The organism is Kribbella sp. NPDC048915 (genome assembly GCF_040649595.1).
Classification (GTDB): domain Bacteria; phylum Actinomycetota; class Actinomycetes; order Propionibacteriales; family Kribbellaceae; genus Kribbella.
Window position 1 is genome coordinate 13,548 of sequence record NZ_JBEZFT010000009.1, and the last position, 56,811, is coordinate 70,358.

Below are 56,811 nucleotides of genomic sequence, written 5' to 3' on the forward strand. Positions count from 1 at the left end.
GAGGTCGTCGAGCGCGGTGATCTGGGCGGCGAGACGACGCAGCCTGGCGGCGTTGTCGCGGGCCCACTGCGCGACGGCCCGCTCGCCCGCGCGACGGTCGCGCGCCGCCTGGACGCGCTGCTCACCGGTCATACCGTCGGGATCGGTCGCGTGCGGGTTGAGCCGGAGGAACCGGCGCTCCGCGGCCTGCCGGCTGGCGACGCCCAGCGCCGGAGCGATCGCGGCCCAGCTCGCCCCACGCTCCCGGGCTGCGCCGATCAGCAACGGCTCCCACGCCTGCAACTGGTCCTGGACGCGCCGGAGCTCGGTCAGGGCGGCCAGCACGGCCGCCGACCCGTCCACTCGCTCCTCCGACGACGTCGACTCGAGCCGCCGGACGGTCTGCTCCACCAACGCAAAACTGACCCCCGCCGAGGTCCCGGTCGGGTCGGCTGTGTTCTCGCTGGCCATGGCCACCTCCCTCGCAACGAACTGTCCGTCAACGCCTTGACGACGCGTGACTCTTGTCATCCTTTCGATGACATGTTATACGGAAAGGTGTGCTGACACCACAACGGGAGCGATCCGCCATGACCGTTGACGACATCGAAACCTACTGTGAGAACGGGATCTGGAAGACGCGCTGGCGCACCACCGGCAAACCCATCGCCGCCGGCGGCGACAAACTCGACCAGGTCAGCCAAGGCGCCACCGTCGCCCAGTGGTACGGCGTCGACCACATCGTCATGAACCCCGACGGATCCGTCGCCGAACGCAACTCCTACCGCTACCGCCGCGAACCCGACCTGATCGACCTCATCTGACCACGCCAGGCGACGCTGGGTGACGCGCCGGTGGTCTCAAGCCGACGGGGTGAGAGCTGGCTGGGGTGATGAGGGCGCGAGCGATCGGGGCGTGGGGTCGGTGAAGCCGCATCTATGGAGGGTTTTCCCCCGTATGGCGGGCAAAAGCCTCCAGTGTCGTGCGGAAAACTCTCCTAGATACTTGATGCGCGGCCTGGTCTGGATTCGGTGGGTCGTAGGCGGTGATGGAGCCGAGGACGCTCGGACGTGTGCCGGGTTGGTCGGGTTGGCCGGGAGACTGGCGTGGCTGGGGGAGCTCGGGGCGGGGCGAGGATGACCGCGTGCTGCCCGGGGTCTCCTGGGCGACCGCTGCCGTCGTGGGCGCTCGTGCGGGCCAACACGGTGGGTCAACCCCTCGAGTTGGGGATTCTGGGCTGGTGCACGAACAGATAACCCCAACACGCGCGGTATCCCCCGCGCGGGAGCCACCCGACCGACCCGCTATGGGGTCGGGGTGCTGGATGGGGGTGGGGTATTCGAGGGTTCGGGCGTAGGTGTGGGGGTTGGGGTAGGTGAGGGGGTGTTGGACGGTGGGGTCGACGTCGACGTGCGGGTGGGGGTCGGCGTCGGGCTGGGGGTGTCCGACGGGGTTTCCGACGGGGTGGCGCTCGGGGTGTCCGAAGGCGTCGCCGACGGCGTTGCGCTGGGGGTGTCGGACGGGGTGGCGCTCGGGGTGTTGCGCGTGGTCTGCGTCTCCCGCGACGTCTCCGATGTCGTCGGCGCGGTGGTCGTGGGGCCGCCCGTGGGACTTGGCGTCGTACTGGTCGGCTGCGGACCGACATCGACCGTCGGCGGCAGGTCGTCGCCGGTGTTCCGCAGGCCGATGGCCGCCGCGATCGCGCCGGCGATCACGAGCAGCGAAGCAACCGCGATCAGCAACGGCTTCCGGCTGCGAGCCTGGGCAGCCTCCTGGGCAGCCTCCTGGGCACCCGCCGCCGGGACCACCTGAGTCGGCGTCACCGGCACGGTCGGATCCGCGACCGGAACGACCGGAACGACCGCATCGATCGGCGGGAACAACTCGGCAGCCCGCGCCATGTCCGTGAGCTGTTCGGCCGTGGGCCGCTCCTCCGGATCCTTGGCCAGCATCCGCAGCAGGACGCCTTCGTACGGCCCGGCGAGCTCCGGCCGCAGATCCGCCGGCGGCACCGGCGGGGTGTCGACGTGCTGGTACAGCACGGCCGTCGGGTGGTCGCCGACAAACGGAGGCCGGCCGGTCACCAGTTGGTACAGCACGCAACCCAGCGAGTAGACGTCCGACTCCGGACCGCCCTGCTCACCCCGCGCGCGCTCCGGCGACAGGTAGTGCGGACTGCCGAGGAGCTCGCCGGTGACCGTCAGCTCCTTGTCCGCACCGGACACGTGCGCGATACCGAAGTCCGCGACCTTCACGACACCGTCGGACGTCACCAGCAGGTTGCTCGGCTTGATGTCGCGGTGGACGACGTTCTGCGCGTGCGCGGCCGCCAGTCCCGTGGCGGCCTGCTCGACGATCGCGACCGCGCGGTCCCACGACAGCGAACCGCTCTCCTCGAGCTCGGCCGCGACCGACTTCCCCTCGACCAGCTCCATCACCAGATAGAACGTGTCGTCGTACTCGCCGAAGTCGTACACCGCCACGATGTGCGGGTCGGTGAGCCGCGCGGCGGCGCGCGCTTCCCGCTGGAAGCGCTCCACTGCCGACGCGTGCCCACTCGACCGGAGCATCAGCTTGACCGCGACCTCACGCCCGAGCGTTTCGTCCGTGGCCCGGTAGACCTCCCCCATCCCGCCCCGACCGAGGGACGTGCCCAACCGGTACCGCTCTGCGATCAGCATCCGACTCCCGTACCCATGCCGTTGACACGGCAACCGCTTGATTCACCCGATCTGCCAGGCTATCGCCTCGGCGAACTCCTGACACATCGTGGACGATCACGCCGGCCGCCGGGTTGACCTCACGGGTAACTGACCACGTACCGTTGCTGCGTCGTCGCATCCGCCCGGCCGCCGGTGTTGTTGATGACGTTGTCGATCGTGCCGACGCCGCCGAGCGAGACCGAGACCAGGTCGTGGAACCGCACGCCGGGCGTGTCCGGCACCTCGAACGACGGCGAGGCGACGATCGAGTTGTTCGGGCTGAAGAAGCAGTAACTGCCGACACCCCACGCCTCGTGCGACGTCACGCCGTTCGCGACCTTGTACGCCGCCCAGCCCTGCGTCCCGCCACCGCTCGACCACGACGCCTGATCGGGTACGTCGTACGGGAACTCGTTCTGGAAGAAGTACGTGCGGCCGCCGTTGCCGTTCCACAGCACCTCGTACTCCTGGTAGTGCTCGACGAACAGTCGGTACATGGTCACATGGGCGCCGCCGATTCGCGCGTACACGTCGTGCAGCGAGGTCGGGTTGGCGGCATGACTCGCGTTCGACCCGGCGGGGCCGACCTCGATCAGCACCGGCGAGTTCACCGGTCCCGCGTCGACGAGCAGACCGGCGAGCTTGACCCCGTCCACGTCCGCGACGCTGATCGCCGCCTGGCCGGTATCCGGGACGAGCGTGGCCAGGCAATCGGTAGGGGCGGAACCGAACGGGATCGGCGCGCGATCAGGCAGATTCGCGGACGACGAGTTCGGGGTCGAAGACGACCGACGTGAGCGGTGCGTCCTCGGCATCGAGGCGGTCGAGCAGGATCGCGGCCATCCGTTCGGCCATCTTCTCGACCGGTTGGGAGATCGTGGTCAGCCGCGGCCGGGACATCCGGGCGGGTTCGCTGTCGTCGAAGCCGATCAGCGCGACATCGTCCGGGACCGACCGCCCGTGTTCGTGCAGGACGCGGAGCGCGCCGATCGCCATCAGGTCGTTGGCGGCGAACACCCCGTCCACGTCCGGTACGGCGGCGAGCAGCTCGGTCATCGCCTGCTCACCGCTCTCGGTGGTGAAGTTGCCGCGGGCAACCTCGACGTACGGAACCCCACGCCGTTCCATCGCCCGCTGGAAGCCGGCCAGCCGGTCGTTCGCGGCCGGCAGGTCGGCGGGACCGGCGATCGTGACGACCCGCCGGCAGCCCCGGTCGGCCAGCCGGTCCGCGGCCAGCGCGGCACCGGCCGCGTGGGCGAGGTCGACGAAGCTGATCGGCACCGGGACCGCCGGCCGCGCGAACAGCACGGCCGGGATCCCGGCGGCCACGAACAACCGGGGCAGCGGATCCCCGGCATGGGTGGAGACCAGGAGCGCACCGTCGGCGTTGCCGCGGCGGACGAAGTCCACCGCCTCCTGCCGGTCCTGGTCGGAGTCGGCGAGCATCAGCGTCGGGTGCATCGAGCGCGACCGCAGGTGCCGGACCACTCCCCCGGTGATCCGCCCGAAGAACGGATCCCGGAAGAGCTGGTCGGCCGAGCCGTCGGACCCCGAGATCACCAGCGCCACCGCTCCGGTCCGCCCGTTGACCAGCGTGCGGGCGGCCGCGTTCGGGATGTAGCCGGTGGTCTCGATCGCCTTCGCGACCTGGCTGCGCATCCGCGGATCGACCGTGGTGCTCCCGTTCACCACCCGGGAAACGGTGGCCCGGGACACCCCGGCCGCCCTGGCGACGTCCTCCAGGGTCGGCGTCCGCCGGGACGCATCGGCTCGTGTCTGTCGCACTCCGCACGACCTCAGTTCTGGTAGATGCCGAATTCGTACATCGAGTATCCGAAGCCGGTACCGCGCTGCGTACCGGTGAGCCGAACGTAACGCCCGGAGCCGCCGACTGCGAGGTCGTCGACGTCACCGTTGCCGTCGGCCGTGCTGTACAACTGCCGCCAGGTGCTGCCGTCGTCCGACACCTCGATCCGGTACGCCCGCGCGTACGCCGACTCCCAGATCAGCTGGATCTTGTCGAACGACGTGACCTGCCCGAGGTCCACCTGCACCCACTGTGGGTCGGACCAATCACTCGCCCACCGGGTGACGTTGTTCCCGTCGGTGACATTGGACGGCGGGAACGGTGCGCCGTCACCGACCTGCTGGTACGACGACGCAGTCACTTCCTTGCCCCGGGCAATGTTCGTACCGGTGACCGGTGGCGCGACGACCCGGATCGATCTGGTCTCGATGCCGACGTTCCCGCGCCCGTCACGGACGTAGTCGTACAGCTTCCACACCCCGAGCCGCTGCGGGACAGTCACGGTGAACGGGCCGTTGCCGCTCGACGGTGTGGTCACCAGCGCGCCGCTCCCGTCGACGTACTTCCCGCCGACCTTGAACTCGTGCGTCAGCGCGTCGCCGTCCGGATCGCTGACCGCGACATCCACAGTGATCGTGCCGCCGGCCGGTACGTCAGTGGTCCGGCTGAGGTTCATCGCGGTGATGACCGGCGGCTGGTTGCCGCCCGACGGTCCGCCGTACGCCTGCCGGATCGCGTAGTACGACAACCGCTTCTCGCCGCCGGGCGTGATGTTGAACCACACCGCGCCGAAGTCGTTCTCGGTGCCGTAGTGGAACAGCGTCGCCCCCAGCGCGACGCCGGTGTGGCTCATCAAGCAGTTCCAGGCGTCCAGATAGCCGTCGCGCTTCTCGACGTCGGTCGGCTCGTCCGGTACGCCGTTCGCGTCGTTCGGAACCTCCCACTCACCGGCCGGGCCGCCCTCGGTGAGGATGTACGGCTTCGTGTACTGCCCGTCGATCCAGTCCTGCTTCACCTGACAGACGTGGCCGTAGGAGTTCACCGCGAGCAGGTCGAGATCCGGGGCGTACTGCGCGAAGTACGGCCAGGCGCCGGTCCACGCGTCGGTCGAGGTCACCGGGTGGTTGGGGTCGATCGCGTGGATCGCCTTGGCCGCCTCGTTGACGAACGTCGCGTAGGCGATCCGCTGCTGCTCGAGTTCGCTGCCCGAGTAGCAGTTCTGCAAGCCGAGAACGGATTCGTTGCCGACGTCCCACAGCAGGACGCCTTGGTTGTCCTTGTACTCCGTGGTCCAACGCCGGATCTCGGAGAGCATCGTGAACTTGTAGTCGGTGTCGGTGACGTAGTTGACGCAGCCGCCGCTACCGGGTCCTCCACCAGGCTGGAGCCAATAGCCTGCCACGACACGCATGCCGTTCGCCGCCGCGGCGTCGAAGAGTGGTTTGGAACTGGCATCCGTGCCCCAGGTGCGCACGGTGTTCACGCCGATCGACTTGAGTTCGGGCAGTCGCTGGGCGGCCTCGGTTGCCGGCGGCCCCCAGGTCAGACCCTTGACCGTCCACGGTGTGTCGTTCACGAGCAGTTGCCAGTTACCCTGGCTGCCGGCGATCCGGACCGTACCGTCACCCTGAGGCGGTCCGCCGGTACCCGGTGTGCCGAAGACCTGGAATTCCCACAGCGAGTAGCCGTACCCGCCTACGCGCTGCGTTCCGTAGATCCGGACGTACCGGCCCGAGCCGTTGACGGCGAGGGTCTCGGTGCCGCCCTGTCCGGTGGTGGTGCTGTAGAGCTGGCTCCACTGCTGGCCGTCGTTCGAGACTTCGATGCGGTACCCGGTCGCGTACGCCGCCTCCCAGTGCAGCACGACCTGCTCGAGGGTTGCCGTCGTACCGAGATCCACCTGAAGCCACTGTGGATCCTCGAACGTGCTCGACCACCGGGTGCCGAGATTGCCGTCGACCGCGGCCGCGGCCGGCGTACCTGCGCCTTCGCTCGACGACGCGGTCACCGGTTTGCCCTGGGAGACCAGGGCCGCGGCGACGGCTGCGTCTCCGGCTGCGTCGGCGGCTGCATCGGGCCGGGCGGACGCCGAGGGTTGGACCAGGCCCAGCAGCAGCGCGCCGACCGCGCCGGCTGCCGTGAGTGTCAAGAGTTTCATCGGGGCGGAACTCCTTCGGAGAGAGGTGAGAGAGCGCTCTCTCGCCCGACCGATGGTGCTGACCGCGTGACCGCTTGTCAATGGCTCGGACACGCTCCGCGGTTCCGGAACCGGCGAAGGGTTGACACTGCGCGGGGCGGCCCCGACGCTGAATGAGAGAGCGCTCTCCCGCGGATCCGTTCATCCCGCGGGCTGCCCGATCCACCGCCCCCGCGGAATCTTCCACCGGAGGAGTTCCGTGTCCACTTTCCGCACCCCGAAGCGAAAACTGCTGTCCGCCGGCGGCACCGTCGTCGGCGTCGTCGCCGCCCTGCTGACCGCGATCAGCACCCCGGCGGCGGCCGACGACCTGGTGACCCACCACGAGTTCCAGGTCAACTGCACCGTCCACCACCGCGCACCCGACGACCCGATCGTGTTCCCGAACATGCCGGGCGCATCCCACGAGCACAGCTTCGTCGGCAACACCACGACGAACGCCGCCACGACGCTGGACAGCCTGAACGACGCCGGCGCCTACTCGACCACCTGCCTCAACCCTGACGATCTGTCCGCGTACTGGTGGCCGACGATGTTCCGCGGCAACGAGCCCGTCATCCAGACCTGGGCGCAGGTCATCTACTACAAGTCCGGCATCCTCGACTACCAGGCGGTGCGCCCGTTCCCGCCCGGACTGCGCTTCGTCGTCGGCAGTCCGGCAGCCAGCGAGGAGGACTTCCGGACCGCGCCGGGTGCTGTCGAAGGCTGGGAATGCGGCGACAGCTTCTTCAACTGGGACTTCCCGCAGAGCTGCCCGTCCGGCACCCAGCTCAACAACCGCTACCAGGCACCGAGTTGCTGGAACGGCCGCGACCTCGACTCCGCAGACCACAAGAGCCACATGGCGTATCCGGTCAACGGCGCCTGCCCCGCCTCGCACCCGAACCCGGTGCCGATGCTCGAGTTCAAGATCGCGTTCCCGGCCGACGGTGACCTGACCGGCATCCGCCTGGCCAGCGGCCGCGGGTACTCCTGGCACTACGACTTCTTCAACGCCTGGGACCCGCCGACACTCGCAGCCCTGGTGAGCCACTGCATCAACGGTGGCCTGCAGTGCAACTCCAAGGGGTTCGACCTCTACAAACCCGACCGCGGCCAGGTCCTGGGCGACAACTACCGCCTCCCGGGCCGGCCCTGACACTTCCTGCGGTGCCGGGCAAGGGCAGACCCCGGCACCGCAGGTCGCCACCCCCAAGGACCCCCATGCCTTTTGCGCTCAGCGATCTCCCCCGCCGCGTAACTCGCGGTGTACCGCGGGACGTACTGCGCCGCGTAACTCGCGGTGTACCGCGGGACGTACTGCGCCGCGTAACTCGCGGTGTACCGCGTGATGTGTTCGCCGCATTGACGGCGGCCACGCTGCTCTGCGCTGCCGTGACAGCCTGCGGCACTCAGTCCGCCGCGGCGCCCACCCCGGGTGACGACGCAACCTCGCATACCCACCCGACCCCACACGCCCATCCCACCGCGGACCCCCACACCCACCCGACGCCCGAGACCCACTCGACGACGCACACTCATCCGTCCACCGCCAAGACCCTCCCCGCCGATTTCAACACCACCGACGCGGCCTGGCTGCAACTGATGATCCCGATGAACGAACAGTTCCTCCAGCTCCTCGACCTCACCCCCACTCACTCCCACGACCCCGCCGTACGCCGCCTCGCCGCCACCCTCGCCGCCGCCCATCGCACCGAAATCGCAGCCCTGAAAGCCCTCCGCGCAAAGGCCTCCCTCCCCGCCACCAACATCCACGCCGGCCACGACATGCCCGGCATGCTCCGCCCCGACGAACTGGATGCCCTCAGCAACCTCCACGGCCCCGCCTTCGACAAGATCCTGACGGCCGAGATCCACGACCACCTGCAGCAATCCGCCAAGGTCATCCACAGCGTCAAGACAGCCGGCAAATCCCCCACCGTGAAGTCCCTCGCCATCCAGATCGAGAAGACCCGAACCATCCAACTGACAACCGCCCGAACCACCCTCCCGCACTGACCCACCACCTACCCAACTGCCGTCATACACCGCCCCACCCGGCCTACTTCCGCACGCCCGCGCCGGCGTGCTCCCGCAGGTTGCCCATCCAAATGGAGGGTTGCCCACCCAAATTTTCGATGGGCAACCCTCCATTTCAGGGGATAACCACCGAACTGGAGGGTTGTCCGGGAACGCGAGCACGGATGCAACTCCGACACACCGCCCCGAGATCTGGCGCCCAGTGCAACTCCCGCCGAGACACCGCCCTAATGCCGACCGGGCAGCCATCCCGGCAGCCACTTCGACAGCCGCCTCGGCAGCCGGTTGGGCCAGCCGACCACCACCCTTCGCCGCGCTCGACAACCCGGCACTGCTGAGTCGCGGAAGACTCTCCTAGATGATTGATGCACGGCCTGGTCTGGATTCGGTGGTCGTAGTGATGGGCCGAGGACGCTCGGGCGGGTGGCGTGTGGCTTGTGTGGCGTTGTGTCAGGTCGACAGGACGTCTCCCGTGACAGGGGTCACAGCTGAGCGTGATTCAGGCGCCGAACACACCCGCCCCGCACCACACTAACTGTCGAGCGTGCACACCTTCGGGCCGCGCATCAATCATCTAGGAGGAATTTCCGCACGACGATGGAGGATTCTCCCCGCTGTACATCAGAAAACCCTCCAGGTTTGCCCGGCGGCGCCGAGCGGGGGCGCCGCCGGGGCGGGGTCCGAGCGAGGACCGGCGATTCCGAACTGCGGCGTCGGGCGAGGCGCATCGGCCAGACGGCTTCTAGTGGGGACCGGACAGAGTGCCGTACTGCGGCGTCGAGCGGGGTGGCGGCCGGGGCGGGGACCGCATGGATGCGGTCTACCGAGGTTCCACACCCGGATGGTGGTTGCCAGGCCGCAGATCTGTGCATGTTTCTGCTTGTTACGCCACCCTGGAGCAGCCTCGAATGAACATATGACAGAAACAACAGCAACCTATTGCGTAACGATACTAGAAATGCGTACCGTTCCCGGGCAAACGCTTACCGTTTGGCGGAAGGAAGCCGATGGCTGGGAAGAGGATCGTGGTCAGGGCGGTGTGCCTGGTCGCCTTGCTGGCGACCGTCGTACCGCTGGTGATCACCCGACAACAGGCCGCCCATGCGGCCGGTCGCAGTGTTCTGGAGCATTTCGTCACCAGGACCGGGGACAAGCTGATGGACGGGCCGGACGAGTTCCGGTTCGTCTCGACGAACATGCCGGACATCCTGCAGACGATCACCGACAAGAAGTTCGAGTCGGACACGCAGCTGCGGCTGCCGAACGAGTACGAACTGCGCGACGCGGTGGAGACCGTCAAGCAGATGCACGGCCAGGTGCTGCGCACCTTCGTCGTGACAGTTGCCGACGGCACCGACCCGTCGACCGTGCCGTACTCGATGGTGAACGCACCGGCCGGCAGCGACGAGATCAGTTTCAACGAGAACGCGATGCGGGTGCTCGACAAGCTCCTGCAGATCTGCAACGAAGAAGGCATCCGCCTGTACATCCCGCTGGTCAACTACAAGGCGACCCTGCGCGGCGGCACCTCGACGTACGGCGAGAACTTCTTCACCGTCGGGAGCCGCGCGAACTTGCGGTTCAAGGACATGGTCGGTCAGCTGCTGAACCGGACCAACGTCTACACCGGCGTCCCGTACAAGAACGACAAGGCGATCATGGGCTGGGAGTCCGGCAACGAGATCGTCATCGACAATCTGCCGGAGCGGGCCGCCTGGCTGCACGACCTGGCGAAGTTCGTCAAGACGTCGGCCCCGAACCAGCTGTTCATCGACGGGCGGAACAAGCCCGACGACGTGGTCAAGTTCGTCAACGGCAGCATCACCCACGACTACGACGAGTACTCCGACGACCCGAACATCGACGTACTCTCGTACCACACGTACGTCGGGCTCACCGGCCCGGCGACCGACAGCAGACTGCCGGAGAACATCCGTACGTCGGCCACCGGCGACATCGGCGCCACGCCGACAGTGAAGATCATCCGCGAGCTGACCAAGGGCAAGACGTCGCTCGTGGTCGGCGAGATCGCCATGTACACGTCGCCGTCGACGCTCACCAGCCTGCTGGACGAGGCGATCGCCGACGGAACCGGCGGTGCCAACTGGTGGGGTACCCGCTTCCACAGCCGTGACGGCGGGTTCTACAAGCACTCCGACGCGGACTCGCAGTACGAGGATCTCAACTGGCCGGGCTTCCCCGGCTCGGCGAGCTACCTGCCCGAGATCCAGACCGAGATCACATTGCAGCAGATCCTGGTCGAGAAGGCCTGGAAGATCACCGGTCACACCGGTCCGCCGCCCCTGAGCATCCCCGCGGCGCCGCACCTGCTGCCGATCGCGGACGTCGGTCACATCTCATGGCAGGGGTCGACCGGCGCGCAGAGCTACACCGTGCAGCGCAGCGAGTCCAAGAGCGGTCCGTGGACGACGGCCGGGGTCGTGTACGACAACCTGCCGACGTACAGCAGCCTGTTCCACGACGCCGGAGCGAAGCCGGGCCACTCGTACTACTACCGCGTGATCGCCCAGAACAGCAGCGGAAGCTCCCGACCGTCGAACGTCTCGGCGAAGGTCGTCGTCAACCGGCAGTGGATCGTCGACGATCTCTTCGACTTCTCGAAGACGTACGACCGCGAGCCGAACGCGATCATCAGCAAGTCGTACGGCAACTCGGCGCAGCAGGAGGATCTCGGCGTCCTGAAGAGCCGCAACGGCACCTCGACCAGCGTCCAGTACGCCGTCGGCGGGACGCTCACCGGCGCGGCCGTGTTCGCGTACAACGCGCCCGCGGAGGTGAGCCTGTACGGCTCGGAGGACGGCAAGGCGTACTACGAACTGCCGACCAAGCGCACCACGTACGTCGACGGCAGCAGGACGAAGTACAGCTACGCAGGCCCGTCGAAGTTCAGGTTCTTCAAGATCGAGGCCAGTGGGAGCGCCGTCGTCAGCCGGCTGCAGGTCGAGTACAAGCCGGGTGGGCCTGCGGCCCCGGCGCCGCGCGAGGTTCCGCCGTACCGGGAACCGAATCCGACGTTCGAGGCCGAGCTGTTCACCTACGACGAGGCGAACCCGGCCAGGTCCGACGTGGTGACGAACGAGCCCGGTGTGGTGAAGGTCAACCAGACCGGCGGATCGAGCAGCAGCGCAAGCAACAAGCGCTACAGCATCGTTGACTTCCTCAAGGCCGGCGACTACGCGGTCTTCTACACAACGGTCGAGGCCGGTACGTACGACCTCAACCTGGGGTACGACGCGCGCGCGGCCCGCGGTAGGTTCCAGCCGTCACTGCTCGCGCCGGGTGAAGCGGCCGACTCCCCCGGCACCCCGCTCGGCGGCGTGATCGACGCCTACGACCCCGGCAGCGGCGTCATCAAGACGGCCGATGCCGGCGCGGTGACGTTCCCGGTGACCGGGCGCTACGGGTTCAAGTTCACCAGCGCGGGCACCAACCCGGCCTCGTCGAACCCGAAGATCGGCCTCGACGTCATCAAGCTGATCAGCGAGAACGTGGCCCCGGTCGCGAGCGATGCGACGTACCCGACCAACAGGTTCACGCCGGTCAAGGGAACTCTCCCGGCGAGTGACGGCAACGGCGACCCGCTCGCGGTCACCGTCGTGAGCCAGCCGGCCCGCGGAAGACTGGAGGTACGGCCGGATCGGACCTTCACCTACACGCCGGACAAGGGCAGCACGGGACAGTTCACCGTGCAATGGAAGGTCAACGACGGCTGGGTGAACTCCCGGACCGCCGTCCTGACCTTCGACGTGAAGCGCTAGAGCCGATGAGCCCTGCGTCCTACCGCTTGGTGTGGTGGGACGCAGGGAGCGGGCGAACGGAGTCGCGAATGACGATGTGCGTGCCGAGCAACTGGCGCTCGCGGCCGGAGCCCGGCTCGGGGCGCTCCAACGCCAGCCGAACCGCAGCCTTCCCCATCTCCTCGTGCGGCATGTACACGGTGGTGAGCGGCGGCGACAGCTCCTGGGCGACCGGGATGTTGTCGTACCCGACGAGCGAAATGTCGTCGGGCACGCTCAGGCCGCTCTCCCGCAACGCGGCCAGCGCACCGGAGGCCATCACGTCGTTGTGCGCGAAGATCGCGGTGAACTCGAGGCCGTCCTCGAGCGCCTGCCGGCAGCCCTGGTATGCGCCGCTGCGGTCCGCCCGGCACGGGATCACCAAAGCGGGATCGAACGCGAGTCCGAAGTCCTCGTGCGCCGAGCGGTACCCGGCCATCCGGCCGATCGTGGTGGTCGACTTCTCCGGACCGGTCAGCGTCAGGATGCGCCGGTGGCCCATCGACAGCAGATGGCTCGTCGCGGCGTACGCTCCGCCGCGGTTGTCGTACTCGACGACGAGCGCCGGTACCCCGGCCCGCAGCGGCGGGCGCCCGCACAGCACCAGCTGAGCGCCACGCGCATGCAACGCCCGGGCATGGCGGGACATCCGCTCCTCGTAGGCCTCGGTGAGCTCGACACCGCCGACCAGGACGACCGCATCCAGGTCGTCCTGCTCCTCGAGCCGCGCGAACACCTGCTCCTCGCGCTGCAGATCCCCGCCGGTGATGTAGACCGAACTGATCCGGCCCGCATCCCCGGCAGCCTCGGCGACACCGGTCGCGACGAGGCTGCGCAGCGGCGAGACGACGTCCGACACCACCATCGCGACGTGGGTCGCCGCCTGGTTGCGTTTCGGCGGGCGCGACGGTACGGCGTAGTTGAGGTCCTGTACCGCGCGCAGCACCTTCGCCCGGGTGGACTCGGCCACCGGGTAGTCACTGGTCAGCGCGCGCGACGCGGTCGCGACCGAGACCTGCGCACGACGCGCCACGTCGCGCAGTGTCGGTGCACCCCGTCGGGTCGGCGCCGTCTCGGTCTCGTCCATCGGGTCCTTCCTACCTGATGCCGGCGAAGATCGAGTCGAGATCGACCACCTGTCGCGTGTCGCCCCACTCGATCGTGACCACTCCCCCGTCCACCGTTGCGGTGACGGTGTTGTCGACCGGCACACCGCTCAGCGACGTGACTGCAACATACACAGTACGAGCCGGCTCGGTCCGATCCGTTCGGCCCAGGACCTCGGGGATGACGGCCCATTCGCCGTACGCCGTTCCGTACGACGCGGACGACGTACCGGCGGAGTCGAACCCGTGCAGGCCGGCCACCGTCGACCGCAGGTCGTCCGTGCCGACGACAACCGCCGAACCGTCGATCTGCGCGGCGATGTCGCGCGGATGCTTGGCGGCCACGGCCCAGCCGGACAGCCGCACCGGCAGCTCGGGTGGGATCCGGACGAAGCGGTGGATCCGCACCTCGAGCGCACCACGGACGGCGGTCACGCTCTCGATCCGCGCCGACGGCAACACCGGTCCGCCGTCGGCGGAGTCGCTGGCCTCCCAGGGCGAGAACCTCGGGAAGCGCGGCGCGTGCCAGGACGCGGCCCAGTTCTCGCCGGTGGCCACGCGATGGATCTGCCGGCGCGCGCTCCAGATCCCACGAATCCGGACCTGGATGTCGTTGTCGGCCGGGTCGTGCAGCGACGTCGGGCCGGTGCGGGTCGAGTAGCCGAAGCGCGCGTACAGCGGGTCCGGCGCACCGGCGTCGGCAGCGTCGGTCTTCAGGTGGTCGCTGCCATGGTTGTGGACCCGTACCAGCCCGTCCGCCGCGGTGGTCTGAATCAGCAGACCGACCTCGAGCGAACGCGTGTGGTCCTCGGTGTCCGCGGGCAGTTCAGTCTCGGTCGCCGTCCACACCGGGTGGTCCTCGGGCAGCATCAGCGCGAGGAACCCCTTCGAGGCCCAGTACGGCGACCCCGGGCCGGAGTACCGCTGCAACGTGGGCAGGTGTTCGCCGTGCCACCCGAGCGAGAGCACCCCGTTGTCGGTGATCGATCCGCGCTCGACGAAGTACCGCAGACCGGCCGACAGGATCCGCCGGGTCTGCCCCGGCGTCAGCGGCGTCCGGCCGATGGCTTCGCCCAGGGCGACGGACGCGAGGGTCGCCGTTCGGTAGGTCATGCTGCGCCCGTAGTACAGCGGCGCGCCGTTGCGGTCGAAGGTCCGGGCGAAGCTGCCGAGGAACTCCTCGAGGCGTCCGCCCAGGACGTCGAGCTCCGGCAGGCCGTGCAGCTTCGCGTGCAGGATCGGGTACAGGTGCATGGCCCAGCCGACGTAGTGGTCGTACGCCTCGCCGGCGCCGTCGGAGTACCAGCCCTCGCCGCGGTACCAGAGCTCGACCAGCTCCATCGCCCGGTCGATCACGTAGCGGGTCTGCTCGTCGCCCCGGCCGACGCCTTCGAGGAAGCTCGCGATCGTGGCCGGGAACAGGTACCAGTTGTTCGGCGACGGCTCCCGGGTGATCGTCGCGCGGAACCAGTCGGCGAGCCGGTCCTGCTCGTCCGGCGCCAGCCGGCCCCAGGTGTCGTCCTTGGTCAGGTGCAGGCTCAGCGCGATCCCGGCCGCCTCGACGTGCGGCTGGCCGTCACGGCCGATATGGCCGACGACCGGCCACGAGTCCAGGTCGTCGGCACCCACCGTGCGGGTGCCCGCGATCAGGCCCTCGACGTACCGGTCCAGGTGCTTGTTGCGATCGGCGCCGCCGGCGTGCAGGAACGCTGCCAACAGGAACGTGCGGGCGAACCCCTCCAGCCCGTCCGTGGCCGTGCCCTGCTGCGACGGGCGGCCCGGGAAGTTGATCCGGGCGCCGAGCGGCGAGCGGTATGCGTCCGCCGCGGTCAGCAGGTGGTCGGCGACCGCGATCCAATGCTCCCTGGTCAGACCGGTGTAGGGGCTCAGGTCCCGGTCCTCGGCCGGCAGCACCGCGGCGAGCGGTCCGGACACCTGGAGCGGGGGCAGTTCGGGAATCATCGTCCACCTTCGTCGTCGGTGCGGGAGGGGTTCAACCCTTGATACCTGATGTGGCCATGCCCGCGATGAAGTATCGCTGGCCGAACACGAACAGCAAGATCATCGGCAGCGTGGCCAGCGCCGACATCGCCATCAGGAACGGCCACTGAACGCCGCCCTGCCCCTGCGCGAACGTCGCCAGGCCGAACTGCAACGGCCGCAGGCTCTCCGAACTGGTCGCGACCAGCGGCCAGATGAACCCGTTCCACGCCGACTCGACGTTGAACAGCGTGATGGTCACGAAGGCCGGCGCGGCCAGCGGCGCCATGATCCGGAAGAAGATGCCGATCTCGGACACGCCGTCGACGCGCGCGGCGTCGGCAAGCTCGGCCGGCAGCGACACGAAGAACTGCCGCGCCAGGAACGTGAACAGCGGCGCCGAGATGAACGGCACGATCAGCGCCGCCCAGGTGTTCAGCCAGCCGGTGCCGCCGTTGCCGAAGATGTCGTTGCCGCCGGCCAACGGAATCCGCCGTACGACCAGGAACAGCGGCACGATCAGCACCTGGAACGGGACGATCAGCAACACGATGAAGTAGTTCAGAATGCTGCGCGAGCCGCGGACCGGCAGCTGGGCCAGCGCGTAACCGGCCGCCGTCGACAGCAGCAGCACCGGGATCGTCTGGCCGACGACCACGATCAGGCTGTTGCGGAAGTACATCGCGAACGGCGCGGCCTTCAGCGCGTCCAGGTAGTTCTGCCAGACGATCCGGTCCGGCAGCCAGGAGAAGTGGTTGACCTCGTTGAGCGTCTTGAACGACGTCAAAATCATCCACAGGAACGGCAGGATCATCAAGAACCCGGCGACGGTCAGGAACGCGACCAGCAGGGCCTGCCCCGCTCGCGGTCGCGCGAACCGTGACGGTGCCCGTACGGCGGTACTCACATGCCCTCCCGGTGGCGCACGCTGAGCCGGCCGAGGCCGATCAGCACACCGACGAACAGCAGCATGATCACGGTCTCCGCCGAGGCGTAGCCGATGTGCAGCCGTTCGAAGGCGTTGGTGAAGATGTCGAAGGTCAGCACGTTGGTCGCATGCGCTGGGCCGCCGCCGGTGGTGACGTAGATCAGGTCGAACACCTGGAACGACCCCGCGATCGACGTGACCAGCACGAAGAAGTGCACCGGCGCGATGCCCGGCCAGGTGACGTGCAGGAAGGTCTGCCAGCGGGAGGCGCCGTCCAGCGTGGCCGCCTCGATCAAATCCTTGGAGATGCTCTGCAGCGCGGCCAGGTAGATGATCATCTTGGCGCCGAGACCCTGCCAGACGCCGACGACCATCAGCGCGGGCAGCGCCACGTTCGGATCGGTGAGCCAGCCCGAGCGGGCCAGCCCGAAGAACGACAGCACCTGGTTCCCCAGCCCGGCCGCGGGGTTGTAGATCCACAGCCAGACCGACGCGACGGCCACCGTCGACGTCACCACGGGGATGTAGAACAGCGTGCGGAACAGGGCGCGACCGGGGATCCGCTGGTTCAGCGCGATCGCGATCCCGAGCGCCAGCACCATCGCCACCGGTACGACGGCCACGGTGTAGAGCAGCGTCCGCAGGACGGCGTCGCGGAACTGTGAGTCGCCGAGCAGCTCGGTGTAGTTCTCCAGACCGATGAAGTCACCGCGACCGGCCACGCGCGCGTTGGTCAGGCTGAGGTAGACCGCCATCAGCCCGGGCAACGCCACGAAGATCACCGAGTGCAGCAGCGCCGGTGTCAGCAGCAGCCAGCCGGCGCGGGCCTTGGCGCGTTCGACGCCGCCCCGCCGACGGCCGGCAGGGCGTTTGTCCACGCTGCCGGCCGTCGGGCGCTCAAGTGTCTGAGCGGTCATTTGCGCGCCACCTGGTCCAGTTCCTTGAGCGCGTCCTGCGGCGACTTCTTGCCCAAGATCACCTCGTCCAGCGACGGGCCGAACTTCGAGCGGAAGTCGAGGAACGTCGCGCCGCCGTACTCGAAGATCGCCTTGTCGAGGTTCTTCCAGGCGAACGAGCCGGCCGGGTTCGACTTCACGAATGCGCTGTCGCCCGCGTCGCTGCTGATCGGGACGCCGACGTCGAGCTTGGAGATCGCCTCCTGCGACTTCTGGTCCTGCATCGCCTTGACGAACGCGAGCGCCGCCTGCGGGTACTTCGTCCCGTCGCCGACCGCCGCGACCCGGCCGCCGACGTACATGACCTCCTTGCTGTCCTTCAGGTTGAAGTACACGAGGTCCTTGCACTTGGCACCGATGCCGTCGCCGCCGGTCGAGCAGTCGACGTACGGGCTGGCGAATCCCATCGCGGCCTCACCAGTGGTCACGAGAGCGGTCTTGGCCGAGTTCTGGTAGCCGTACCGGGAGGACTTGTCGACACTCACCATGTCGTGCACCAGTTGCAGCGCCTGGATTCCGGCGTCGGTGTCGAACGCGGGCTGACCGTCGGCGTCGAACATCTGGCCGCCCTTGGCGCCCATGAACGCGACGAACTGCTGGCGGTAGTTGCTGGCCGGCGCCCAGAAGTCGAAACCGGTCCGGGTGATCTGGCCCTTCGCGTCCCGCTTGGTCAGCTTCTTCGCGTACTCCCGCAGCTCGTCCAGACTCTGCGGCGGCTTCGCCGGGTCCAGACCGGCCTCGGTGAACGCACTCTTGCTGTAGGCAAGCAACCGCGGGTTCGCCACCACCGGGACGGCGTACAGCTCGTCCTCGTACTTCATCGGCGGCACGAACGCCGGGTACACCGTCTTCTCCAGGTCCTCGGTCTTCACGCCGAGCTTGGTCAGCGACTGGATCGCGCCCAGGTCGGCCAGCGGCTGCACCCAGCCGACACCGGCGCTGACCACGTCGTAGTTGTTGCCGGCCGCCAGCGAGGTGGAGATCTTCTCGTTCAGGTTGTCGTACGGCACGAAGTCCGGCTCGACCTTCATCTGTGGGTACGTCTTGTGGAAGATGTCGACGATTCCCTGGAAGACGGCCTGACCCTCGTTGTTGGCCGGGAAGTTCGGTACCACGACCCGGAGCGTGCCGGTCGCGGTCGCCGGGTCTTGTCCTTCATCGCCCCCGGAGCCGCTGCCGCCGCCGGACGAACACGCGGCGATCGCCATCAGCGCGACGCTCAGCGCCGCAGCCGTCACGGCCTTCAAACCTCGCTGCATCACCTTCACCACTTCCTGTCGGTCGCTTCCCGGACTCGGCGGTAAGCGTTTCCCGCAGAGCGTAAGCATTTCTAGTATCGTTTCGCAACAGCTCGCGATGATCTCTGAAACTTTGATGCTGCATCGGGATCCGGGAGCGCGTCAGGCCATCAGGTCGTAGGTGTCGGGGTGCACCTCGTACCGCAGTTCGAGGCCGGCGAGGTATCGCCGTACCTCCTCGACGACGATCTCACCCTGGGTCCGGCGGGAATGCCAGGTTCGCGCACCGAGATGCGGTGTCAGCAGCACGTTCGGCAGCCGCCACCACTCCGAGTCCGCGGGCAGTGGCTCCTCGTCGAACACGTCCAGCGCCGCACTCAGGCGCCCGGTGCGCAACTCGGCCAGGAGTGCCTCGGTGTCGACCAGCGCGGACCGTGCGGTGTTGACCAGAACGCCGCCGTCCGGGATCAGCGCCAGACGCCGGGCGTCGATCATGCGCCTGGTCTCCTGACGTACCGGGGCATGCAGGGCGACGACTGCCGACTGGCTCAGCAGGTCGTCGAGCGGGGCCGGCCGGGCGCCCAGCTCCTTGCATTCACGCTCGGACAGGTACGGGTCGTGCAGGATCACGTCCGCGCCGGACGCGACCACGAGCTTCACGTACGCGCGGCCGACGCGGCTCGCTCCCACGACGCCTACCGTCGCTCCGGACAGCGTGCGCCCGAGGCCGAAGTCCGCCGCGGCCCAGGCGTGATCGGTACTCATCACCCGGTCGATGCGGTCGAGGTCTCTGAGCCTGGCGATCGTCATGTAGAGCGCGAGCTCGGCGACCGACTGCGCCATCCCGGCCGAGGCCTGGCTGACCCGCACGCCGGTGGCCAGGAGCTCCACCGGGATCAGCCGGCGGATCGATCCGGCGCTGTGCACGATCAGCCCGAGCCGGTCCGACGCCGCAGTCGCGGCCGGCAGCGGGCGCGACCCCCAGCCCGTGATCAGGATGTCCGCCTGCAGCCGCGGATCCCCGCCGTCCGCCGTGACTGCCGCCGCATCCTCCCCCTGCCGGATCAGCCGCCCGAACCGCGCGAGCCGCTGCAGCGACTCGTCGGCGAACAGTTCGGACTCGAGCTTCGGCGGCAGATCCACACAGACGGTAGGCGTACCCATGAGAGCCTTTCGCAACAGTAACGACAGAAACGTTTCTATCCAGTTGCTCTCAGGGTAAGCATCCGACCCGCACTCTGCAAACGCTTACCAGCGCGCCGGACGCCGCGCGCCGGGGCCACCCGCCCGCCACCCGAGCCCACTTTGTGCATGACATCCGCACTCTTGCCGCCTTTGATCGGACGGCGCCGCGGGACTAGCGGACGGTGACGTGGTTGAGGTCGATGGTGATCAGCAGGGGGCTGTCCAGCGTCGCGTTGTCGGGCTTGCGCGGTACGACGCGACGCTGCGTGGGGAACGAGAACCCGTCGAAGACCTGGTGCGCGTTCGTGTAGTGCGCCGAGCGCTGGATGCCGGCGCCGAAGATCTCGACGGTGTAGTCGGTACGGCGCAACAGACCGTCCGCTCCGAAGTAGAAGAACTGCTGCTTCCCGTGCGTCGCGATCGACTCCGGGAACTCGGCCTCGAGCACCCGCCACGTCTCGCCGTCCTGCTGCCACGGTTCGATCTCGCGCGTCTGGACGCCGGGCTCGGCCAGCAGGAACGGTGTGGTCAGGTAGGTCCACATCGCGTACCCGCTGAAGTACGCACCCTGCGGCAGCGTCCACGTCGTGTCCAGCTGATGATCCGCGAACGTCCGCCGCGGATTCTCCAGCCGCTCGACGTCGTTGCCCTCGGCATCCTGCAGCGTGACCAGACCAGGCGTGTACGTCGCGTTCAGATCGCCGGCGAACGGCACGAAACGCGTCCTCGCCGGCTGCGGCTCAACGGTCACCGTCGACGGCTTCTGGAACACCTGCCCCCGCAAACCCTTCTTGGTCCAGGTCGCACCGGCCACCTCATCTCGGCGGTGACGCTCTTCACCTCACGCCACCGGTCGAGCCCGCCGTGGGCCTCGAGTACGTACTGCAGCAGATCGCTCATCGTTCGCTCGTTTCCTCTGGAGATGCTGACTTCAGAAATCCAAGCTACCTAGACTGCGAACCTGGGACAAGCGATCCGACGAGAAAACTTGGAAAATTGAAGCCTGGGGTTAGACTGCACTGATGGATCTCCTCAGTCGCCCCGCCAACGCGAACTGCCCGATTGCCCACACGCTGCAACTCGTCGGGCAGAAGTGGTCGCTGCTGATCCTGCGAGAGGCGTTCTTCGGCCGAACCAAGTTCGCGGAGTTCCAGCAGATCGGCGTACCGACCGACACCCTCACCTCACGCCTGGACGCACTGGTGACGGCCGGCATCTTCGAGCGCCGGACCTACCGCTCCGAAGGCCGCCGAGCCCACGACGAATACATCCTCACCGCAGCCGGCCGCGACCTCCTGACGGTCCTCGCCGCCCTGAGCCAGTGGGGCAACAAACACCTCGACTTCCCCGACGTCCAGTACGAAGCAACCACCACCGGCACGCCGGTACACCTCGCCTTCGTCGACGACACCGGCCACGAAGTTCCCCCCGCCGACATCACCGTCATCCCCTGACCCCAGCACCCACTGTCTACCGCCGCCCGCCAGCGGCGCCGCGGCCGGAGGCGGACCCCCACCACTCACCAACCTCGCGCCTGCGAGCCTCACCACGCCTGAGCGTCGACCACGAAGGCCGCCTGGCGCAGGTTGGTGAGTGGTGGGGGTCCGCGGTCAGTACCTGGCGCCCAGTTGGGCGAGGTCTCGTCCGCGTGACTCCGCACGAGGAACCGCTCTCCCTGCGGCCCGTCGACGTACTGCGTGGGCGCCAGATCGGCGCGGTACTGCGTGGGCATGACCACTCTCCTGCCTTTGGTTTCCTGTAGTTAGATGAGCAGCTGACGCCGGCTGCGACGCGGCCGTCCATTTGGAGCTGACCTGCGAAGCCGGCCACACCGTCCCTGAAGCAGAGGTCTCCGCGCGCCTCGAACGCCGCTGACGATCACCTCGGATGCCGCTGACGCTCAGACGGTGAACACCAGTACGGCGTTGTGCCCGCCGAAGCCGAAGGAGTTGCTGAGGGCGGCTTCGTACAGGCCGTGACGCGCGTCCTTCTGCGTCACGTCGAGACCGAGGCCGGGCTCGACGTCCACGAGCGTCGGCGTCGGCGGAGCGACCTGATGGACCAGCGCGAGCACAGTGGCAATCGCCTCGAACGAGCCGGCGCCGCCGAGCATGTGTCCGGTCATGGCTTTGACCGCGGACACCACCGGACTGTGGTCACCGAAGATCGTCCGCAGCGCCTGAGCCTCCACTACGTCTCCCACCGGCGTCGACGTCGCATGCGCGTTCACATATCCGACCTCGCGAGCCGACAGCCCCGCCTCCCGCAACGCCGCCCGCATCGCCCGGACCTGGCCGGCACCGTGCGCTTCAGGGGCAACCATGTCGTAGGCGTCAGACGTCACCGCCGAGCCGGCAAGGGTCGCGTACGGCACCCGACCGCGCACGGCGGCATGATCCTCGCGCTCGACGATCAGCACCGACGCACCCTCGCCGAGGACGAAACCGTCCCGCTCGCGATCGAACGGGCGGGACGCCGACGACGGATCGTCGTTGCGGGTGGACATCGCCTGAGCGCGAGCGAAGGCGGCCATCGTCAGCTCGTTGATCGACGCCTCCGTACTACCGGCGATCACCACATCGGCCCGGCCCAAGCGGATCAGGTCGAGCGCGTACGCAACAGCCTCCGCCCCGGTTGCACACGCGCTCGCCGGCGTGAACGCACCGGCACGCGCGTTGAGGTCGATGCTGACGCGAGCCGCGGCGCCGTTCGGCATCATCATCGGGACCATCCGCGGGCTGACGCTCCGCGCACCCTTGTCGCGGAGCGCGTCCTGGTTGTTCACGACGGTGTTGATCCCGCCGACGCCGGTACCGATCACGACCGCGAGACGGTCGGGGTCGACCAGATTCGCCGACAACCCCGCGTCCGCCCACGCCTCGCGCGCCGCCACGAGCGCCGCCTGCTCCGCGCGATCGAGGCGTCGCGCCTGCACCCGATCGAGTTTCGTCGCCGGGTCCACGGCCATCGGCGCCGCGATGCCGGTCGTGAGGTCCTGAGCCCATTCGTCGGCCAGTCGCCGAACCCCTGACTGCCCGGCCAGGAGTGCTTGCCAGCTCTCGGCGACGTTCTGCCCGACCGGGCCGATCGTGCCGAGGCCGGTGATCACCGCAGTACTCATGCCGTCAGTCGGCCAGCTGCAGCTCGCCGCGGCCGAACGAGAAGTTCTCCCTCGGCACCGGGATGATCGCGAGGAAGATGTCGTCGGGCGACACCCCGAGCGCCTCGACCACGAGCTTGTTCACGGTCGCCGCGAGCCGGCGCTTGTTCTCCAGCGGGTGATGCGGGCCGAGCATCACCGAGATGATCATCGCGTCGCCGGTGCGCTGCATGCCCATGTAGCTGGGGTGCAGGTACAGCTCCCCGGCGCCGTGCTCGGTGATCGCGATGAACCGATCGCCTTCCGGCAGGTCGAGCGCGTCCACGAGCGACTGGTTCAGCGCGTCGGCGAGCGCGCGCTTCTGGTCCACGGTGTAACGGCCCGGCGGCAGATGTGCTTCGAAGACTGGCATGACGAAACCTCAAGGATTGCGGGGATCCGACAGATACGAGCATATGCTCGTATCTCCCCCGATCACAAGCCGCCGCAACGAGATATGAGCAACTGCGCCTATCATGGACAGCGTGACCCGAGAGACCGAGGCGGCCCGTCGGCAGCGCCTGCGCGCGATGGACGGTCAGTGCAACGGCTTCGCCAGCCGCCGCGCTGCGCGCTATCTGTCCGCGCACTATGACCGCATCCTGGCCCCCTCCGGCCTCCGGACGACGCAGTTCACCATCCTGCGCAAGTTGGCGCTCGCGGGGCGTACGTCGATCAGCGGTCTGGCGGAGCTCATCGCGATGGACCGGACGACGCTGGCCACGAACCTCAAACCGCTCGAACGCGACGGCCTGCTGACCGTGCAGCCGTCCGCGCAGGATCGGCGCGCGCGGATGGTCGAGATCACCAAGACCGGTCTGAAGACGCTGGATCGCGCGGTGCCGTTGTGGCAGTCCGCCCAGGATCAGTTCGAGGCGGCGTACGGCGTCGAGGAAGCGGCCGCGCTACGATCGGCGCTTCGTGCTGTGCTCGACACCGACCTTGCCCCGTGGGCCGAGTGACGCGGCGTCGATGATCGCTTCGGCGGCGGTGCCGGCGCCGTCCGTCGTGGCGTACAGCTCGCTGATGCGCTGAGCGTTTCGCTTCGTCTGCGGGTCGGCGAGGATCGCACGGACAGCATTGGCCACACCTACGGTTGCCTGCGACAACGGTACGGTGCGCGCGACGCCTTGCCGCTCGGCGAGGTCGAGGTTGGCGGCCTGCTCGGCCTGGAGCGGGATGCCGACGAACGGTGTCCCCGCGGCCATGGCTGTCTGCACGGATCCTTGACCGCCGGTGATGACGGCGACCGCCACGCGTGGCATGAGCTGGTGGCTGGGCAGCACCCGCTCGACCAGAACGTGTTCGCTCTCGAGGTCGGACAGGTCGTGCGAGGTACCTGCGACGAGGACCTTCGGCACGGCGGTACGCACCTGGGCGACGACGTCGCGGACCAGGTCGGCCGACGTCGAGGTCAGCGCGACGTACGCCACCGGGTCTTGTGTGGCGAGGAAGCGTTCGACGCGATCCGGTACGGGCAGGTCGAAGTGGGCGAAGAGCGGGCCGGTGTAGCGCAGCCGGGCATTGGACCGGTACGACGCGGCCGGCTTCGGGATCCAGCCGTCGACCTCGTCACGTGGTACGCCGAAAACTTCCGGGATGTCGGTGATCAGCGTGAGGTCGCCCATCAGCAGCGCGGGGAAACTCGGCACGCCGGCGACGCCGAGCTCGTTCGCCACCCGGTTGAAGCCTTCGGTGTAGACCTTGCGGCGCGGCAGACCCTTGTTGAACAGGAACTTGCGGAGCCGCGCCGGCATGAGTCCTTCGAGCGGCAAACCCATCGGCGTCTCCGGCGGGATGGCGCGGCCACGCTCGAACAGCGGCGGTACGAACGCGCCGGAGTGCTCGACGATCACCGGGATTCCGGCGAGCTGCGACGACAGCAGCGCGGTCAGGGTCCATCCGGTGACGACGGCCTGCACATCGCGAGCGCGGAAGTACTCCGCTTCGAGAGCGACGTACTGCCGGATCTCGGCATCGGTCCACATGCTCTGCCCCGGCGGGCCGATGCCCGGAATCGACGCGACGAACTCGCGGACACGTTCGGGTGTCCAGCCGTCGCCGAGCACATCCACCTGAACGCCGTGCTCGCGGAGCAGGTCGACGTAGGGGCCGCCGTGGGTCGCGGTCGCGACCTCGACGCCGCGCGCAGTGAGCGCGCGGTGCAGCTCGAGGATGCGGGAGGTCTCCGACAGGAAACCGCAGTTCGGTAGCAGGCAGATCATCAAATCCCCCTCAGGTGCCCTCCCGTCGACATTAAAGGTAATATATTGCGCATGTCAACGACGGACCCCAACCCGCTCCGCCTTCGGCCCGACCAGACCGCCGAGCTTTCCGAGCATGCGCAGCTGGCGATCGAGGCGTTCCGTACGACGCTCTCGGTGGCCGCGCAGTTGCGCGCCGCGATGGACAAACGGCTCCGCGAGGACGGGCTGACGACTCAGCAGGCCGCCCTGATCACCGTCGTCGACGCAGCGGGCTCGCCGTCCTTGTCCGACGCCGCAGCCGCGCTCGCCTGCTCCCGGCAGAACCTGAAGCAGATCGCCTCAGCCCTGGAACGCAAAGGGTTCCTCGAACTGGTTCCCGACCCCGACGACGCCCGCACCACCCGCATCGTCACCACGCCGCGAAGCCGCGCCTACTGGTCCACCCGGGACACCAGCGACGCGGACGCCGTTACTTCATGGTTCAGTCCCCTGTCCCCCGCCGACCTCCGCACACTCCTCGACTCACTCAACCAGGTCCTGGCCCAACTCAAAGCCGATGACTAGCCCGACCTGGACAGATCTCACACCTCCGGCGGCAGTCCGGTCTGCTCGCCGGTCAGACGGGGTAGATGGTCGGGTCTGCGGTCACCGCGGGCGGGTTGCGGGGCGCGAGCGTGGGGTCGGCGTGGGCGGCGGCGGCCAGGTCGCGGCAGCGGGTGAAGTGGACGTCGCCGTCTGACTGCGCGGTCTCGAGGAGTTCGCGTACTGCCATCAGCCGGCTCGGCCGACCGGACAGGAACGGGTGCAGGCACAGGTTGAACAGGCACCGATAGTGACGCATCGCGTCGAGTTCGGCCTGCCACAGCTCCAGTACCTTGCGCGGGGACTCGATCGCGGACCCGACGTGCGGTTCCGGCAGGAACGCGTATTGCTCCCAGTCGTCGAGCGACCAGTGCACCGGAAGCTCCACCACCGGCCGGTCGCCGATCCCGAGGACGTACGGCCGGTCGTCGCCCATCAGCGACGAGTCGTAGGTCAGGCCGTACTCGGCGATCAGCTCGAGTGTGGTGGTCGTGGCCTCCCACAGCGCCGCCCGGTGACCCGTGATCTCGATGCCCTGGGCATCGAACACCTCCAGGGCGCGCTCGAAGTCGGCGCGCTGCTCGGCTGCCGTCAGGCTGGTCGGTGCGCGATGACTGTACGAGTGGTGCGCGACCTCGTGACCGCGCTCGACGATCGTTGCTGCCAGCCCCGGTCGCTGCTCGGCCACCCACCCCGGCACGAAGAACGTCGCCGGTACGCCGAGCTCGTCCAGCAGCTCGAGGATGCGCGGGACGCCGACGTCCGGACCGTACGCCTGGTGCGACATCGTCATCAGGTGGTCGGCGTACCGGCGCCCGGCCGCGAGGATCGGGGTCTCGGCGTCGACGTCGAAGGTCAGCGTCGCGACGGCCGCCGCTCCCCCGTGCCATGTCGCGTCCGTCATGACCGTCCAGTCTGCCACTGCTTCGCGTTGGCGAGGGTGACCGACGGCTGCAGCATTGCCCGGTCGAAGGCGTCCAGGGTCCGGCCGTCGGCCAGCCGGCGCGGCAGGTCCGGGTTCGCCAGCGCACCGTGACCGACCGACAGCAGGTCGGCGTGGCCGTCGGTCAGCACACGGTCGGCCTGCTCGGGGTCGTGCATGCCGCCGTTGGCGATCACCGGCAGCCCGCTGACCCGGCGCGCCAGACCGGTGATGGTCTGCCCGCCCGGCAGCCGCGCGGTGTCCAGCCAGTTGCGGCCTTCGCTCGCGATGTGCAGGTAGTCGACGCCGGTTTCGGCGAGGGCCGAGAAGATGGCCTCGGCGTCGTACGCGCCGCCCGGCCAGCGATACTCGAAGTCGTTCACCTTCGTCTGCGACAGCCGGACGCCGACGACGAAGTCCCGCGGCGTGGCGGCGACCACCGCGTCCGCGACCTCGGCGGTCAGCCGGATCCGGTTCGCCACCGGTCCGCCGTACCGGTCGGTGCGCTGGTTGGTGTAGACCGTGAGGAACTGGTCGAGCAGGTATCCGTTGGCGGCGTGGATCTCAACGCCGTCGAAGCCTGCCTCGGCAGCGCGGACCGCCGCGGCCGCGAAACCGTCGATGATCTCGCGGAGTTCATCGACCGTCAGCTCGCGCGGCACCGGCCACGGGCCGCTGCCGCCGTACTCGGGCATCATCTGCCCCAGCGGCTGCACGGCTGACGGACCGGCCAGTTCGGCGCGGTGCGGGTTGCCCTGCGAGAGCGCGCCGGCGTGCATCAGCTGAGCGACGATTCGCCCGCCGGCCGCGTGCACCCGGTCGGTCGCGGCGCGCCAGCCCTCGGCCTGCGCCGCCGTACTCAGGCCGGGCTGGTTGAAGTAGCCCTGGCTGTAGGCGGCGTCCGGGTAGGTCCCTTCGGTGATCACCAGCCCGAAACCACCGGCCGCGAAGTCACCGTAGTAGTCGGCCATCTCCGCGGTCGGTACGCCGTCGGGTGTGGCCGACACTCGAGTCATCGGCGCCACGGCGAGGCGGTTCGCGAGGTCGAGGCCCCCGATCCGGGCGGGTTCCAGGGCAGGGTGCACACGAGTCGTTGTCAGCTCCATAGACCTCACTGCACCATGTCTGCAGCCGGCTGAGCCATGGACCCATCTACAGCAGACGATCGCGCCGCTAGAGGATCCTCCACTGCACGACCCGGCGAAACCTGGTTGGCTCGAGTTCCCGGGCCGCCGGCCGGACAGCAGCCACCGCTTCGCCTTCAGGAGGACACCTCGTGACACAGACCGCAGTCCGCACTCTCGTCCCCGCGCGGACCGGGCGTGCCGTTCCGATCGAGCGCGGCAGCCTGGTGCGGGTCGTCGATCTGGCCGGCCAGCAGGTCGGCGACCTCTTCGCGTACGTCGCCGGGGCGGCAGGTCTGACGGGTGAACATCTGAGCGCCTCGCACACCCGGACCGCCGTCAGCCGGCTGTTCCCGGCGATCGGCGAGTCCTTCGTGACCGACCGGCGACGGCCGATCCTGACCCTGGTGGAGGACACCTCGCCGGGGCGCCACGATCTGCTCATCGCCGCCTGCGACGACGCCCGGTACGCCGCGCTCGGCGCACCGGATCACCCGTCGTGTGCCGGCAATCTGCGGACGGCGCTCGAGCGCGACGTGGACGTCGTACCGCAGCCGGTGAACCTCTTCATGCAGGTACCGGTCGTGGCCGGCGACGTGCTGGACTGGTTGCCCGCGACAACGAAGCCGGGCGACGCGATCACCTTCCGTGCCGAACTCGATTGCGTCGTCGTGGTCTCGGCCTGCCCCCAGGACCTGAACGTCATCAACGGCAGCGGACCCACCGACCTCGCCATCGACGTGCTGCACTGAGCGATCCAGCGCTGAGCGGGATCGTCAACGAGACCGGGCCATGTCGTCCGCTTCGAGGGCCAGGTAGAGGTCGACCCGGTCCTCGGTGCGGGCGACGTCGCGTCCGGTCAGCTCGGTGATCTTCGCGAGCCGGTTCCGTAGCGTGTTCACGTGCACGTGGAGCGCCTCCGCTGTCGCACCGAACTGGCCGTCCTGTGCCAGGAAGGTCCGCAGCGTCGTCTCCAGGTCGGCCGCGCGCAGACCGTCGTAGTCCCGTAGCGGCCCGAGCATGCCGTCGGCGAACCCTTGCAGCGTGCCCGAGTCCTGCAGACCCAGCAGCAACCGATGCGTACCCAACTGCCGGAACGAGGCCACGGCTGTGGTCCCCCGGCGCCGCAGCACCTGGCAGGCCTCGCGCGACTGCACCAAGGGCCTGCGTAGTTCCCCCGCCGACGCCGCGACATCGCCGTACCCGATCACCGGGGAACGCTCGGGGAACCGCTTGCGTACCGCCGTACACAACGCGTCCGCCAACCGCGCAACGTCTTGCCGCGGACGCTGCAGTACGGCGACGACGTCCTGGCTACCGCCCGCGACGACCACTGCGAGGCTCTGCCGGAGGAAGAACTCGGTGACTGTCTCGGTCAACCCGGGCAACGTCGAGTCCGGCCCGTCGGCGAAGGCCACGGTGAGCACGACCAGCTCCCCCGACGGATCGACGCCGAAGGCCCGGAGCCGGTCCGGAACCTCCGCCGCTCGCTGCGCCCCGGACAGGATCATGTCGAGCAACTCGCTGGCGAACCGCAGCTCGATCGCCTGGATCGCCTGCTGTTTGGCCACTTCCAGGCTGAGGAAGCGCGCCGCCTGATCGAGCGCATCCTGCTCCGCCCGGTTCAACCCGCTCACCGGCCGCAAACAGACCAACGCCGCGTCGGTGTCCCCGACCGCGCCGACCAGGAAGATCGTGGCTCGCCCGTGCTCGCCACCGAGATCCACTTCGAGAGGCGGTGGGTGCCGGGCCAGCCCGTCAGCGACGATCCGGCGCTGCTGCGGCGTCAGCTCGACTCCGGCCGCGGCCAGCGGTCGCGCCATCCGGTCGACCACAGCCAGCGGCAGGTCGTGCTCCCGCCGCAGCACCGCCAGTACGCCGGACGCGCCCGCGCCGTGGGAGATCGCCGACGCCAGCGCGTCGCCGCGGCGCACCATGCCGACCAGCGCGTCACGACGTTGATCGGCATGGATCGCGGACGCCGCCTCGGTGACGGCGGTGAACGGCACCTCGATCGAGATCTCCAGCAGCGGCAGCCCTTCGCGCTCGCAGGCGTCGATCAGCTCCGGCGGCGTGGCCGGGGTCTCCTTGCGCAACCCGAACACGATGCCCGCGGCACCGACCCGGCGCACACTCGCCGCGAACGCCGCCGCGGTCGTTTCGTGCAGCCACAGCCCGTTGGTCAGCACGATCTCACCCGCTCGCACGTACGGCGAGGGGTCCGGCAACTCGGTGTTGTGCACCCACAACGCCTCGCGCTCGAGCACACCGTCCGGTCCCGGGACCAGGAGACGGAGCTCGAGCGAAGGGTTGCCGAGCAGAGCTGCCAGACTCAACATAGCTGTGAAGATATCCAGTGAGACCGGAAATCACTAGAGATCTACCTACTGCCTCCCGGAGGTGCCGGCTGGTTTTCTGAGCCAACTCGTTCCCCTGGGAGGCCGCATCATGACCACACCGGCACCGTCCAAGGCATCGTCCGAGGCCGCGTCCAAGACCCCCGCGAAGGCACCGTCCGAGGCAGTCCCGTTCGACGCGCACGGCGTCGCGCCGATCCCGCCGGAGGCCCGGGACTCCAGTCCCCGCGAACAGTTCTGGATCTGGGCCGGCGCCAACCTCGCACCGATCAACTGGGTGCTCGGCGCGCTCGGCATCACCCTCGGCCTGAGCCTGCTCGAGACACTGCTTGTCGTTGCCATCGGCAATGTCCTCGGCTGTGCCCTGTTCGGGCTGCTGAACGTCATCGGGCACCGCACGGCGGTCAACCAGATGGTGCTCGGCCGCGCACCCTTCGGCCGGCGCGGCGCCGTCGTGCCCGGCGTGGTCCAGTGCCTGCTGACGATGGCCTGGGTCGGCGTGAACACCTGGGTCGTGCTCGACCTGGTACTCGCGATCCTCGCCAAGCTCGGGATCACCGGCGGGATCGGGCTGGAGTACCTGGTCGCCGCGGTGATCATGCTGTGTCAGCTCAGCCTCGCGCTGTACGGGTTCTACGCGATCCGCACCTTCGAGAAGTGGACCGTCCCGCTCACCGTCTTGGTGATGGCCGCGATGACGGTGCTGGCGCTGAGCAAGGCCGACCTGCAGTGGACAGCGGCCAGCGCGGAGTCGCCCGCCGAGAAGTTCACCGCGATGACGCAGCTGATGACCGCGATCGGTGTCGGCTGGGGCATCAGCTGGCTGCCGTACTCGGCCGACTACAGCCGCTTCGTCCGCCCGGACGTCCCAAGCCGCAAGGTGTTCTGGGCGGCAGCGCTGGGCATGTACATCCCCACGGTGTGGCTGGCCGCGTTGGGTGCCTGCCTGGCCAGTGCGGGCACCGGAAGTGATCCGTCGTCGCTGGTGATCAACGCGTTCGGCGTGATGGCCGTGCCGGTGTTGCTGCTGATCATGCACGGGCCGGTCGCGACGAACATCCTGAACCTGTACTCCTGTTCCCTGGCCGCGCTGTCGATCGGTATCAAGGTCGCGCGCTGGAAGCTCACGCTGTGCGCCGGAACGGTCGCCTCGGCGGTCCTGGTGCTCTTCGTCCGCGCCGACAGCTTCGGGCACGCTTTCGACAACTGGATGGTGTCGATCCTGGTCTGGATCAGTCCGTGGAGCGCGATCGTCGCGGTCGACTACCTGATCCTGCGCCGCGGCCGGCTCGACATCCCCGGGTTGTACGCCCGCGCCGCGCAGTCGCCGTACGGGCAGTGGAACGCGCGGGCGCTGATCAGTCTCGGGCTCGGGTTGATCGCGGGGTGGAGCTGGCAGTACGGGCTCGTGCCGATCATGCAGGGCCCGATCGCGGTCGCGATGAACAACACCGACTTCTCCTGGCTGTCCGGCTCGGTGGTTGCCGGCGGCATGTATTACCTGACATCGCGCCGGGTCGTCGCTGCCGGGCCGCGTCTCAGCTTGGACCATCCGTAGGCGTTGTGCACTGTGGGGTCTGGGAGCGCGTTGCTTCCAGACCCCTTTCAGTTTTTGCCGAGGTTGGTGAGCTGAGCCAGCGCGGTGAGGACCTCGCGGTCGGCGCCGGACGGGCCGGAGAGCTGGAGTGGTGTGCCGCCGGCGGGCAGGACGGCGCTGGGGCTGTCGAGGTAGCTGAGGGCCATGGTGAGCCGGAGCGCTCTGGCGTTGAGTGCGTCCTCCGTCTCGGGTCCGGAGCGAACCTCGGACAGGGTCGGCGCGTCGATCTCGACCGGTGGGCTGATGAGGATCGCATCACCGAGTTCCTTGCGGTACTGCGCGCGCAAAGCCGGCATCGCCTGGCGTAGCGGAGTTGCCGACCGATCCTGCGCCCTGCGACGCGCACGCTCCAGCCGCCGGCGGACCGGGGCGCCGAACACATCAGGGTCGCGGTCGAGCTGTTGCCCGTACGCTGCCAGCGCCTCGTCCTCGACGATCGCCAGGTGTTGTGCGTGGATCGCACGTGTTGTGTCCAGTGCTTCGAGCCGACGGCGTTCGCAGCGGACGCCGTCCGACTGCAGCCGTTCGACTGTTGTGTGGAAGCGCTCGAGGACGGCGGGGTCGCAGCCGTCGAGGTACTCGTCGTGCGGCAGCAGGAACGTTGGCGTACGTAGTGTTTCTGCATGGCTGTTGGCGTCGTTCGTGGGCGGTGTGGATCCGGAGAGCACTGCGTCGGCGAGGCGCAGCATCTCGGCATCGGCAGCGAGCACGCCGACCGTGTCAAGAGTGGGTGCCAACGGCAACATTCCGTCGTCCGGATACCGCCCGAGGCTCGGCCGGAACCCGAAAATCCCCGTCCAGGCAGCCGGAATCCGCGCCGACCCTGACGTATCACTCCCCAGCGCAATCGGCACGATGCCCGCCCACACAGCCGCCGCCGACCCCGACGACGACCCGCCCACAATGCACTCAACACCGTCGTCGACCGACTGGCCGACGGGGTGCCGGCGTACGGTCGGTGTTCCGAAGCGGTCGTTCACGCCCAGGCCGGAGTAGGCGAGTTCGCTCAGCGTCGTCTTCCCGATGCAGATCCCGCCGGCCGCCGCGAGCCGTCGTACCGCCTCCGCGTCCTGAGTCGCCGGCGGACGGTCCTCGAAGTACCGCGAGGCACCGGTCGTCCGGGTACCGGCGACGTCGAACACATCCTTCACCGCGTACGGCACGCCGGCCAACGGCCCACCCCGCGCGGCCTCCACATCACGAACAGCCCGCGCCCCCGTCACCTGAACAAAGACACCGCGCGCCCTCCGCGCCGCCACCAGCGTCCCGTCCACCACAGCAGCATCAGTCGCCGAACCCGGCTCGGGCATGAGGACTCCTTTCGACGGACCCAAACGTTTGGGTAGCGTGTTGTCAGGACGGTACGCAAACGATTGGATAGCGTCAACGGTCCAGCCTGGGCGAGGGAGACGATCCGATGACGAGGCAGCAGGCGCCGACGCTGCGGACGGTGGCCGCGACCGCGGGTGTCGACGTGTCGACGGTGTCGCGGGTGCTGAACAGCGGCCCCGGCGACCGCGCCCGCTGGGCCGGGCCGGAGACCGTCGAGCGGATCCTCCGCACCGCCGAGGAACTCGGCTACCGCCGGAACCCGCACGCCGCGAGCCTGCGCACGGCACGGTCACAGCTCGTCGGCGTCGTCGTGCCGCGGCTGCAGGACTTCGTGCTCGCGACGATCTTCGAGGGGATCGACCAAGCGGGCGCTGAGCTCGGGTACGCCGCCTTCGTGACGAACTCGCTCGACGACGACGCGCAACGCCAGGCCCGTGTCGAACAACTCCTGAGCCGGCGCGTCGACGGGCTGGTTCTGTGTGACGCCCGGACAGACGATCCGCTGCTGCAGATGCTCGACGAGCGCGCGGTGCCGTACGTGCTGGCGCTGCGGAGGTCCGGTGATCGCGTGGGCGCGTACGCCGACGAGGTCCACGGCGGGCGACTCGTGGCCGAGCATCTGATGCAGCTCGGCTACCGGGATCCGGCGGTCATCGCAGGACCCGAGTACGCCTCCACCGCGAACGACCGAGTCGACGGGTTCCGCGCGGCGCTGCGAGCCGGTGGCCTGAACCTTTCCGACGATCGCGTCGTACGCACCGGCTTCGACGCCGACGCCGGACGTACGGGCGTCGCCGAACTGCTCGCCCGCGGCCCGGCGCCCGACGCCGTGTTCGCGACCAACGACTTCGCGGCGATCGGCGCGCTCGGCGCTCTCCGCGAGCGCGGACTCCATGTCCCGGACGACATCGGCGTGGTCGGCTACAACGACACGCCGCTCGCCGACAGTCTCCCGATACCCCTGTCCACCGTCCGCTCCCCCGTCCTGGACATCGGCCGCGCCGCCTTCACCCTCCTCGAACACCACCTCACCAACAAACCCCACCCGACGGTCACCTTCACTCCAACCCTCATCCCCCGCGCCACAACACGACCGCGCTGATGAGCCTCAGTCCAGCCTCGCGCGGTGGTGAACGATGGCGACGGGCCGGGTGGCGTGCTGAAGGATGCCGCGGGCGGTTCCGCCGAGAAGGGTCGACAGGACGCGGCCGTGGGCGCGGCCGCCGACGACCAGCAGTTGGGCGTCGGCCGCGTCGGCTGCTTCGATGAGTCCGGAGACCGGGTGGCCGCGGCGGAGTTCGGTTTCGAAAGTGGTGTCGGGGTGCCGACCCCGGCAGTTGTCGAGGATGGCGTCCAAGCGGCGGCCGTAGTAGCGCAGAGCGATCTCGACGGTGTCCACGGCCGCGTCGCCCGTGAAGACTCGGGAGACGTCCCAGCTGTGCACCAGCCGGACCGGCGCTCCGCGTTCGGCGGCGAATCGGACGGCGAAGTCGACGGTCGCATCACAGCAGTCGACCCGTTCGATCCCGGCCCGGTCGTGACGATCCAGGTAGTCACAGACCTGCCCGACCAGCCGCCTGGCCGCGGCATCGGCGCCGGGCAGATCGCAGCCCGGTGCAAGGCGGCCGACACAGGGCCCAACTCCTCTCGCCGCCGGCCCAAAGGTCCATGGGTCACTGCCCGACGGGTACGACGGCCGGATTCCCGAGGGGACAGCGACGTACCGTCGCGCCGTTGATCCGCTACGCTCAGGTGAGTGTTCCTCAGTCGCCGCAGATATCCATGACAGATCCTGCACAGTCCCCTTGCAGCGGAGCAGCGCGAGCGGTTCGACATCGTCGCCGTCGCCTCCTCTGCGGGAGGCATCCGGGCGCTGAGCCAACTCCTGGGTGCGCTCCCCTCAAGCTTCCCGGTACCGATCGTGGTCGTCCAGCATCTCGACCCGCGCCACGAGACCGTGATCGCTGATGTGCTCGGCCGCCGGAGCCTGATGCCGGTCCAGTTGGCCCAACCCGGCGAGCAGGCGCAGCCCGGCACTGTGTATATCGCTCCCCCGGACCGGCACCTGCTGGTCGGCAGCGGCGGGGAGCTCACCCTGACCACTAGCGAACTGGTGCACTTCGTGCGTCCTTCGGCCGACCTGCTGTTCGAGTCGGTCGCCGGTGCGTACGGTGCGCGCGCGATCGCCTGCGTACTGACCGGGGCCGGAAGTGACGGAGCGATGGGAGCGAGCGCGATCAGATCACGAGGAGGAACGGTGATCGCCGAAGATCCGGAGTCGGCGGAGTTCCGGGGCATGCCCGACGCGGCTGTGGGTACCGGATCGGTCGACTTCGTGCTGCCGCTCGACGAGATCGCCGACGTGCTCGTCGGCCTGGTCGCCACAAGGAGAGCGTGATGGCCGACGACACCCGCGAGCATCCGGACCCCAGTCTGGAAGAGCTGCTCACCTTTATCCGGGACGCGCGCGGATTCGACTTCACCGGTTACAAGCGGTCGTCGCTGGCCCGCCGGATCCGCAAGCGGATGCAGGAGGTGGGTCTGTCCGACTACCGCGACTACCGCGACCTGCTGGAGATCAGCTCCGACGAGTTCGGCCTGTTGTTCAACACGATTCTCATCAACGTCACCAGCTTCTTCCGCGACATCGACAGCTGGACCTATCTGCAGCAGGAGATCCTTCCCGAGCTGCTCAGCGGGATCGACTCCGAGGAGGAGATCCGGGTCTGGAGCGCCGGGTGCTCCAGCGGTGAGGAGGCGTACTCGCTCGCGATCATGTTCGCCCAGGCCCTCGGCATCGACGAGTGCGCCCGCCGGGTGAAGATCTACGGCACCGACGTGGACGAGGAGGCGCTGCGCCAGGCGCGGTCCGGCGCGTACTCGGCGAAGTCCCTCGAGGTGCTTCCGGACGAGGTTCGCAACCTGTACTTCGACCAGAACGGCTCCCGGTTCGTCTTCCGGCCGGATCTGCGCCGGCGGGTGATCTTCGACCGGCACGACATCACCCGGGACGCCCCGATCTCCCGGTTGCATCTGCTGGTCTGCCGCAACACCTTGATGTACTTCAACGTCGAGGCGCAGTCGCAGATCATCGATCGGTTCCATTTCGCGCTCCGCCCGCACGGATACCTGTTCCTCGGCAAGGCCGAGATGCTGCTGTCCGACGGCGAGCGGTTCGACATCGTCAGCATGCGCCAGCGCATCTTCCGCCGGAAGGCGGGCCGCGCCGAGATCCCGCATTCGGCGATGCCGCTGAAGCTGGAGTCGGGCACCGGTGGCGAGCTCCGCGACGCGGCGCGCAAACGGCAGCTGCGTGACCTGGTCGTGGAGACCGCGCCGAACGCGATGATCGCGGTGGACCTGGACGGCATCGTGACGCAGCTGAGCAGTCAGGCCCGGGCACAGTTCGGCCTGACCTCGCAGGATGTCGGCCGGCCGTTGCGGGATCTCGAAGTGTCGTACCGTCCGACCGAGCTGCGCTCACTCATCGAGCAGGCGCACACCGAACGCCGTACGGTCCGGGTGAACGCCGTCGAACGCCGACTGTCCGCGAACGACCTGCAGTATCTCGACATCATCGTCCAGCCGCTCACCGCCGACGACGGCGTGCTGATCGGGTCGTCGGTGACCTTCGTCGACGTGACCGCGCTGACCCGGCTGCAACTCGAGGTCAAGCGGAATCGTGAGGACCTGGAAACCGCCTACGAGGAACTGCAGTCAACCAACGAAGAACTCGAAACCACCAACGAGGAACTCCAGTCCAGCATCGAGGAACTGGAGACCACCAACGAAGAGCTCCAGTCCACCAACGAAGAACTCGAAACCACCAACGAGGAACTCCAGTCGGGCAACGAAGAGCTCGAGACGATGAACGAGGAGATCCGGATCCGCAGTACCGAGTTGGACGAGGCCCGAACCTTCCTCGAGGGTGTCCTGGCCAGCATCGCCGCCGGTGTGGTGGTGCTCGACAGCGATCTCAAGGTGCGCAGCTGGAATCGCGGCGCCGAGGAGCTCTGGGGATTGCGCCAGGACGAGGTCCAGCGGCAGTCGTTCTTCAAGCTCGACTTCGGGCTGCCGACCGACGCGCTCGTCGACGTGGTTCAGCGCTGCCTGTCGACTCGCCGCAAGACGGATCCGGTCGAGTTGACCGCGGTGAATCGCAGAGGCCGGACGATCAGATGCTCAGTGACCTGCTCCCCGCTGGACAGCCAGGGCGGCGGTGTGGTCCTGCTGATGGAGGACATGCCGGGGAGGGCGGACGAAGGCTAGCCTCAGGTTTTCGCGTGGTAGTTGAGTACGGTATCCGCGGCGGACGATGCCGCCTCGACGGCGATCGGGCTACTATCCAGCTGTGACGAGTGGGCTGCCCGTGTGGATCAGGTCCGCTCGGGAGCAAGCCGACATCGAGCATTCCCGAGCAGGCCGTGCCGCGACGATCGCCCGCCGGCACGAGGCGCTGATGACGACCGGTCCGGAAGGGATGCGAGCCGTCCACGAGCGGCTCGCCCGGATCCATCGGGTCAGTGAAGAGCGGCACCTCACCGCCGCGAAGCTGCACGAAATGCATGCGCGGCGGCTCGGGCGGTGGATGACCACCGACGGTGACGAGGCCGAACGTCCCCGACTGATCACGTCGGTCGCGGAGATGGTGAACGCCCGGAGCGCTGGCATCACCCTGCTCAACTCGCGACAGTCGGAGGCCGCGGTCATCTCGTCCGACACCGTCGCAGCGGCCGCGCAGGACCTGGAGCTCACGCTGGGCGAAGGGCCGGTGCACGACGCTGCAGCGACCGCCCGGCCGATGGTCGTGGCGCCGGAGACCTTGATGGACCGGTGGCAGCACTACTCCCCCGCGATCGCCGCTCTCGGCGTGCGGTCGCTGGCGGTCGTGCCGCTCGGACCGTCGGAGCATCGGGTCGGCGCGCTGACCGTCTTCGATCCGTCCGGCACCGCGCGACCCAAGCCACTCACCGCGAAGCTCGAGGTGCTCGCCGACGCCGTCACTCACACGATGCTGCTGACCGACGAGTGCGTCACCGGACTCCTCGACGAGAGTGCACCGTCGGCGGGGACGCCGGACATCCTCGACTCCGCCAACCGCTGGCTCGTCGTCCATCAGGCCGCCGGCATGGTGGCTGCTCAGTGCGAGTGCAGTGTCGACAACGCTCTGCTGCTGATCCGGGCCCACTCTTTCGCTCAGAACCGGCACGTGACCGACGTGGCGCGGTCGATCATCGACAAGCAGTTACGACTCGACCGAGGGCAGGGGGAAAGCACACCATGAACGAAGCCCAGCAGGCGGCCTTCGGCGTGGCGGCCGGCCTGGTTGCGAGGTTCGTGACGGACGCAGACCTGGCCGGAACCCTCGACTGGCTCGCCCGGCGCTGCGTCGAACGGCCCCGCGTCAGCGCTTCCGCGCTGGTGGTCGCGGACCGGCAAGGGGCGCTCGACGTCGCCGCAGCCTCCTCCGACGAGGCACGGCAACTTCAGGAACTGGAACTCCATCGTGGCGGCGGTCCCGCCCGGGACAGCTTCACCCGCGGGAGCCGCGTGGACTGTGACGATCTGCTCACCGCCGGTTCGCGGTGGCCCCGCTTCGCGTCCGCCGCTCGCCATCAGGACGTCCGCGCGGTGCACACCTTCCCGCTGCGGATGCCCACTCGGACGATCGGTGTCCTGGCGGTCTTCCTCGACACACCCGGCGGGCTGCCGGACGACGAGTTGGAGGCGTTGCAGCTGCTGGCCGATACAGCGGCGCTCGGCGTGGAAAGTCACCACTCGGCACACCCATGCGGTGCGGGCCGACCAGCTTCAGACGGCTCTGGACAGCCGGGTGCGCATCGAGCAGGCCAAGGGGCTGCTGGCCGAACGTCTCGGCCTCGACCTCGGCGATGCGTTCACGTTGTTGCGGCAGCACGCCCGCAACAACGGACTCCGTCTGTCCGACGTCGCCGGCAGCATCGTCGACGGGACCCTGCAACTGCCGGCGGATCGCCAGCGAACACGCCGCCGCGCGGACTGAACGCCGTACCCTCCTGCTGCTGGCTGCCGTCCCGCTCAGGACGGGTCCGAAGCCTCTGCCGCGCCGGCCGCGCGCGTCCAATGCTGAGGTCGAGCCCCAGTGAGAGGACGCAGCCATGGCACAGCGCATCCGCGACGTGATGACGACGCCGCCCGTGGTGGTCGGTCCGGACGACGAGGTCACCGCGGTCGTCGAGCTGATGCGGTCCACCGCGACCACCGTCCTGCCCGTGGTCCACGGTGACCGCCTGATCGGCACGGTCGCCCTCGACGACCTGATCGCCGTACTCCTGGACGGTACGACAGCGGATCCGTACCACCGACGCGTCGCCGCCGCATCCGCGGGGACGGCTCGTGGTGAGGACCTGGGCTGATCGCCATGGACTCAGCTGACTGTGGCTTGGCTTGTTGCCGGGGCAGTGGTTGTCACGTGTTCGCGCTGCCGGCCCTGGACGGACGCGACATCTCGACCGCTCGCGGCTGTCCGGCTGGAGGTCCCTCCGAAGTCGGGACCGGAGGCCCTGATCTCCAGGCACGGCCGGAGTCAGCCTGGAGGCGAGGGGAAGGAGTTGCAGATGTCCAAGAAGGTGCTGGTCACGTACGCGACCAAGATGGGGACTGGCCGGAGATCCGCACCTGGTCCGCCGGCATCGCCGAGGCGCTGTCGAGCGCCCACGTCTGCCCCTGCTGTACGACCCCGCCCGACCCGCTGTGTGACGAGGTGAGAACGATGCTGATCAAGGACCTGATGACGACACCGGCAATGACCGTGAGTCCGGAGACTCCCATCTCCTCGGTCCTGCAACTACTGGACGACGCCAAGATCACCTCAGTACCGGTTGTCAGCCGGCGTGGCACGCTGCTCGGGATCGTCAGCGAGGCCGATGTCGTGGAGGACCAGAACCTGATCGACGACCGCGTCCCGGTCACCGTGCTCCGGCTGCCCAACCCCGGCCGCCCGCGCCGCGCTGTCGACGTGATGTCGCACCTCGTCGTGACCGTCCGCCCGGGCGACGACCTGGAGACGGCGCTCGACCTGATGCGGTCGACGATGATGAAGAGCCTTCCGGTGGTCGAGCACGACCGCGTGGTCGGCATGATCAGCCGCAGCGACGTGATCCATCTGCTCGCCGATCGCGACCGCCGGATCCAGACCGAGGTGAGCGAACTGCTGCGCTCCGAAGCACCGCACTGGCGCATCGAGGTTCAGGACGGCATCGTCACGGTCACCGGCCCGGCTGATGCCCGCGAACGGCATCTCGCCGAGGTCTTGAGCGGCACGGTCCGCGGCGTCATCGGCGTACACATCAATCACCCGAGCACCCGGTGAGGCGATCAGCGGCACAGGTGGCATCGCGGGCTCGCGCAGTACTCAGGTCTCGTTCGCCGTTCGGCTGCCGGTGATGCCGGCGACGGAGTGCGAGCGTCCGCGGGTCCCGGCGCGCCGGATGAGTTCGGACACGAGTTCCTGGGCCTGGGTCAACGTCTCGTCGAGGATCTGCAGACCGGCGTCGATCTGGCCGGCCTGGAACGACCAGCGGGCAGCGGCCATGCCCTGCACCAGCAGATCGTTGATCTCGACGGCTTCCCGATGCAGCAGCGCGGCGGCCTCGACCTCGACCCGCGCCGCCTCGGCCGAGCGCATCCGGTCGGCCGCTCTCCCGAGCAGCACGCCCAGCACGACCATCGGTACGGCGTGGGCCAGCCAGCCCGTGGCGGTAAAGGACACGCTGCGAACCACCGCCCAGCCGACAATCAAACCAACCGCCACCAGCCCGGCGGCCAGACCCGCGCGACACCCGAACGTGAGCGCCAGCAACGCGATCGGGAACACGTACAGCAGAAAGTACGCATCACCGGGCGACCCCGCGAACACGGTCAGCAGCAGGACGGCGACGTACAGCGCGCTCGCCACGCTGATTGCGATGCGCGCATGCAGCCGGAACCACGGACCGCGCAGCGCCGGCATCGACGGGGACCAGGCCGATTCAGGCATACGCCCAGCAATAGCGCGTGGGCGGGTCGGCGCACAGGGTACAAGGTCCTGTTGTCACTCCGTCCGTCTCGCGAGCGGACGGTCAGGGGCGCCGTCGGTACTCCGGGGACGGCTGCGGCTCCGGCGACACGGACGTGTCGTCGTACACCCAGTTCAACTGGTTGACGACGCCGACCACGCCGTCGACGCGCGAGGTCAGCCTCGCCGCGACCTCTGCCGTACTGCGCTGCTCGACGTCGCCGGACAGCGTCACGACACCGTTCTCGACGCTGATGTCGATGCTGTACGGGTCGTCCCACAGTGCGTGGACGACGACCTCGCGCCGGATCCGCTGCACCAGCCGATCGTCCGGCTCGAGGAACGCCTTCAGCAGATCAGACCTGGTCACGATGCCCACGAGAACGTCGTCATGGGTCACGACCAGCCGGGTGATCCCGCGCGCCGTCATCAACTGCGCCGCCTCGGGAATCGTGGCTCTCTGGTCGATCGTCACCGCGGGATGCGACATTGCCTCAGCGGCCCGCACCGCGGCCGCCTTCGAGCGGGCCGCGCGCCGCCGCTTCCGCAGTACCCTCCGCTCTTGCTTGCGCTGGAACTCCGCCTTGCGGATCAGGTCGGTCTCCGACACCACCCCGGCGATCCCGCCGTACCGGTTCAGCACCGGCACCGCGCTGATGTGATGCGCGGCGAGCAGCGCAACGATCTCCTTGTACGGCGTGTCCTCGCCGACCGTGATCACGTCCCGCGTCATCACGTCCGCCACCTGCAACGGATGCCTCATCGCACCCGACCTCCCCGTCCCGTCGATCCGCCCGTGACACCTCCCACTCCACCGCGACGAGCCACTTCCGACCAGAGCCAACAGGTCCCCCTGCGCCCCAGCCGCCCGGCCGCGGGTCCCGGGCAGGTGGATACGAAGGTCCCGGTCGGTGCAGGCACTGCGCCTCTGCTGAGCCTGCTTCGCGGCACCTCATAGTTTCTGGGCGGACTCGCGGTCCTCGGGGGTGATCGCGAGGTGGCCGATGCGTCGGCTTGTCTGCCGGGCCCGGGCCAGCATCGCCACGCTCGCAACGGCGCCGGTGGCGCCGAGAACGGTCAGCCGGGCGTCGGCTTTGCACAGCCCGAACACCAGCCAGCAACACAGTTCGCCGAAGACGAGAGCCCACGTCGCCTGGGAGATCCCGGTCGGGAACTTCGTCCGGTACGCCGTCCACAACGAAGGCGTGACCTGGACGATCAGCGCGGTGGCGAGCAGCGACCCCAGTCCGATCCGGCCACCGATGACGCCGACGCAGATCAGCAGGCCGACCCAGACGGCGATCAAGCCCGCCGCGCGCCGCCATGCCGTGCCGCGCCGGATCAGCATGACCGCGATCGTGCCCGCCAGCACGCTCGCGGCGGTGGAGGGCAGGCCGGCGGTCCAGTAGCCCGACAGCATGAAGTACACGAACCAGGCCGCGTTGTTGACGCTGGTCAGCGCGGCCCACGACCACGACACACCGGTCGTGTCGCCGGTTGCCCGCAGCTTGAGGATCTGCGGAAGGTACTGCGGGACGCCGAAGAAGGCGGCGGCGATCGGCAGAAGTTCGAGCATGGGGCAAGATTAAGCTCAATTCGCCGAACAGATCGTGCGTATTCATGCCGCCTGGTGGCAACTGGCGATAGATTTCTTGCTGTGGATGCTACTGATCGCAAGATCCTTGCGGTGTTACAAGCCGAGGGTCGCCTGACGGTGACGGAGCTGGCCCAGCGGGTCAGCCTGAGTGCCGCGCCGTGCCACCGCCGGCTGCGCGAGCTGGAGCGTTCGGGGGTGATCTCCGGCTATCGCGCAGTCCTCGATCCGGGCGCGATCGGGCGCGGGTTCGAGGTACTGGTCTCCGTCACGATCAATCGCGAGGACTCGGTGGCAGCCTTCGAGGCCGGCCTGGCCGCGATCGAGGACGTGGTGCACGCGGAGCGGTTGTTCGGTGAACCGGATTACCTCGTCCGGGTGGCGACCGCGGACATCGCCGCCTTCCAGAAGCTTCGCGACGAGAAGCTTGCCCGGCTGCCCGGGGTCCAGCGGATGACGTCGACCATCGTCATGATGCGGGTGGTCGACAACCGCCCACTGCCGACCTGACGTCGAACGCGGCCAACCTGCCGATGTGCTACCGCCCGCGAGCCGGGGCGATCGCTGCCGCACACTCGTCGAGGAAGCGGCGCAATTCGCGGCGGCTCGGGCGCGGATACAGCTCGCCAGCGACGACGAGGTTGTGGATGGCGCCGGCGATGAGGAAGCCGAAAGCCCGGACGTCCACGTCCGGGCGCACGCGGCCCTGCTCCTGTTCGGCGCCAAGGTAGGCGGCGATCGCCTCGTCGAAGGAGTGCGTGAGGCCTGACTCCTGGGTCATTTTCCGCACGCGCGCCTCGAGCGCTTCGTCGTCAATCGCATTGGCTCCGAGCAGCGCGGGCGTCTCCGAGTCCAGCAGAATCGCGGCGTACCGCTCCAGGTTGGCACCCACCGAGCGACGCCCCGACGTCTGGAGCCAGCTTGTCAGGGCGGACGTGAGCTCGGTCAACTCGGCCGTGACGAGCTCGAGAACCAGTTCGTCCCGGTTGGCGAAGAACTTGTAGGGCAGCCCCACCGCACAACCGGCCTCGGCGGCGACGGCGCGCATGGTGAGCGCGTTCGCGCCGTCGCGCTGCACGAGCACCTTCGCCGCCGCGACCAGCGATGCGCGGATGGCATCGACTTCCTCGCTCGTTCGCCGCTTGGTCACCGCTGGGTCACCGCTCCACGCATTCGTCGTCACCGCCAGTCGTGGGACGCAGTGTATCCGCCGACCCGCAACTCCACGCGACAACACCACACTGCTACCCCAGCCGTGGACGTCCGCGGCGTCGGCGCCAGGCGACCGCGCAGCATGAACACTTGTTCATAGTTGACCGCGACTGTTACCGTGAACGTCAGTTCACAGTGAAGGGCTGGTTGTGGTGGGACGTTGGGCAGAGTTCGTGATTCGGTGGCCGCGACTGATCCTCGATACGGCGATCGTGGTGCTCGTGACCGCCGCGATCTTCGCCGCCGGGGTGATGGGCAAGCTGTCCGAAGGCGGCTACAGCGACCCTGCGTCGGAGTCCGCGCGCGAGCTGGCGGCGGAGCGGTCCCACTTCGGGAACTGGTCGGTCGACGTGATCGCGATCTATTCGTCTGACACGCAGACGGCACAGGACGCCGGGTTCGTCGCGGCCGTCAGGTCGGTCGTCGACGGCCTGCCCGACGATCTCGTCGACACCGTTGTGCCCTACTACGACGACAGGACACCGTCCGCGGGACTCGTCAGCACCGACGGCCGAGCGGCACAGGTGCTGATCTCGCTAGCAGGTGACGACCAGGACGACTTCATCAAGAACTACGACAGCCTGAGGCCGTACCTCGTTGCCGACGGGCTTCGGCTCGACCTGGCCGGGAACTACGCCGTCTACAGCGACGTCAACACGATCACCGCGGAAGACCTCGCGCGAGCGGAGCTGGTGTCGCTGCCGCTGGTCGTCATCCTCGCCCTGTTCATCTTCGGCAGTGTCACCGCCGCGCTGATGCCGGCCCTCGTTGGGCTGGCCGCCACCGTAGGAGCTCTCGCGATGGTGCGGGTGATCGCCGGGCCGACAGAGGTCTCGGTGTTCTCGGTGAACGTCGTGACGCTGCTCGGCATCGGACTCGCGGTCGACTACGCGTTGTTCGTCGTCAGCCGATTCCGCGAGGAACTCGCCGTGGACGCGGACGTCGAGCGGGCGCTTCGCGTGACCCTCGGGACCGCCGGGCGCACGGTGCTCGTCTCGGGAGCGACCGTCTCGCTGGCATTGTCCAGTCTGCTGCTGTTCCCGCAGACCTTCATCCGCAGCGTGGCGTACGGCGGGATCGCGGCGGTGCTGGTGGCGATGGCTGCCACCTTGGTGCTGCTTCCCGCCGTACTGCGCTTGCTCGGACCGCGCATCAACTGGGGACGGATCCGCCTTCCTCGCAGCCGCACGAGGCAACCCTGGGTCCGGATCGCCCGGACTGTCATGCGACGACCGGTGGTCACGGTCGTCAGCCTAGGAGCCGTTCTGATCCTGGCCGCGGTTCCACTCCTCGACGCACGCTGGGCCGGCGTCGACCATCACGTCCTGCCGCCGACGGCTCCGGCCCACGTGGCCGCCGAGCGGCTACGGGACTTCGGCCCGGAGTCCTCCACCGCGAACGTCCTGCTGCAGCGCATGGACGATCAGCACGCCACGGCGTACATCGACGAGCTCGGCGCGATCCCCGGCGTACGGTCGGTGGAGGTTCTCACGAAGCAGGACGACACTCAGCTGCTCCGGATCACCTGGCTGGGCGAGAGCCAGAGCGAGCGATCCCAGGAGCTCGTGCGCGCAGTCAGAGGCCTTCGTCCGGCGTCCGGCGAAGTACTGGTCGGCGGACTGACCGCCGACACCGTCGACCTGGTCGATTCGATCGGCTCGCGGCTCCCGTGGATGGGCCTGTATGTCGTGGGCGCCATGGCGATCCTGCTCTTCCTCGCGTTCGGCTCGCTGCTGCTTCCCCTGAAAGCCGTCGCGATGAACCTGCTGTCTCTCGGAGCGTCGTTCGGCGTCGTGGCCTGGATCTTCGTCGACGGACGCCTCACCGATGCCCTCGGCTACCGACCACAAGGCTTCCTCGACGCCACCAACCCCGTTCTGATGCTGGCAGTCCTCATCGGCCTGTCGATGGACTACGAACTGTTCTTGCTCTCCCGGATCCGCGAGGAATGGAACCGCACCGGCGACAACAACCACGCCGTACTGGCCGGCGTCCGGTCGACCGGGCGCATCATCACCAGCGCCGCGCTGCTCCTGGCCGTCGTGATCGGCGCCTTCGCAACGAGCGGGCTCGTGTTCATGAAGGAGCTCGGCATCGGAATGCTGGTCGCCCTACTGGTGGACGCGACGATCGTTCGGCTGCTGCTTGTCCCCGCGTCCATGACACTCCTCGGACGGTGGAACTGGTGGGCACCCCTCCGCCTGACGCGCTGGTGGCTTCGGTACGGCCTGAAGGACGCAGCGCCGGTCACACCACGCCAGGACTCACCCTCGGCCGAAGGCGAGTCCGTCGATGTCGTGGCCTACCGCCGGCGTTGATCCGGCGCTGTCACAAGAGCGGCGGTCAGCAGGTGGTGCGTGCGGGTTTGCCTGCGAAGCGATCGGTCACCCACTTGAGGATGTCCGGCATCGCGCCGTCGTCGATCCCGGTACTCCACTGCGTCGTGTCGTGATCCAGCCCTGGGTAGACCCGGTAGTCCAGGCGCGTCCCCACAGCGCACAGTCGCCGCGCGATGTCGTCGGTCTCACCACGAGGGATCACCGCGTCCGACGTACCTTGAAGGAGCAGAACAGGACCTCCGATTGGACGACGCCCGACGGTGTTGTTCTCGAGGAACTTCGCGAAACGCGGGTCCACCCAGTACGCCGGACTCACCAGTTGCTCGCCGCTGAGATGGGCGTAGGCGGCCGTGACGACGCCCAGGCATCCGGTCTTCGTCAGCCCCAGACACTTCCCCACCGCGAACGCCTCGGCAGCGAGCAACTTGGCCGGATCGACCTTGGGATCACCATGCTGGGCACCGGCGATCAACAACGGTACGAATCCGCCGAAACCTGGCGTGGTGGCGACGCGCTCGGCGATCGCCGGAAGGTTCGCGGCCGGTGCGGTGATGACGGCCCCCAGGTACCCGGGCGCCGGATCGGTGCGTTGGACCTCTCCGACTGCGAGTCCGATCCCGCCTCCTTGCGAGTGACCCCACAGCACCCAGCGACGCGACAGGTGCGGCACGGCAGTCCGTGCAGCGCTGATTGCATGCAGCACATCGTTGCTACCGGCTACTTTGTTTCCGAGCTCATGCCTGCCGTCCGTGCCGAGGCCCGCGTAGTCAGGGGCAACGACCGCGAAGCCTGCCCGGACGAACTTCATCATCTGGTCGCCGTGATACAGATCCCGCATCAACGACGGTGCGCATGGCGTACCGACACCACTCGCGCCATGAGCATTCACCACAACAGGCCAGCCTGCAACTCCCACTGGCATTCGACTCCGCAGTATGTATCCTCGCTGGTCGCCGCGCTGACCGGAGACGACAGACCTGCGAAGGCGAGTCCGGCCATGACCGCCGTGGCTGCGATTCGCCGCATTGGAACCTCCTGTTCGGAATGAGTTCGACGTCCGGAGGACACGGCGAATTCACCGCTTGTGACAACTCTTCGGTGTGTTTGACGTCATACCGGACAATTGCCGCCGGATGCCGCCGCTCGGCGAGCCAAGGGCCGGTTCAATCACGACGGGATCGAGCCGAACAGCACCTCCGGCCGACCTTCGAACCAGACGTTGCGGATCGTCATGATCCGGATTCGCCACAGGTCGGCATCGACGGCGTCGCGGACCAACTCGACGTCATAGGTGTTCTTGAGCAGCAGAAACTCATCGGGCGCGGCTGCGCGGACATGCCGGGCCTCGACCAGCGCCCACAGCGTGGCCTTGTCCCCATCGACCGCCGGGCGTGGATTCGTGACCGTGTGCGTCTCTTCGATACTCATTGACGAATGCGATTCTCCAGCTGGACAGGTAGCCGGTCGCGGCCCCGACGCAAAATCATCATCGGTCACGCTGAAACCAGCATCGGCGGTCCGCCGTGGAACGCTGCAAATCAGCTGGAGGCAGGAACCGGTCCACACTTCCGCAATGCGGTGGTGAATTGCCGTGTTCCCGGTCGGTAATTTTCGATGCCCACAATAGCCGACGATGTGCAGCAGCGAGGTCGCTCGACGGTACGCCGGCAGCCAGATTTCGATGGGATCGCGACAACCTCGCTCTGGCGGCCGCTGCGAAGCACGCGGTGCCGCGCATTGTGAAGGCGAATCCAGGATCTGTCGGCGTTCGTCTGACACCGATCCTCCCGTGGAGCCTCACAAGGTCAGGAGTTCCTCGTGCGAAGATTTGCCCCGGAAACCATCCCCTTCCGACGACTTCTCGATTCCACCCGCCGTTGGACCGTGCTGCTGACCGCAGCAGCTGCCGTGGCGGCAACACTCACACTCACGTCGGCGACCGCCACAGCGGCGCCGGCAACTCCGGATTTCGGTGCCGCGATCGACGGGTACGCGGCGTACGACGGCCAGGACACCTGCGATCCGACCATCAAGCCCGGCGTTCGAGGTTTCCGTAGCCTCCTGAACGAAGCGTATGGAACCCACACCGGGTACATCACGCGCGAGTGCAGCGCAAGCGGTACGAGCGAGCACAAGGAAGGCCGAGCGCTCGACTACATGCTGAACATCAACGACTCCGGCCAACGTGCCATCGCCAACGACATCCTGAGCTGGCTGCTCGCCACCGACCGGTACGGGAACAAGCACGCCAACGCCCGCCGGCTCGGCATCATGTACATGATCTGGAACCGGCAGATCTGGAAGTCCTACCAGGCATCCTCAGGATGGCAGCCCTACACCGGGAACAACCCGCACACCGACCACATCCACTTCAGCTTCAGCTGGAAGGGAGCTTCCAAGCAAACCACCTGGTGGACTGCGACGCCGATACCGGAAACTCCTCGCGGAATGGTCGAGCTCGCGGCCGGCGAGCTCACTCGGGACGGCCGCTCCGACCTGCTGGCCGTCGAGCACGACACCGGCAAGCTGTGGCTCTACCCCGGACGAGCACGGGCGGCGCGTTCGGCGGCCGGACCGAGATCGGGTCCCACGGCTGGGACCAAATGCATGATTTGATCGTCGGCAGATTAACCGCGACGGGTACGACGACCTGATCGCCTCCGATTCGGCCACCGGCAAACTGTGGCTCTATCCAGGTACCGCGGCCGGCGGCAGCTTCGGCGCACGTGTCGAGATCGGATCGAGCGGCTGGAACCACATGAGCAGTCTCACCGCCGGCGACTTCAACCGCGACGCTTACCCCGACCTGGCCGCGGTCGACGACACCACGGGCAAACTGTGGCTCTATCCGGGAACCGCTACCGGTGGCGCGTTCGGGCAACGAGTGGAGATCGGATCCCAGGGGTGGGAGCGGATGCATGACCTGACGACCGGGCGATTCAATCGCGACGGCTACGACGACCTGATCGCTGTGGACTCGGCCACCGGCAACCTCTGGCTCTACCCCGGAACGGCGGCCGGCGGATCCTTCGGCGCACGAGTCGTCATCGGCGCAGGTGGTTGGAACGGCATGAGCGACCTGGTCGGTGCCGAGTTCACCCGCGACAGCTACCACGACCTGATCGCCGTCGACTCGTCCACCGGAAAGCTCTGGCTCTACCCCGGAACGACAGCAGGCGGCAGTTTCGGCGCACGCAAGGAAATCGGCTCCAACGGCTGGTAGCCACCAGCTCTCGTCGGCCGACGTAGGCATCGACGAGATTCGTCAGCCGATGCACACCGTGGCGCAGGGCGATCGGCCGCCCTGCGCCACGTCGTCGCTTCGCCCTGCCGACCGCGTCAGTGCCGCGAGGCATCGATCCAGAGGCGGCGCGGTCCACTGCCGGTGGTGCCGAGTTTGTCGTCACGGTTGCGAAGCGAACAGCGCTCGAGAGACAGGCAGCCGCAGCCGATGCAGTCGGTGAGTTTGTCGCGGAGCCGGATCAGCTGCTTGATCCGCAGATCCAGGTCGGCCTGCCAAGCCGTCGACAGCCGCTCCCAGTCCTCTTGGGCCGGAGCCTTGTCGACCGGCAACTGGGCGAGCGCCTCGCCGATCTCCCGCAGCGGGATGCCGACGCGCTGGGCAACGCGAATGAACGCGATCCGACGCAGCGTGTGCCGGGCGAACCGTCGCTGGTTCCCTGCGGTCCGACGGCTCTGGATCAGGCCGCGCTCCTCGTAGAAATGCAGCGTCGTCACCGTCACGCCGGCGCGCTTGGCGACCTGCCCGATCGTCAGTTCAGCGTTGGGATCCAGCATCCGCCAACCATAGCTTGACCTCAGGTTAACCCGAGGTTCGATGATGACGTCATGGCTCTTGGAACCACCGGATCACGGGTCGCCGGCCGACGCGAATGGCTCGGTCTCGCCGTGCTGCTGCTGCCCGCACTGCTGGCCTCGCTCGAACTGACGATCACCCACCTCGCCCTGCCCGCGATCGGCCGTGACCTGAACGTGTCCAGCACGCAGCTGCTGTGGATCGTCGACGGGTACGCGTTCCTGCTCGCCGGCACCTTGGTCGTGATGGGGGCACTGGGCGACCGGATCGGGCGTCGGCGGCTCCTGCTCGGTGGTGCGATCGCGTTCAGCGTGCTGTCGACGTTCGCGGCGTACGCCCCGAACCCGGAGATCCTCGTCGCGACCCGGGCTCTGCTCGGTGTCGCGGGCGCGACGCTGATGCCATCGGTTCTCGCCCTCACCACCGCGCTGTTCACCGAGCCGCGCCAACGCACTCAGGCAGTCGGAATCGTCATCGCCGCAGTCTCGGCCGGCACCGCGATCGGGCCACTGGTCGGCGGCTGGCTGCTCGACCACTTCTGGTGGGGATCCGCATTCCTGCTGCCCATCCCGCTGATGCTCGTCCTCGTCGTCATCGGACCCGCGACCTTGCCCGAGCACAAGGAACCCACTGAGCGCAGACTCGACCTGCCGAGCGCTGCACTCTCCATCGCCGCCGTGCTCGCGACCGTGTACGGGCTCAAGAAAATCGCCGCGGCCGGGCCGGACCTGCCCGCGCTCGCGGCCCTCGCGGCCGGGCTGGTGCTCGCTGCGGTGTCCGTCCGCAGACAGCGAAGGCTCGCCGATCCCTTGATCGACCTGCGGCTTTTCAGCGGACCACGGTTCACCGCGGCCACCCTCACCCTGGTCGTCGGGATCTTCGTGCTCTGGGGAACCAACTACGCCGTCGCCCAACACCTGCAACTGGTCGCCGGCCTCGATCCCTTGACCGCCGGGTTGTGGACGGCACCGGCCGCGGTCGGCGTGATCGTCGGCTCGCTCGGCGCGACCCGACTCGCCCGCACGGTCCCCGCCGGACGCATCATCGGCGGCGGGATGCTGCTGTCCACAGCAGGGTTCGTGACGATCACCTGGATAGAACCGGCAACTCCCCTGCCCCTTCTCGCCGGCGCGATGGTCCTGGTCTCCGCCGGCCTTGGACCGACAATGGCACTCGCCACCGACATCATCGTCGGCAGCTCACCGCCCGGACGGACCGGTGCGGCATCAGCCATCGCCTCGATCGCACCGCAACTGGGCGGCGGCCTCGGCATCGCAATCCTCGGCAGCATCATCACCGCCGGCTACCGCGCCTCCATGCGCAACACCACGGGATCCGCCGCCGACAACCTGACCGCCGCCGTCACCACCGCGGCAACCCTGCCCACCACCGAAGCCACCGCCCTCCTCACCGCCGCCCGCGCAGCCTTCACGAACGCCTTCAGCATCAGCGCCCTGGTAGCAGCGGCCCTCACGATGCTCACCGCCTTCGCAGGCTTCGCCGTCCTCAGACGTCAGTGACCCTCGTACGGCGAGAGCACTCTCCATCGTGCGTGCGCTGACGGGTCCAGAAAGAACGAGAGGCCCTCCAGGCAAGCTACTTCAACTCGGCCGATGTCTTTCCCAGGAGGCGGCGGGCGACGATGAGTTGCTGGATTTGCTGGGTGCCTTCGAAGATGTCGAGGATCTTGCTGTCCCGGGCCCACTTCTCCAGCAGGTGGTGTTCGGAGTAGCCGAGCGGGCCGGTGAGTTCAACGCAGCGCAGTGTGATGTCGTTGGCGGTGCGGCCGGCTTTGGCTTTGGCCATGGAGGCTTGAAGTGAATTTGGCCGGCCGTTGTCGGCCATCCAGGCGGCCTGAAGGGTGAGGAGGTAGGCCGCTTCCCAGTCGGCTTCCATGGCAAGGTACGTCGCGGCCGCGGCGGACTGCTGGTGCGGCGGGCGGTCGTAGTCGACCTGTACGCCGGCGTCGGCCAGCAGGTCGCGGGTGAGTTCGAGGGCGGCACGCGCGCAGCCGACCGCCATCGCGGCGACCAGCGGGCGAGTGTCGTCGAAGGTCTGCATGGCGCCCGCGAATCCTTTGTCGATCTCGGCGGAGCCGAGCAGGTTCTCGACCGGTACGCGGCAGTTCTCGAAGCGAATGGTGGCGGTGTCCGAGGCGCGGATGCCGAGCTTGTGGTCCAGGCGCTCGACGGTCATCCCCGGTGTGTCCTTCATGACCACGAACGACTTGATCGCGGCCCGGCCGAGCGACCTGTCGAGCGTCGCCCAGACGACGACCGCGTCGCAGCGCCCGCCCGCGGTGACGAAGATCTTCTCGCCGTTCAGGACATACGCGTCACCGTCGAGCCGGGCGGTTGTCCGGATGCTCGCCGAGTCCGAGCCGCAGTCCGGCTCGGTGATCGCCATCGCGGCCCACACGCCGTCGAAGCGCTGCAACTGTTCCTCGGTTGCCAGCGACGCGATCGCCGAGTTGCCCAGACCCTGCCGCGGCATCGACAGCAGCAGGCCGACATCGCCCCAGCACATCTCCATGATCGACAGCACCGACGAGAGGTTCGACCCGTTCACCACCTCACCCTCGGCGGCAGCGGTTCGCCGTACGCCGGACGCACCGGCGCCGGAACCGGTGCCCGAGGCACCCAATCCGTCGACCATCGCGGCCAGCATGTCGAGCTCGACCGGGTACTCGTGCTCGGCCAGGTCGTAGCGGCGAGAGTTCGGCCGGAGCATCTCGGCCGCAACCTGATGCGCCTGGTTGACGAAAGCGCGGAACTTCCGCGGGACTTCGAGGTTGATCATCAGACGAGCACCACGCCTTCCATCACGCCGACGGCCCGCAGATCGCGGTACCACCGCTCCACCGGATGCTCCTTTACGAACCCGTGCCCGCCGAGCAGCTGGACGCCGTCGGTCCCGATCCGCATGCCGTGCTCGGCGCACAACCGCCGCGCGAGCGCGACCTCGCGCGCGAACGGCAGCCCCTGCGACGCCCGCGACGCGGCCCGGTACGTCACCAGCTTCATGCCTTCGAGTTCGATGCCGATGTTCGCGACCATGAACGCCACCGACTGCCGATGACTGATCGGCTCGCCGAACGCCTCCCGTGAGTTCACGTACGGCGTGACGTAGTCGAGCACTGCCCGCGCCGTACCCGACGCGAGCGCGCACCAGCCGAGCCGCGACAGCCGCACGCAGTCGGCGTAATCGTCCACCGTGCCGAGCGGGACGGCCGGCACGTTCTCGAGCAGCACCCGGCTCAGCGATGCGGCCCGCAATCCCATCGACGGCTCGGCCTCGATCGTCACGCCCGGGTGGTCGGGCTCCACGACGAACAACCGCGGCCCCTCGTCGGTCTGCGCACCGATCACGAACAGCTCCGCCTCGGCCGCCCGCGGCACCAGCGATTTCACGCCGTTCAGCAACCCGCTCCGAAACCGCGTCTGCAACGAAAACGGATCGAACAGCGCTTGCGGCTCGAGCAGCGCGAGCGCCGCAGGCGGTACCGACGAGCCCGTGAACGCGGGCAGGTACGTCGCCTGCTGCTTCTCATCGCCCCACAGCGAGATCGCCGTACTCACCGCCGACGGCGCCAGGCACGCGACCGCCTGCCCCATGTCGCCGTGGGCGAGCGCTTCGGCGACCAGGACACCGGTCATCGCAGACCGGTCGGTGACGATGCCGCCGAGGTCCTCGGGGATTTCGAGCAAGGTCAGGCCCAGCTCCGCGGACGACTCCAGAACCTTCGGGTCGGTCGTGCAGGCGGTGTCCGCGGCCGCGGCCGCGGGTCGCAGTACGTCGGCGGCGAACTCACGCACGACCTCGACCATCAACTGCTGATCCTCGGTGGGGGTCAGGTCGAACCGCCCGCTCCCCTGAGCCGCCGGCAGCCGGGCGGGCGCCGCCTGCTGTGCGACCGCGGCAAAGCGCCGCGAGAGCGCGCCCGCCGTCCGGAATCCGGTCTTGGTCGCCTCGAAGACCGCCCGCTCGGCGGGCTTGCGCAACCCGAACCGATCGATCACCCGGGACTGCGCCAGCTTGTTCAGCCAGGCCACGCCGAACCCGATCGCGTCCCGCCTGGTCCGCTCCTGAAGGCTCATGCGGCCTACTGTAAACCGAAGTTACAACTCAGGTCACGTCTGGTCTCAGGGTTGATAGCCTGTCGCCCACCGGAGCGAGGGGTGGGCGAGGATGAGGGTCGCGGTCGTCGGGGCCGGCGGATGGGGCGAGCACCACGCGCGCATCTTCGCGCGTCGTCAAGACACCGAGCTGGTGGCAGTGGCCGGCCGGACGCCGGAGCGCACCCGGGCCAGGGCGGAGAAGTACGGCGCCACGCCGTACACCGATCTCGCGCTGATGATGGAACGCGAGCGCCCGGATCTCGTCACGGTCTCCCTGCCGAACGAGGACCACTACGACGCCACCCTGCAGCTCGTCCGCACCGGCGTACCGCTGCTGGTCGAGAAACCGCTCGTGTTCGACCTGGCCGAGGCCGACACGCTGCTCGCCGAGGCCGGCGATCGCTTCTTCGCGGTCAACTTCAACCACCGGTACGCCGAGCCCGTGCAGCGCGCGAAGGCGCTGATCGACGCCGGCGAACTGGGTGAGCCGGTCTTCGCGACCTGGCGATTCGGCGGCGAAGCGAACCGCGGCCATTCTCCGCACGCGAATCTGATCGAGACCCAGTGCCACGGTTTCGACCTGCTCGAACACCTCGTCGGCCCGATCACCGCGGTGTCCGCACACATGACCGACAAGACGTACGGCGCGTTCAGCACGGTGGCGCTGGCGCTCGACTTCGAGAACCGGGCGGTCGGCACGATGCTCGGCTCGTACGACTCGTCGTACGCCTATCCCGACACCCAACGCATCGAGATCAACGGCACCGAGGGCCGTCTCGTCATCCACGACACCGTGCGCGCGCTGACGTTCTCCAAGGCCGGTGATCCGGTCGAGCAGGTCTGGCACTCGACGTACTTCGACGACGAGGCACGCAACTTCGCGGGGACGTTCGACCGGCACGTCGACGCACTGCTGACCGCACTCCGCGCGGGCGACCCGCCGCCGGTCCACGCGCGCGCCGGCCGCCGCGCGCTCGAGCTGGCCCACGCCGCGATCGAGTCCCACGACACCGGGCGAAAGGTGAGATCCAACCCATGGACCGGACCAACGAACTCGTAGCGCGCCTCTTCCACAACACCACCGCGTAGCCGACCGAACGGCGGTACAGCCTGCCCGCCGAGTACCTTCCCGTCCTCGCCGACCCGGATGACGCGAACACCCTGCGGCGGTACGCCACGGATGCGGGATTCCGGGAGGTGGATGTGCTGCCGTTCCAGACGACGTACTTCCAGTTCTACCGACTCATCCCGTGAGCGCGTCGGCCTTCGCCTGGAGGTAGCGCTGCTCCGGGAGACTCGTCGTACGGCGGGCCGCGGCGACGTAATGTTCGCGGGCCTTGGGGGTGTCGCCGAGTCGCTCGTACAAGTGGGCGCGGACCGCGTCGAGCCGGTGGGTTTCGCTGATCTGCTTGTCGTCCTCGATGGTCGCAAGCAGATCCAGCCCGGCTTGCGGTCCCTCGACCTGAGCGAGCGCGATCGCGCGGTTGAGCGTGACCATCGGGTTCGGCTGGATCTTCTCCAGGACCCCGTACAGCGCGAGGATCTGCCGCCAGTCGGTCTCGTCCGCGCTCGGCGCCTCGGCGTGGACCGCCGCGATCGCCGCCTGCAGCTGGTACGGGCCGGCCGCGCCGCGCTTCAGCGTCTCGTAGATGAGCTCGGCGCCCTCCGCGATCTGGTCGCGGTCCCACAACGTGCGGTCCTGCTCGTCGATCGGCACCAGGCTGCCGTCCGCGGTCGTCCGTGCCGCGCGGCGCGAGTCAGTCAGCAGCATCAGCGCGAGCAGACCGGCGACCTCGCCGTCGTCGGGCAGCGCCGCACGCAGCATGCGCGTCAGCCGGACCGCCTCGGCGGTCAGCTCGACCCTCTGCAGATCGGCGCCCGAGCTCGCCGTGTACCCCTCGTTGAAGATCAGGTACAACACCTGCAGGACCACCCGCAGTCGCTCGCCGCGCTCCTCCTCCGGCGGCATCTCGAACCGGCTGCCGGCCTGCTTGATGCTCTTCTTCGCCCGGCTGATCCGCGGCGCCATCGTTGCTTCCGGCACCATGAACGCGCGGGCGATCTCGGCCGTCGTGAGACCGCCGACCGCACGCAGCGTCAGCGCGACCTGCGACGCCGGCGTGACCGCCGGGTGGCAGCACAGGAACAGCAGGGTCAGCGTGTCGTCGCTGTCCGGCAGCTGGTCGACATCCGCGGCGGGCGCGACCAGCTCGTCAGGACCGGCCATCGCGGCGAGATTGTCCTCGCGCCGGCGGCGAGCGTTCTCGCTCCGGAACGCGTCCATCAGCCGGCGCGTAGCGACCGTGATCAGCCAGCCACGTGGATTCGCCGGCACCCCATCCGCCGGCCACTGCGTCGCCGCCGCCAGCAACGCCTCCTGGACAGCGTCCTCACACAGATCGAACTGCCCGTGCCGCCGCGCCAGAAACCCCAGCACCTGCGGCGCCAACTCCCGTAACAGCCCCTCCACATCCACCCCGCCGAGCCTACGCGCCCACCCCGGGCGTGACAGCTCGACAGGACGTATCGACCCTCCGACGCC

General features: G+C 68.4%; 52 protein-coding genes and 2 pseudogenes. 23 read left to right on the plus strand and 31 right to left on the minus strand.

Annotated features, from left to right (window positions below):
• Positions 1-450: pseudogene (locus AB0B82_RS07360) on the minus strand (hypothetical protein); the annotation flags it as partial.
• A 119-nt stretch (positions 451-569) separates the two neighbouring features.
• On the opposite strand from AB0B82_RS07360, the gene AB0B82_RS07365 reads away from it, so the two are divergent.
• Entirely contained in the window at positions 570-803 is a 234-nt protein-coding gene (locus tag AB0B82_RS07365; protein WP_360163675.1) for a hypothetical protein, read from the plus strand.
• Positions 804-1,283: 480 nt separating this feature from the next.
• Here AB0B82_RS07365 and AB0B82_RS07370 read toward each other — a convergent pair whose 3' ends face one another.
• The 4 genes from AB0B82_RS07370 to AB0B82_RS07385 all read right to left on the minus strand — a co-directional run bounded on the left by AB0B82_RS07370 (position 1,284) and on the right by AB0B82_RS07385 (position 6,646).
• Entirely contained in the window at positions 1,284-2,660 is a 1,377-nt protein-coding gene (locus AB0B82_RS07370) for a serine/threonine-protein kinase (protein WP_360163677.1), read from the minus strand.
• Positions 2,661-2,779: 119 nt separating this feature from the next.
• Positions 2,780-3,337: a hypothetical protein gene (locus AB0B82_RS07375; RefSeq protein ID WP_360163679.1), complete on the minus strand. Its 558-nt coding sequence runs from the start codon at positions 3,335-3,337 to the stop codon at positions 2,780-2,782.
• A 91-nt stretch (positions 3,338-3,428) separates the two neighbouring features.
• Positions 3,429-4,466, minus strand: a complete 1,038-nt coding sequence (locus tag AB0B82_RS07380) for a LacI family DNA-binding transcriptional regulator (RefSeq protein WP_360163681.1) — start codon at positions 4,464-4,466, stop codon at positions 3,429-3,431.
• Positions 4,467-4,477: 11 nt separating this feature from the next.
• A complete protein-coding gene (locus tag AB0B82_RS07385) occupies positions 4,478-6,646 on the minus strand; it encodes a discoidin domain-containing protein (RefSeq protein WP_360163683.1) in 2,169 nt (722 codons plus the stop codon).
• A 238-nt stretch (positions 6,647-6,884) separates the two neighbouring features.
• Between AB0B82_RS07385 and AB0B82_RS07390 the strand changes: the two genes are divergently transcribed.
• The 3 genes from AB0B82_RS07390 to AB0B82_RS07400 all read left to right on the plus strand — a co-directional run bounded on the left by AB0B82_RS07390 (position 6,885) and on the right by AB0B82_RS07400 (position 12,483).
• Positions 6,885-7,823 carry a DUF1996 domain-containing protein gene (locus tag AB0B82_RS07390; protein WP_360163685.1) on the plus strand — a complete coding sequence of 313 codons (939 nt, stop codon included), beginning with the start codon at positions 6,885-6,887 and terminating at the stop codon, positions 7,821-7,823.
• Between the two features lie 194 nt (positions 7,824-8,017).
• On the plus strand, positions 8,018-8,683 hold the full coding sequence (locus AB0B82_RS07395; protein ID WP_360163687.1) for a DUF305 domain-containing protein: 666 nt from the start codon (positions 8,018-8,020) through the stop codon (positions 8,681-8,683).
• 1,028 nt (positions 8,684-9,711) lie between these two features.
• Positions 9,712-12,483 (plus strand): Ig-like domain-containing protein, encoded by a 2,772-nt coding sequence (locus tag AB0B82_RS07400; protein ID WP_360163689.1) that lies wholly within the window; start codon positions 9,712-9,714, stop codon positions 12,481-12,483.
• A 19-nt stretch (positions 12,484-12,502) separates the two neighbouring features.
• Here the strand turns inward: AB0B82_RS07400 and AB0B82_RS07405 are convergent, their stop codons facing one another.
• The 7 genes from AB0B82_RS07405 to AB0B82_RS07435 form a co-directional block, all read right to left on the minus strand.
• Entirely contained in the window at positions 12,503-13,588 is a 1,086-nt protein-coding gene (locus AB0B82_RS07405; RefSeq protein WP_360163691.1) for a LacI family DNA-binding transcriptional regulator, read from the minus strand.
• 10 nt (positions 13,589-13,598) lie between these two features.
• Positions 13,599-15,569, minus strand: a complete 1,971-nt coding sequence (locus AB0B82_RS07410; RefSeq protein WP_360163693.1) for a DUF2264 domain-containing protein — start codon at positions 15,567-15,569, stop codon at positions 13,599-13,601.
• Between the two features lie 31 nt (positions 15,570-15,600).
• A complete protein-coding gene (locus AB0B82_RS07415; RefSeq protein WP_360163695.1) occupies positions 15,601-16,494 on the minus strand; it encodes a carbohydrate ABC transporter permease in 894 nt (297 codons plus the stop codon).
• Complete coding sequence (locus AB0B82_RS07420; RefSeq protein WP_360163697.1) at positions 16,491-17,432, minus strand: sugar ABC transporter permease; 942 nt, start codon at positions 17,430-17,432, stop codon at positions 16,491-16,493. Before AB0B82_RS07420 ends, AB0B82_RS07415 begins: the two co-directional genes overlap by 4 nt.
• Complete coding sequence (locus tag AB0B82_RS07425; protein WP_360163699.1) at positions 17,429-18,730, minus strand: extracellular solute-binding protein; 1,302 nt, start codon at positions 18,728-18,730, stop codon at positions 17,429-17,431. Before AB0B82_RS07425 ends, AB0B82_RS07420 begins: the two co-directional genes overlap by 4 nt.
• 141 nt (positions 18,731-18,871) lie before the next feature.
• Positions 18,872-19,873, minus strand: a complete 1,002-nt coding sequence (locus tag AB0B82_RS07430; protein WP_360163700.1) for a hydroxyacid dehydrogenase — start codon at positions 19,871-19,873, stop codon at positions 18,872-18,874.
• A gap of 193 nt (positions 19,874-20,066) precedes the next feature.
• On the minus strand, positions 20,067-20,708 hold the full coding sequence (locus tag AB0B82_RS07435) for a hypothetical protein (protein WP_360163702.1): 642 nt from the start codon (positions 20,706-20,708) through the stop codon (positions 20,067-20,069).
• Positions 20,709-20,916: 208 nt separating this feature from the next.
• Between AB0B82_RS07435 and AB0B82_RS07440 the strand changes: the two genes are divergently transcribed.
• Complete coding sequence (locus tag AB0B82_RS07440) at positions 20,917-21,348, plus strand: helix-turn-helix domain-containing protein (protein ID WP_360163704.1); 432 nt, start codon at positions 20,917-20,919, stop codon at positions 21,346-21,348.
• Positions 21,349-21,437: 89 nt separating this feature from the next.
• Here AB0B82_RS07440 and AB0B82_RS07445 read toward each other — a convergent pair whose 3' ends face one another.
• The 3 genes from AB0B82_RS07445 to AB0B82_RS07455 all read right to left on the minus strand — a co-directional run bounded on the left by AB0B82_RS07445 (position 21,438) and on the right by AB0B82_RS07455 (position 23,406).
• Positions 21,438-21,626, minus strand: coding sequence for a hypothetical protein (locus AB0B82_RS07445; protein ID WP_360163706.1), 189 nt, complete (start codon positions 21,624-21,626; stop codon positions 21,438-21,440).
• A gap of 168 nt (positions 21,627-21,794) precedes the next feature.
• A complete protein-coding gene (locus tag AB0B82_RS07450; protein WP_360163708.1) occupies positions 21,795-23,015 on the minus strand; it encodes a beta-ketoacyl-[acyl-carrier-protein] synthase family protein in 1,221 nt (406 codons plus the stop codon).
• A 4-nt stretch (positions 23,016-23,019) separates the two neighbouring features.
• Positions 23,020-23,406, minus strand: coding sequence for a tautomerase family protein (locus tag AB0B82_RS07455; protein WP_360163710.1), 387 nt, complete (start codon positions 23,404-23,406; stop codon positions 23,020-23,022).
• Between the two features lie 112 nt (positions 23,407-23,518).
• Here AB0B82_RS07455 and AB0B82_RS07460 point away from each other — a divergent pair, with 112 nt between their 5' ends.
• A complete protein-coding gene (locus tag AB0B82_RS07460) occupies positions 23,519-23,995 on the plus strand; it encodes a MarR family transcriptional regulator (protein WP_360163712.1) in 477 nt (158 codons plus the stop codon).
• Here AB0B82_RS07460 and AB0B82_RS07465 read toward each other — a convergent pair.
• Positions 23,939-25,258, minus strand: coding sequence for a hypothetical protein (locus AB0B82_RS07465; RefSeq protein ID WP_360163714.1), 1,320 nt, complete (start codon positions 25,256-25,258; stop codon positions 23,939-23,941). The genes AB0B82_RS07460 and AB0B82_RS07465 overlap by 57 nt on opposite strands.
• A 51-nt stretch (positions 25,259-25,309) precedes the next feature.
• On the opposite strand from AB0B82_RS07465, the gene AB0B82_RS07470 reads away from it, so the two are divergent.
• Positions 25,310-25,804, plus strand: a complete 495-nt coding sequence (locus tag AB0B82_RS07470) for a MarR family winged helix-turn-helix transcriptional regulator (protein ID WP_360163716.1) — start codon at positions 25,310-25,312, stop codon at positions 25,802-25,804.
• Between the two features lie 52 nt (positions 25,805-25,856).
• Here AB0B82_RS07470 and AB0B82_RS07475 read toward each other — a convergent pair whose 3' ends face one another.
• Both AB0B82_RS07475 and AB0B82_RS07480 read right to left on the minus strand, forming a co-directional pair.
• Positions 25,857-26,726, minus strand: coding sequence for a polysaccharide deacetylase (locus AB0B82_RS07475; protein WP_360163718.1), 870 nt, complete (start codon positions 26,724-26,726; stop codon positions 25,857-25,859).
• Positions 26,723-27,850, minus strand: coding sequence for an NADH:flavin oxidoreductase (locus tag AB0B82_RS07480; RefSeq protein ID WP_360163720.1), 1,128 nt, complete (start codon positions 27,848-27,850; stop codon positions 26,723-26,725). Before AB0B82_RS07480 ends, AB0B82_RS07475 begins: the two co-directional genes overlap by 4 nt.
• A 170-nt stretch (positions 27,851-28,020) precedes the next feature.
• Between AB0B82_RS07480 and AB0B82_RS07485 the strand changes: the two genes are divergently transcribed.
• Positions 28,021-28,620: an urea carboxylase-associated family protein gene (locus AB0B82_RS07485; RefSeq protein ID WP_360163722.1), complete on the plus strand. Its 600-nt coding sequence runs from the start codon at positions 28,021-28,023 to the stop codon at positions 28,618-28,620.
• A gap of 24 nt (positions 28,621-28,644) precedes the next feature.
• Here AB0B82_RS07485 and AB0B82_RS07490 read toward each other — a convergent pair whose 3' ends face one another.
• On the minus strand, positions 28,645-30,207 hold the full coding sequence (locus AB0B82_RS07490) for a helix-turn-helix domain-containing protein (protein WP_360163724.1): 1,563 nt from the start codon (positions 30,205-30,207) through the stop codon (positions 28,645-28,647).
• Between the two features lie 109 nt (positions 30,208-30,316).
• Between AB0B82_RS07490 and AB0B82_RS07495 the strand changes: the two genes are divergently transcribed.
• The gene (locus AB0B82_RS07495) at positions 30,317-31,783 is read left to right on the plus strand and encodes a cytosine permease (protein ID WP_360163726.1); all 1,467 of its coding nucleotides are present in this window, start codon (positions 30,317-30,319) and stop codon (positions 31,781-31,783) included.
• Positions 31,784-31,830: 47 nt separating this feature from the next.
• On the opposite strand, the gene AB0B82_RS07500 is transcribed toward AB0B82_RS07495, so the two are convergent.
• Positions 31,831-33,132: an amidase family protein gene (locus AB0B82_RS07500; protein WP_360163728.1), complete on the minus strand. Its 1,302-nt coding sequence runs from the start codon at positions 33,130-33,132 to the stop codon at positions 31,831-31,833.
• A 107-nt stretch (positions 33,133-33,239) separates the two neighbouring features.
• Between AB0B82_RS07500 and AB0B82_RS07505 the strand changes: the two genes are divergently transcribed.
• The gene (locus tag AB0B82_RS07505) at positions 33,240-34,256 is read left to right on the plus strand and encodes a LacI family DNA-binding transcriptional regulator (protein WP_360163730.1); all 1,017 of its coding nucleotides are present in this window, start codon (positions 33,240-33,242) and stop codon (positions 34,254-34,256) included.
• 6 nt (positions 34,257-34,262) lie between these two features.
• Here the strand turns inward: AB0B82_RS07505 and AB0B82_RS07510 are convergent, their stop codons facing one another.
• On the minus strand, positions 34,263-34,952 hold the full coding sequence (locus tag AB0B82_RS07510) for a universal stress protein (RefSeq protein ID WP_360163884.1): 690 nt from the start codon (positions 34,950-34,952) through the stop codon (positions 34,263-34,265).
• A 36-nt stretch (positions 34,953-34,988) separates the two neighbouring features.
• Between AB0B82_RS07510 and AB0B82_RS07515 the strand changes: the two genes are divergently transcribed.
• The 7 genes and pseudogenes from AB0B82_RS07515 to AB0B82_RS07545 all read left to right on the plus strand — a co-directional run bounded on the left by AB0B82_RS07515 (position 34,989) and on the right by AB0B82_RS07545 (position 40,505).
• A complete protein-coding gene (locus AB0B82_RS07515) occupies positions 34,989-35,552 on the plus strand; it encodes a chemotaxis protein CheB (protein ID WP_360163886.1) in 564 nt (187 codons plus the stop codon).
• On the plus strand, positions 35,552-37,423 hold the full coding sequence (locus AB0B82_RS07520) for a CheR family methyltransferase (RefSeq protein ID WP_360163732.1): 1,872 nt from the start codon (positions 35,552-35,554) through the stop codon (positions 37,421-37,423). Before AB0B82_RS07515 ends, AB0B82_RS07520 begins: the two co-directional genes overlap by 1 nt.
• Positions 37,424-37,505: 82 nt before the next feature.
• Positions 37,506-38,438: a GAF and ANTAR domain-containing protein gene (locus AB0B82_RS07525; protein WP_360163734.1), complete on the plus strand. Its 933-nt coding sequence runs from the start codon at positions 37,506-37,508 to the stop codon at positions 38,436-38,438.
• A pseudogene (locus AB0B82_RS07530) lies at positions 38,435-38,908 on the plus strand (GAF domain-containing protein); the annotation flags it as partial. The gene AB0B82_RS07525 and the pseudogene AB0B82_RS07530, both read left to right, overlap by 4 nt.
• Before the next feature lie 40 nt (positions 38,909-38,948).
• Positions 38,949-39,176 (plus strand): ANTAR domain-containing protein, encoded by a 228-nt coding sequence (locus tag AB0B82_RS07535; protein WP_360163735.1) that lies wholly within the window; start codon positions 38,949-38,951, stop codon positions 39,174-39,176.
• A gap of 115 nt (positions 39,177-39,291) precedes the next feature.
• The gene (locus AB0B82_RS07540; RefSeq protein WP_360163737.1) at positions 39,292-39,549 is read left to right on the plus strand and encodes a CBS domain-containing protein; all 258 of its coding nucleotides are present in this window, start codon (positions 39,292-39,294) and stop codon (positions 39,547-39,549) included.
• Positions 39,550-39,905: 356 nt separating this feature from the next.
• Positions 39,906-40,505, plus strand: a complete 600-nt coding sequence (locus tag AB0B82_RS07545) for a CBS domain-containing protein (RefSeq protein ID WP_360163739.1) — start codon at positions 39,906-39,908, stop codon at positions 40,503-40,505.
• A 42-nt stretch (positions 40,506-40,547) separates the two neighbouring features.
• On the opposite strand, the gene AB0B82_RS07550 is transcribed toward AB0B82_RS07545, so the two are convergent.
• The 3 genes from AB0B82_RS07550 to AB0B82_RS07560 all read right to left on the minus strand — a co-directional run bounded on the left by AB0B82_RS07550 (position 40,548) and on the right by AB0B82_RS07560 (position 42,765).
• The gene (locus tag AB0B82_RS07550) at positions 40,548-41,171 is read right to left on the minus strand and encodes a hypothetical protein (protein ID WP_360163741.1); all 624 of its coding nucleotides are present in this window, start codon (positions 41,169-41,171) and stop codon (positions 40,548-40,550) included.
• Positions 41,172-41,253: 82 nt separating this feature from the next.
• Positions 41,254-41,952 (minus strand): CBS domain-containing protein, encoded by a 699-nt coding sequence (locus tag AB0B82_RS07555; RefSeq protein WP_360163743.1) that lies wholly within the window; start codon positions 41,950-41,952, stop codon positions 41,254-41,256.
• Positions 41,953-42,141: 189 nt separating this feature from the next.
• The gene (locus AB0B82_RS07560; RefSeq protein WP_360163745.1) at positions 42,142-42,765 is read right to left on the minus strand and encodes a PQ-loop domain-containing transporter; all 624 of its coding nucleotides are present in this window, start codon (positions 42,763-42,765) and stop codon (positions 42,142-42,144) included.
• Positions 42,766-42,846: 81 nt separating this feature from the next.
• Between AB0B82_RS07560 and AB0B82_RS07565 the strand changes: the two genes are divergently transcribed.
• On the plus strand, positions 42,847-43,293 hold the full coding sequence (locus AB0B82_RS07565) for an Lrp/AsnC family transcriptional regulator (protein WP_360163747.1): 447 nt from the start codon (positions 42,847-42,849) through the stop codon (positions 43,291-43,293).
• Positions 43,294-43,321: 28 nt separating this feature from the next.
• Here AB0B82_RS07565 and AB0B82_RS07570 read toward each other — a convergent pair whose 3' ends face one another.
• The gene (locus AB0B82_RS07570; RefSeq protein WP_360163749.1) at positions 43,322-43,933 is read right to left on the minus strand and encodes a TetR/AcrR family transcriptional regulator; all 612 of its coding nucleotides are present in this window, start codon (positions 43,931-43,933) and stop codon (positions 43,322-43,324) included.
• A gap of 235 nt (positions 43,934-44,168) precedes the next feature.
• Here AB0B82_RS07570 and AB0B82_RS07575 point away from each other — a divergent pair, with 235 nt between their 5' ends.
• Positions 44,169-46,313 carry an MMPL family transporter gene (locus AB0B82_RS07575; protein ID WP_360163751.1) on the plus strand — a complete coding sequence of 715 codons (2,145 nt, stop codon included), beginning with the start codon at positions 44,169-44,171 and terminating at the stop codon, positions 46,311-46,313.
• A 25-nt stretch (positions 46,314-46,338) separates the two neighbouring features.
• Here the strand turns inward: AB0B82_RS07575 and AB0B82_RS07580 are convergent, their stop codons facing one another.
• Positions 46,339-47,172, minus strand: a complete 834-nt coding sequence (locus tag AB0B82_RS07580) for an alpha/beta fold hydrolase (RefSeq protein WP_360163753.1) — start codon at positions 47,170-47,172, stop codon at positions 46,339-46,341.
• A gap of 329 nt (positions 47,173-47,501) precedes the next feature.
• Entirely contained in the window at positions 47,502-47,762 is a 261-nt protein-coding gene (locus AB0B82_RS07585) for a nuclear transport factor 2 family protein (RefSeq protein WP_360163755.1), read from the minus strand.
• Between the two features lie 390 nt (positions 47,763-48,152).
• Here AB0B82_RS07585 and AB0B82_RS07590 point away from each other — a divergent pair, with 390 nt between their 5' ends.
• A complete protein-coding gene (locus AB0B82_RS07590; protein WP_360163757.1) occupies positions 48,153-48,950 on the plus strand; it encodes a hypothetical protein in 798 nt (265 codons plus the stop codon).
• Positions 48,951-48,960: 10 nt separating this feature from the next.
• The gene (locus AB0B82_RS07595) at positions 48,961-49,557 is read left to right on the plus strand and encodes a VCBS repeat-containing protein (RefSeq protein WP_360163888.1); all 597 of its coding nucleotides are present in this window, start codon (positions 48,961-48,963) and stop codon (positions 49,555-49,557) included.
• A 116-nt stretch (positions 49,558-49,673) separates the two neighbouring features.
• Here AB0B82_RS07595 and soxR read toward each other — a convergent pair whose 3' ends face one another.
• Positions 49,674-50,132, minus strand: a complete 459-nt coding sequence (soxR, locus tag AB0B82_RS07600; protein ID WP_360163759.1) for a redox-sensitive transcriptional activator SoxR — start codon at positions 50,130-50,132, stop codon at positions 49,674-49,676.
• A gap of 51 nt (positions 50,133-50,183) precedes the next feature.
• On the opposite strand from soxR, the gene AB0B82_RS07605 reads away from it, so the two are divergent.
• Positions 50,184-51,671, plus strand: a complete 1,488-nt coding sequence (locus AB0B82_RS07605) for an MFS transporter (RefSeq protein ID WP_360163761.1) — start codon at positions 50,184-50,186, stop codon at positions 51,669-51,671.
• Positions 51,672-51,747: 76 nt separating this feature from the next.
• On the opposite strand, the gene AB0B82_RS07610 is transcribed toward AB0B82_RS07605, so the two are convergent.
• Positions 51,748-52,950 (minus strand): acyl-CoA dehydrogenase family protein, encoded by a 1,203-nt coding sequence (locus AB0B82_RS07610; protein ID WP_360163763.1) that lies wholly within the window; start codon positions 52,948-52,950, stop codon positions 51,748-51,750.
• On the minus strand, positions 52,950-54,248 hold the full coding sequence (locus AB0B82_RS07615; protein ID WP_360163765.1) for an acyl-CoA dehydrogenase family protein: 1,299 nt from the start codon (positions 54,246-54,248) through the stop codon (positions 52,950-52,952). Before AB0B82_RS07615 ends, AB0B82_RS07610 begins: the two co-directional genes overlap by 1 nt.
• A gap of 91 nt (positions 54,249-54,339) precedes the next feature.
• Here AB0B82_RS07615 and AB0B82_RS07620 point away from each other — a divergent pair, with 91 nt between their 5' ends.
• Positions 54,340-55,329 (plus strand): Gfo/Idh/MocA family oxidoreductase, encoded by a 990-nt coding sequence (locus AB0B82_RS07620; protein ID WP_360163767.1) that lies wholly within the window; start codon positions 54,340-54,342, stop codon positions 55,327-55,329.
• A gap of 183 nt (positions 55,330-55,512) precedes the next feature.
• Here AB0B82_RS07620 and AB0B82_RS07625 read toward each other — a convergent pair whose 3' ends face one another.
• Positions 55,513-56,745: a sigma-70 family RNA polymerase sigma factor gene (locus tag AB0B82_RS07625; RefSeq protein ID WP_360163769.1), complete on the minus strand. Its 1,233-nt coding sequence runs from the start codon at positions 56,743-56,745 to the stop codon at positions 55,513-55,515.
• Between the last annotated feature and the right edge of the window lie 66 nt (positions 56,746-56,811).

Excerpts from the sequence above, each read along its gene's own strand:
- AB0B82_RS07365 (WP_360163675.1), top strand. The coding sequence starts at position 570 with ATGACCGTTGACGACATCGAAACCTACTGTGAGAACGGGATCTGGAAG.
- AB0B82_RS07370 (WP_360163677.1), bottom strand. The coding sequence starts at position 2,660 with ATGCTGATCGCAGAGCGGTACCGGTTGGGCACGTCCCTCGGTCGGGGC.
- AB0B82_RS07385 (WP_360163683.1), bottom strand. The coding sequence starts at position 6,646 with ATGAAACTCTTGACACTCACGGCAGCCGGCGCGGTCGGCGCGCTGCTG.
- AB0B82_RS07400 (WP_360163689.1), top strand. The coding sequence starts at position 9,712 with ATGGCTGGGAAGAGGATCGTGGTCAGGGCGGTGTGCCTGGTCGCCTTG.
- AB0B82_RS07405 (WP_360163691.1), bottom strand. The coding sequence starts at position 13,588 with ATGGACGAGACCGAGACGGCGCCGACCCGACGGGGTGCACCGACACTG.
- AB0B82_RS07410 (WP_360163693.1), bottom strand. The coding sequence starts at position 15,569 with ATGATTCCCGAACTGCCCCCGCTCCAGGTGTCCGGACCGCTCGCCGCG.
- AB0B82_RS07420 (WP_360163697.1), bottom strand. The coding sequence starts at position 17,432 with ATGACCGCTCAGACACTTGAGCGCCCGACGGCCGGCAGCGTGGACAAA.
- AB0B82_RS07425 (WP_360163699.1), bottom strand. The coding sequence starts at position 18,730 with ATGCAGCGAGGTTTGAAGGCCGTGACGGCTGCGGCGCTGAGCGTCGCG.
- AB0B82_RS07430 (WP_360163700.1), bottom strand. The coding sequence starts at position 19,873 with ATGGGTACGCCTACCGTCTGTGTGGATCTGCCGCCGAAGCTCGAGTCC.
- AB0B82_RS07440 (WP_360163704.1), top strand. The coding sequence starts at position 20,917 with ATGGATCTCCTCAGTCGCCCCGCCAACGCGAACTGCCCGATTGCCCAC.
- AB0B82_RS07445 (WP_360163706.1), bottom strand. The coding sequence starts at position 21,626 with ATGCCCACGCAGTACCGCGCCGATCTGGCGCCCACGCAGTACGTCGAC.
- AB0B82_RS07450 (WP_360163708.1), bottom strand. The coding sequence starts at position 23,015 with ATGAGTACTGCGGTGATCACCGGCCTCGGCACGATCGGCCCGGTCGGG.
- AB0B82_RS07455 (WP_360163710.1), bottom strand. The coding sequence starts at position 23,406 with ATGCCAGTCTTCGAAGCACATCTGCCGCCGGGCCGTTACACCGTGGAC.
- AB0B82_RS07465 (WP_360163714.1), bottom strand. The coding sequence starts at position 25,258 with ATGATCTGCCTGCTACCGAACTGCGGTTTCCTGTCGGAGACCTCCCGC.
- AB0B82_RS07470 (WP_360163716.1), top strand. The coding sequence starts at position 25,310 with ATGTCAACGACGGACCCCAACCCGCTCCGCCTTCGGCCCGACCAGACC.
- AB0B82_RS07475 (WP_360163718.1), bottom strand. The coding sequence starts at position 26,726 with ATGACGGACGCGACATGGCACGGGGGAGCGGCGGCCGTCGCGACGCTG.
- AB0B82_RS07480 (WP_360163720.1), bottom strand. The coding sequence starts at position 27,850 with ATGGAGCTGACAACGACTCGTGTGCACCCTGCCCTGGAACCCGCCCGG.
- AB0B82_RS07490 (WP_360163724.1), bottom strand. The coding sequence starts at position 30,207 with ATGTTGAGTCTGGCAGCTCTGCTCGGCAACCCTTCGCTCGAGCTCCGT.
- AB0B82_RS07495 (WP_360163726.1), top strand. The coding sequence starts at position 30,317 with ATGACCACACCGGCACCGTCCAAGGCATCGTCCGAGGCCGCGTCCAAG.
- AB0B82_RS07500 (WP_360163728.1), bottom strand. The coding sequence starts at position 33,132 with ATGCCCGAGCCGGGTTCGGCGACTGATGCTGCTGTGGTGGACGGGACG.
- AB0B82_RS07505 (WP_360163730.1), top strand. The coding sequence starts at position 33,240 with ATGACGAGGCAGCAGGCGCCGACGCTGCGGACGGTGGCCGCGACCGCG.
- AB0B82_RS07520 (WP_360163732.1), top strand. The coding sequence starts at position 35,552 with ATGGCCGACGACACCCGCGAGCATCCGGACCCCAGTCTGGAAGAGCTG.
- AB0B82_RS07540 (WP_360163737.1), top strand. The coding sequence starts at position 39,292 with ATGGCACAGCGCATCCGCGACGTGATGACGACGCCGCCCGTGGTGGTC.
- AB0B82_RS07545 (WP_360163739.1), top strand. The coding sequence starts at position 39,906 with ATGCTGATCAAGGACCTGATGACGACACCGGCAATGACCGTGAGTCCG.
- AB0B82_RS07550 (WP_360163741.1), bottom strand. The coding sequence starts at position 41,171 with ATGCCTGAATCGGCCTGGTCCCCGTCGATGCCGGCGCTGCGCGGTCCG.
- AB0B82_RS07555 (WP_360163743.1), bottom strand. The coding sequence starts at position 41,952 with ATGAGGCATCCGTTGCAGGTGGCGGACGTGATGACGCGGGACGTGATC.
- AB0B82_RS07560 (WP_360163745.1), bottom strand. The coding sequence starts at position 42,765 with ATGCTCGAACTTCTGCCGATCGCCGCCGCCTTCTTCGGCGTCCCGCAG.
- AB0B82_RS07580 (WP_360163753.1), bottom strand. The coding sequence starts at position 47,172 with ATGCGGGATCTGTATCACGGCGACCAGATGATGAAGTTCGTCCGGGCA.
- AB0B82_RS07585 (WP_360163755.1), bottom strand. The coding sequence starts at position 47,762 with ATGAGTATCGAAGAGACGCACACGGTCACGAATCCACGCCCGGCGGTC.
- soxR (WP_360163759.1), bottom strand. The coding sequence starts at position 50,132 with ATGCTGGATCCCAACGCTGAACTGACGATCGGGCAGGTCGCCAAGCGC.
- AB0B82_RS07605 (WP_360163761.1), top strand. The coding sequence starts at position 50,184 with ATGGCTCTTGGAACCACCGGATCACGGGTCGCCGGCCGACGCGAATGG.
- AB0B82_RS07610 (WP_360163763.1), bottom strand. The coding sequence starts at position 52,950 with ATGATCAACCTCGAAGTCCCGCGGAAGTTCCGCGCTTTCGTCAACCAG.
- AB0B82_RS07615 (WP_360163765.1), bottom strand. The coding sequence starts at position 54,248 with ATGAGCCTTCAGGAGCGGACCAGGCGGGACGCGATCGGGTTCGGCGTG.
- AB0B82_RS07620 (WP_360163767.1), top strand. The coding sequence starts at position 54,340 with ATGAGGGTCGCGGTCGTCGGGGCCGGCGGATGGGGCGAGCACCACGCG.